Origin of the sequence: Amycolatopsis acididurans, assembly GCF_012328925.1 — a bacterium.
GTDB classification, from domain to species: Bacteria; Actinomycetota; Actinomycetes; order Mycobacteriales; family Pseudonocardiaceae; genus Amycolatopsis_E; species Amycolatopsis_E acididurans.
The window spans coordinates 55981-113651 of sequence record NZ_JAAXLS010000019.1 but is presented as its reverse complement, the minus strand read 5'-3'; the positions used below and the strand labels follow the sequence as shown (position 1 = coordinate 113651).

General features: G+C 70.5%; 52 protein-coding genes (2 of these 52 only partly in view). 37 read left to right on the top strand and 15 right to left on the bottom strand.

Going from position 1 to position 57671, the window contains the following annotated elements:
• The 3 genes in view from HFP15_RS24575 to HFP15_RS24565 are tightly spaced (at most 26 nt apart) and all read right to left on the bottom strand, a layout consistent with a single transcriptional unit that may run on beyond the window.
• A protein-coding gene (locus HFP15_RS24575) for a DsbA family oxidoreductase (RefSeq protein WP_168519089.1) crosses the window boundary here: on the bottom strand, positions 1 to 568 show its 5' portion. 161 nt of this gene lie to the left of the window's left edge; only the first 568 of its 729 coding nucleotides appear in the window; the start codon lies at positions 566 to 568; the stop codon falls past the left edge of the window.
• On the bottom strand, positions 565 to 4380 hold the full coding sequence (locus tag HFP15_RS24570; protein WP_312871733.1) for a non-ribosomal peptide synthetase family protein: 3816 nt from the start codon (positions 4378 to 4380) through the stop codon (positions 565 to 567). The genes HFP15_RS24575 and HFP15_RS24570 overlap by 4 nt, the downstream gene beginning before the upstream one ends.
• A 26-nt stretch (positions 4381 to 4406) precedes the next feature.
• Complete coding sequence (locus tag HFP15_RS24565; RefSeq protein WP_168519088.1) at positions 4407 to 5327, bottom strand: EamA family transporter; 921 nt, start codon at positions 5325 to 5327, stop codon at positions 4407 to 4409.
• Positions 5328 to 5856: 529 nt separating this feature from the next.
• Here HFP15_RS24565 and HFP15_RS24560 point away from each other — a divergent pair.
• The 12 genes from HFP15_RS24560 to HFP15_RS24505 all read left to right on the top strand — a co-directional run bounded on the left by HFP15_RS24560 (position 5857) and on the right by HFP15_RS24505 (position 19493).
• Entirely contained in the window at positions 5857 to 6750 is an 894-nt protein-coding gene (locus tag HFP15_RS24560; RefSeq protein WP_168519087.1) for an ATP dependent DNA ligase, read from the top strand.
• Between the two features lie 172 nt (positions 6751 to 6922).
• Complete coding sequence (locus HFP15_RS24555) at positions 6923 to 7498, top strand: CBS domain-containing protein (RefSeq protein WP_168519086.1); 576 nt, start codon at positions 6923 to 6925, stop codon at positions 7496 to 7498.
• Between the two features lie 425 nt (positions 7499 to 7923).
• Entirely contained in the window at positions 7924 to 8652 is a 729-nt protein-coding gene (locus HFP15_RS24550; RefSeq protein WP_168519085.1) for a polysaccharide deacetylase family protein, read from the top strand.
• Between the two features lie 3 nt (positions 8653 to 8655).
• Entirely contained in the window at positions 8656 to 10017 is a 1362-nt protein-coding gene (locus HFP15_RS24545) for a nucleotide sugar dehydrogenase (protein ID WP_168519084.1), read from the top strand.
• Between the two features lies 1 nt (position 10018).
• Positions 10019 to 11251 carry a carboxylate--amine ligase gene (locus HFP15_RS24540; protein WP_312871731.1) on the top strand — a complete coding sequence of 411 codons (1233 nt, stop codon included), beginning with the start codon at positions 10019 to 10021 and terminating at the stop codon, positions 11249 to 11251.
• A complete protein-coding gene (locus HFP15_RS24535) occupies positions 11238 to 12470 on the top strand; it encodes an NAD(P)-binding domain-containing protein (protein ID WP_246271982.1) in 1233 nt (410 codons plus the stop codon). Before HFP15_RS24540 ends, HFP15_RS24535 begins: the two co-directional genes overlap by 14 nt.
• Entirely contained in the window at positions 12467 to 13729 is a 1263-nt protein-coding gene (locus HFP15_RS43570) for a sugar transferase (protein WP_210717794.1), read from the top strand. Before HFP15_RS24535 ends, HFP15_RS43570 begins: the two co-directional genes overlap by 4 nt.
• A complete protein-coding gene (locus tag HFP15_RS24525) occupies positions 13726 to 14817 on the top strand; it encodes a glycosyltransferase (protein WP_168519083.1) in 1092 nt (363 codons plus the stop codon). The genes HFP15_RS43570 and HFP15_RS24525 overlap by 4 nt, the downstream gene beginning before the upstream one ends.
• The gene (locus tag HFP15_RS24520; RefSeq protein WP_168519082.1) at positions 14814 to 15803 is read left to right on the top strand and encodes an NAD-dependent epimerase/dehydratase family protein; all 990 of its coding nucleotides are present in this window, start codon (positions 14814 to 14816) and stop codon (positions 15801 to 15803) included. Before HFP15_RS24525 ends, HFP15_RS24520 begins: the two co-directional genes overlap by 4 nt.
• Before the next feature lie 4 nt (positions 15804 to 15807).
• Positions 15808 to 16974: a glycosyl hydrolase family 18 protein gene (locus HFP15_RS24515; RefSeq protein WP_312871730.1), complete on the top strand. Its 1167-nt coding sequence runs from the start codon at positions 15808 to 15810 to the stop codon at positions 16972 to 16974.
• Positions 16971 to 18380, top strand: coding sequence for a glycosyltransferase family 2 protein (locus HFP15_RS24510; RefSeq protein WP_168519080.1), 1410 nt, complete (start codon positions 16971 to 16973; stop codon positions 18378 to 18380). Before HFP15_RS24515 ends, HFP15_RS24510 begins: the two co-directional genes overlap by 4 nt.
• Positions 18381 to 18383: 3 nt before the next feature.
• Positions 18384 to 19493, top strand: a complete 1110-nt coding sequence (locus tag HFP15_RS24505; protein WP_168519079.1) for a glycosyltransferase — start codon at positions 18384 to 18386, stop codon at positions 19491 to 19493.
• Here the strand turns inward: HFP15_RS24505 and HFP15_RS24500 are convergent.
• Positions 19481 to 20059, bottom strand: a complete 579-nt coding sequence (locus HFP15_RS24500) for an adenosine-specific kinase (protein WP_210717793.1) — start codon at positions 20057 to 20059, stop codon at positions 19481 to 19483. The two genes, HFP15_RS24505 and HFP15_RS24500, sit on opposite strands and share 13 nt — an antisense overlap.
• Positions 20060 to 20141: 82 nt before the next feature.
• Here HFP15_RS24500 and HFP15_RS24495 point away from each other — a divergent pair, with 82 nt between their 5' ends.
• From HFP15_RS24495 to HFP15_RS24465, 7 genes are all read left to right on the top strand, one after another.
• Positions 20142 to 20399, top strand: a complete 258-nt coding sequence (locus HFP15_RS24495; RefSeq protein ID WP_168519112.1) for a DUF2180 family protein — start codon at positions 20142 to 20144, stop codon at positions 20397 to 20399.
• A gap of 109 nt (positions 20400 to 20508) precedes the next feature.
• On the top strand, positions 20509 to 21873 hold the full coding sequence (locus tag HFP15_RS24490) for an MBL fold metallo-hydrolase (RefSeq protein ID WP_210717813.1): 1365 nt from the start codon (positions 20509 to 20511) through the stop codon (positions 21871 to 21873).
• Positions 21870 to 22688, top strand: coding sequence for a sulfite exporter TauE/SafE family protein (locus tag HFP15_RS24485; protein WP_168519077.1), 819 nt, complete (start codon positions 21870 to 21872; stop codon positions 22686 to 22688). The genes HFP15_RS24490 and HFP15_RS24485 overlap by 4 nt, the downstream gene beginning before the upstream one ends.
• 71 nt (positions 22689 to 22759) lie before the next feature.
• Positions 22760 to 23122 (top strand): thioredoxin, encoded by a 363-nt coding sequence (gene trxA / locus HFP15_RS24480; RefSeq protein WP_168519076.1) that lies wholly within the window; start codon positions 22760 to 22762, stop codon positions 23120 to 23122.
• Positions 23123 to 23161: 39 nt separating this feature from the next.
• Positions 23162 to 23434 carry a metal-sensitive transcriptional regulator gene (locus HFP15_RS24475; RefSeq protein ID WP_168519075.1) on the top strand — a complete coding sequence of 91 codons (273 nt, stop codon included), beginning with the start codon at positions 23162 to 23164 and terminating at the stop codon, positions 23432 to 23434.
• 394 nt (positions 23435 to 23828) lie between these two features.
• Positions 23829 to 25154, top strand: coding sequence for a magnesium transporter MgtE N-terminal domain-containing protein (locus HFP15_RS24470; RefSeq protein ID WP_210717791.1), 1326 nt, complete (start codon positions 23829 to 23831; stop codon positions 25152 to 25154).
• A gap of 41 nt (positions 25155 to 25195) precedes the next feature.
• Positions 25196 to 26458, top strand: coding sequence for an NRAMP family divalent metal transporter (locus HFP15_RS24465; RefSeq protein WP_312871729.1), 1263 nt, complete (start codon positions 25196 to 25198; stop codon positions 26456 to 26458).
• A gap of 38 nt (positions 26459 to 26496) precedes the next feature.
• Here HFP15_RS24465 and HFP15_RS24460 read toward each other — a convergent pair whose 3' ends face one another.
• From HFP15_RS24460 to HFP15_RS24450, 3 genes are read right to left on the bottom strand one after another with little or no spacing between them, the layout of a single operon-like run.
• Positions 26497 to 26685 (bottom strand): CsbD family protein, encoded by a 189-nt coding sequence (locus HFP15_RS24460; RefSeq protein ID WP_168519073.1) that lies wholly within the window; start codon positions 26683 to 26685, stop codon positions 26497 to 26499.
• Positions 26686 to 26729: 44 nt separating this feature from the next.
• The gene (locus HFP15_RS24455) at positions 26730 to 28037 is read right to left on the bottom strand and encodes an acyltransferase family protein (protein ID WP_168519072.1); all 1308 of its coding nucleotides are present in this window, start codon (positions 28035 to 28037) and stop codon (positions 26730 to 26732) included.
• Positions 28038 to 28049: 12 nt separating this feature from the next.
• Positions 28050 to 28661: an Rv1733c family protein gene (locus tag HFP15_RS24450; protein ID WP_446680253.1), complete on the bottom strand. Its 612-nt coding sequence runs from the start codon at positions 28659 to 28661 to the stop codon at positions 28050 to 28052.
• Positions 28662 to 28847: 186 nt separating this feature from the next.
• On the opposite strand from HFP15_RS24450, the gene HFP15_RS24445 reads away from it, so the two are divergent.
• The 6 genes from HFP15_RS24445 (at position 28848) to HFP15_RS24420 (ending at position 34924) form a co-directional block, all read left to right on the top strand.
• Positions 28848 to 29480, top strand: a complete 633-nt coding sequence (locus tag HFP15_RS24445; protein WP_168519070.1) for a DUF2267 domain-containing protein — start codon at positions 28848 to 28850, stop codon at positions 29478 to 29480.
• Positions 29481 to 29581: 101 nt separating this feature from the next.
• A complete protein-coding gene (locus tag HFP15_RS24440) occupies positions 29582 to 30673 on the top strand; it encodes a baeRF3 domain-containing protein (protein WP_168519069.1) in 1092 nt (363 codons plus the stop codon).
• Between the two features lie 445 nt (positions 30674 to 31118).
• Positions 31119 to 31280, top strand: a complete 162-nt coding sequence (locus HFP15_RS24435; RefSeq protein WP_168519068.1) for a DUF8730 family Cys-rich protein — start codon at positions 31119 to 31121, stop codon at positions 31278 to 31280.
• 94 nt (positions 31281 to 31374) lie between these two features.
• Positions 31375 to 31767: a DUF302 domain-containing protein gene (locus tag HFP15_RS24430; RefSeq protein ID WP_168519067.1), complete on the top strand. Its 393-nt coding sequence runs from the start codon at positions 31375 to 31377 to the stop codon at positions 31765 to 31767.
• 99 nt (positions 31768 to 31866) lie between these two features.
• The gene (locus HFP15_RS24425) at positions 31867 to 32565 is read left to right on the top strand and encodes a VIT1/CCC1 transporter family protein (protein ID WP_210717790.1); all 699 of its coding nucleotides are present in this window, start codon (positions 31867 to 31869) and stop codon (positions 32563 to 32565) included.
• A gap of 4 nt (positions 32566 to 32569) precedes the next feature.
• Positions 32570 to 34924, top strand: a complete 2355-nt coding sequence (locus tag HFP15_RS24420; protein WP_312871728.1) for an HAD-IC family P-type ATPase — start codon at positions 32570 to 32572, stop codon at positions 34922 to 34924.
• Here HFP15_RS24420 and HFP15_RS24415 read toward each other — a convergent pair.
• Positions 34821 to 35618 carry an alpha/beta fold hydrolase gene (locus HFP15_RS24415; protein WP_168519066.1) on the bottom strand — a complete coding sequence of 266 codons (798 nt, stop codon included), beginning with the start codon at positions 35616 to 35618 and terminating at the stop codon, positions 34821 to 34823. The two genes, HFP15_RS24420 and HFP15_RS24415, sit on opposite strands and share 104 nt — an antisense overlap.
• A gap of 79 nt (positions 35619 to 35697) precedes the next feature.
• On the bottom strand, positions 35698 to 36291 hold the full coding sequence (locus HFP15_RS24410; protein WP_168519065.1) for a TetR/AcrR family transcriptional regulator: 594 nt from the start codon (positions 36289 to 36291) through the stop codon (positions 35698 to 35700).
• Positions 36292 to 36333: 42 nt separating this feature from the next.
• Here HFP15_RS24410 and HFP15_RS24405 point away from each other — a divergent pair, with 42 nt between their 5' ends.
• On the top strand, positions 36334 to 37932 hold the full coding sequence (locus tag HFP15_RS24405) for an AMP-binding protein (protein ID WP_168519064.1): 1599 nt from the start codon (positions 36334 to 36336) through the stop codon (positions 37930 to 37932).
• Positions 37929 to 41054: an acetyl-CoA carboxylase family protein gene (locus HFP15_RS24400; RefSeq protein ID WP_168519063.1), complete on the top strand. Its 3126-nt coding sequence runs from the start codon at positions 37929 to 37931 to the stop codon at positions 41052 to 41054. The genes HFP15_RS24405 and HFP15_RS24400 overlap by 4 nt, the downstream gene beginning before the upstream one ends.
• Before the next feature lies 1 nt (position 41055).
• Here HFP15_RS24400 and HFP15_RS24395 read toward each other — a convergent pair whose 3' ends face one another.
• Positions 41056 to 42840, bottom strand: a complete 1785-nt coding sequence (locus tag HFP15_RS24395) for a sigma-54-dependent Fis family transcriptional regulator (protein ID WP_312871727.1) — start codon at positions 42838 to 42840, stop codon at positions 41056 to 41058.
• A 182-nt stretch (positions 42841 to 43022) separates the two neighbouring features.
• On the opposite strand from HFP15_RS24395, the gene HFP15_RS24390 reads away from it, so the two are divergent.
• The 8 genes from HFP15_RS24390 (at position 43023) to groL (ending at position 51771) form a co-directional block, all read left to right on the top strand.
• On the top strand, positions 43023 to 44660 hold the full coding sequence (locus HFP15_RS24390; protein ID WP_168519062.1) for a ferritin family protein: 1638 nt from the start codon (positions 43023 to 43025) through the stop codon (positions 44658 to 44660).
• A gap of 67 nt (positions 44661 to 44727) precedes the next feature.
• Positions 44728 to 45774 carry an FAD-binding oxidoreductase gene (locus HFP15_RS24385; protein ID WP_168519061.1) on the top strand — a complete coding sequence of 349 codons (1047 nt, stop codon included), beginning with the start codon at positions 44728 to 44730 and terminating at the stop codon, positions 45772 to 45774.
• Between the two features lie 19 nt (positions 45775 to 45793).
• Positions 45794 to 46906: an aromatic/alkene monooxygenase hydroxylase subunit beta gene (locus HFP15_RS24380; protein WP_168519060.1), complete on the top strand. Its 1113-nt coding sequence runs from the start codon at positions 45794 to 45796 to the stop codon at positions 46904 to 46906.
• Between the two features lie 5 nt (positions 46907 to 46911).
• Positions 46912 to 47250: a propane 2-monooxygenase effector subunit MimD gene (gene mimD / locus HFP15_RS24375; protein ID WP_168519107.1), complete on the top strand. Its 339-nt coding sequence runs from the start codon at positions 46912 to 46914 to the stop codon at positions 47248 to 47250.
• A 93-nt stretch (positions 47251 to 47343) separates the two neighbouring features.
• On the top strand, positions 47344 to 48348 hold the full coding sequence (locus tag HFP15_RS24370; protein ID WP_168519059.1) for an amidohydrolase family protein: 1005 nt from the start codon (positions 47344 to 47346) through the stop codon (positions 48346 to 48348).
• Complete coding sequence (locus HFP15_RS24365) at positions 48348 to 49079, top strand: iron-sulfur cluster assembly protein (protein WP_168519058.1); 732 nt, start codon at positions 48348 to 48350, stop codon at positions 49077 to 49079. Before HFP15_RS24370 ends, HFP15_RS24365 begins: the two co-directional genes overlap by 1 nt.
• Positions 49076 to 50101, top strand: a complete 1026-nt coding sequence (locus tag HFP15_RS24360) for an NAD(P)-dependent alcohol dehydrogenase (RefSeq protein ID WP_168519057.1) — start codon at positions 49076 to 49078, stop codon at positions 50099 to 50101. Before HFP15_RS24365 ends, HFP15_RS24360 begins: the two co-directional genes overlap by 4 nt.
• A 20-nt stretch (positions 50102 to 50121) precedes the next feature.
• Positions 50122 to 51771: a chaperonin GroEL gene (gene groL, locus HFP15_RS24355; RefSeq protein WP_168519056.1), complete on the top strand. Its 1650-nt coding sequence runs from the start codon at positions 50122 to 50124 to the stop codon at positions 51769 to 51771.
• 50 nt (positions 51772 to 51821) lie between these two features.
• Here the strand turns inward: groL and HFP15_RS24350 are convergent, their stop codons facing one another.
• Positions 51822 to 51998 (bottom strand): hypothetical protein, encoded by a 177-nt coding sequence (locus tag HFP15_RS24350; protein WP_168519055.1) that lies wholly within the window; start codon positions 51996 to 51998, stop codon positions 51822 to 51824.
• A 143-nt stretch (positions 51999 to 52141) separates the two neighbouring features.
• Between HFP15_RS24350 and HFP15_RS24345 the strand changes: the two genes are divergently transcribed.
• A complete protein-coding gene (locus HFP15_RS24345; protein WP_168519054.1) occupies positions 52142 to 52609 on the top strand; it encodes an enoyl-CoA hydratase-related protein in 468 nt (155 codons plus the stop codon).
• A gap of 475 nt (positions 52610 to 53084) precedes the next feature.
• Here HFP15_RS24345 and HFP15_RS24340 read toward each other — a convergent pair whose 3' ends face one another.
• Positions 53085 to 53450 carry a DsrE family protein gene (locus HFP15_RS24340; RefSeq protein WP_168519053.1) on the bottom strand — a complete coding sequence of 122 codons (366 nt, stop codon included), beginning with the start codon at positions 53448 to 53450 and terminating at the stop codon, positions 53085 to 53087.
• Positions 53451 to 53517: 67 nt separating this feature from the next.
• Positions 53518 to 55077, bottom strand: a complete 1560-nt coding sequence (locus HFP15_RS24335; protein ID WP_168519052.1) for an HD domain-containing phosphohydrolase — start codon at positions 55075 to 55077, stop codon at positions 53518 to 53520.
• A gap of 339 nt (positions 55078 to 55416) precedes the next feature.
• Between HFP15_RS24335 and HFP15_RS24330 the strand changes: the two genes are divergently transcribed.
• Positions 55417 to 55986, top strand: coding sequence for a dihydrofolate reductase family protein (locus HFP15_RS24330; RefSeq protein WP_168519051.1), 570 nt, complete (start codon positions 55417 to 55419; stop codon positions 55984 to 55986).
• Positions 55987 to 55994: 8 nt separating this feature from the next.
• Here the strand turns inward: HFP15_RS24330 and HFP15_RS24325 are convergent, their stop codons facing one another.
• Both HFP15_RS24325 and HFP15_RS24320 read right to left on the bottom strand, forming a co-directional pair.
• The gene (locus HFP15_RS24325) at positions 55995 to 56858 is read right to left on the bottom strand and encodes a chitosanase (RefSeq protein WP_168519050.1); all 864 of its coding nucleotides are present in this window, start codon (positions 56856 to 56858) and stop codon (positions 55995 to 55997) included.
• Between the two features lies 1 nt (position 56859).
• Positions 56860 to 57671, bottom strand: partial view of a chitinase gene (locus tag HFP15_RS24320; RefSeq protein WP_168519049.1) — the 3' portion only. It continues 223 nt past the right edge of the window; only the last 812 of its 1035 coding nucleotides appear in the window; its start codon lies off the right edge, out of view — the gene reads right to left on this strand; its stop codon occupies positions 56860 to 56862.

The window sequence follows — 57671 nt, the reverse complement described above, 5'->3', positions numbered from 1 at the left end:
TGTGCACGTCGTGCCCGCCCGGCAGGAACACGTGCGGACTGCCCCGCACGAGGTCGGTCGAGGCGATCTCGAAGTCCTCGTACAGCGCGTTGCGGTGGGTTCCCCGGCGCAGGTCGTGCTCCAGGCGGTCGGCGTCGAGCAGCGGACATTGCCTTGCCACGGCGAGGATTTCGGTGACGAGCGAGATGTTCCGGCTGTCTGCGTAGAACGCCTGGCGCAGTGCCGCGTCGAGTTGGTCGGCGCCGTGCGGGCCGTCGATCTCACGGGCCGCGCGGACCGCCTCGAGCGCGGGCAGCATCGTGACCGGGTACTCCGAGTCCGGGCGGCGCCACGGGCTCCAGCCGAGTTCGGGCACGGTCGAGGCGATGACCGCGACCTCCGCGTCGAGAATCGGTTTCGGGGTGCCGCGTTCGTTGAACAGCTCCAACGGGAACGCCCGGTGCTCGATCACGAGACCGCCTCCCGTCCCGGCGCTGCGCAGCCCGGACAAGGCGAGACTCGCCCAGGGGCAGCCGATATCGGAGTAGACGACGATCGTGCCCGGCGGGCAGGGGATCTCGGCGGTCATGCGGTTCCTCGCAGCGCGTGGCGGATCGCCGCTGCCAGTTCGCCGACGCCGGATTCCTTCAACACCGCGTAGTGGTCACCGGTGAGGTCGACGACCGTGGGCGGCTCGGCCGAGTAGCCCGAATGCCCTTCGATGAACGAGTAGTCGTCGCCGGTGGCCTTGAAGATCGTCACGGGCGTGTCGAGCCGGCGTTCGGCGAGTTCGCGGAAGCTGTACTCGAATTCGTACGTCCTGGCCACGATCCGGGTGATACGGCGGATGGTTTCCTCGTCCAGCGCGGGGTACCGATCGTGGACGTGGGCGACGAAACCGTCTTCGTCGGACACGGTGGCAAGGCACCGGGCGAGTTCCGGCCCGCTGATCGTGCCCGCGAAGACGGAGAACAGGATCGTCAGGTAGGCCGGATCGGTGAAACCGGCTTCCCGGCCGAAGGCGTGCGCGCCACGGACCTTCGGGTTGCCCGGGCAGATGAGGAACAGGTGCTCGACACGCTCGCCCATCCGCTCCAGTTGCCACGCCGCCTCGAACGCGACCCTCGCGCCGAAGGAGTAGCCCCACAACGAATACGGTCCGGCCGGTTGCAGGCGCCGGATCTCCGCGACGTCCGCGGCGGCCATGTCGCGGATGGTCGGATACGGTTCCTCACCGGGGTTGATGCCCTGCGCCTGCACCCCGTAGAACGGTCGTCCGGACGCGGCTTCCCTTGCCAGCACACGGAGATTCATCGGGTACCCGCCAAGACCCGGCCAGCAGAACACCGGCGTGCCCTCGCCCGAGTTGTCGAGCCGCACCATTCGCGACGACGTGTCCGCGGTGCCGCCCTCGACCCGGCCGGCGAGGTCGGCCAGCACCGGGTGCCCGAAGACCACCTGGAGTGGCAGGGCGGTGCCGAACCGCCGGTTGATCCGGTTGACGAGTGTGACCGCGGTCAGCGAGTTGCCGCCGGAGGCGAAGAACTCGTCGGCCATCGACACGTCGTCGTAGTTCAGCGTCTCGCCCCACAGCCGCGCGAGCCGCCGCTGTGTCTCGGTGGCCGGTGCGACGTAGGGGGTCGCGGTGCGTGCCGTGCTCACCCGCTCGGACGCGGCGAGCGCCTTGCGATCCACTTTGCCGTTCGCGGTCAGTGGCAGTTCGTCCAGCACCAGAACGTGGTTCGGGATCATGTAGTCGGGCAGCAGCCTGGCCAGGTCGTCCTTGATGATCTCGGCCGGGCCCTTCATGTGGATCGCGTCCTCGGCCATGCCCTCACTGCGGATCTGCTCGTCGCTCACGCGTCCGCCGAGGAAGAAGTACGACGCGCCCGGGGTCTGGCCCGCGGCGGCGAGGATCTCGTCGATGCGGCGCGCCGCGGGCAGCGGGTGGCCGGATTTGGAGCTGTAGCCCGACGACATGAGGCCGAGCCCGAGATCGTTGCGCTGCAGGTGATGCAGCTTCGTGCCCAGGCAGATGTATTCCAGCCACGGCGCTTCGGCGCGGCTGATCGCGGAGATGCCGAACCCGGCCTGCTCGTAGACCCGCTGGTTGATCGCGATCACGTGCCGCGCCTGCACCAGGTCGTCGGAGACCGGGACGAACTCGCCGTCGGCGTAGCGGTACTGGCCCGCGGCCAGTCCGGCGACCCGGCCGGGATGAGCCTGCACGTACAGCTCGGTGGCGTCAGGGCGGGGACCGCCGCCGTCGGCGGCGATGGTGAACGTGCCGAGGTAGTGGTCTTCCGCCGGGACACCCAATGCGTCCACAATGGACGTGTCGTGGCCGAGCGGGCGGATGTCGAGGCCGTAGTCGGCGAGCACCTCCTCGAACACGCCGATCAGATGCCCGGCCTCGAATTCCAGCACCTCGGCGATGTTGTTCTTGTACACCGATTCGATGGCCTGCCAGTGGCCGACGAGGTGCACGGCGAGGCCGGTGCCCGGCCACCGGCCGGAATCGCCGACGCGCACCAGGCCGTGCTCGACGGGGTGGTAGTAGTAGATGCCGGGTTCCAGGCCCGCGACGCCCGAGGTGTCGAGGTAGAGCTGTGTCGCGTACAGCGCGCCGGGGGAGGCGTAGGAGTACTTCGGCAGCAGCCGCTCCTCGCTGTGGAACTGGCCGAACCAGCGCAGCAGCTCGCCCAGTTCGGCCAAGGTCAGCTCGTCGAGGCCGCGCGACTCGCCGCGGGGCGGCCGCTGCTCCAGCAACTCGCGCAGTTCGGCCCGGGTCACCTGGCCGCTGTCGTAGTGCCGGTAGGTCTTGCGCGCGAACACGGTCCGGCGCTGCCGCTCGGTCTCGGCTCGCCCGGGCAGCGGCAGCACCGGTTTCCCTGGCAGTTCCCGGACACCGGCGCCGGACAGCTGAGCCTTGACCTGCACCCGGCTCGCCTTGGACTGGTGGTGGGCGCCGTGGTTGCCCTGATCCATCAGGGCGGCTTCCTTCGGGTTCAGCTCGACGCAGGCCACCAGGTTGTCGGAGCCGGTGCGGGTGTCCTCGGTGACCAGGACCGCGGCACGCCGGACCCAGCTGTGCTCCTCGATCGCCAGCCCGATCTCGTCCAGTTCGACCCGGTAGCCGCGAAGCTTGATCTGGTTGTCCGTGCGCCCGGCGAACTGGATGCTGCCATCGGGGTTCCAGTAGGCCAGGTCGCCGGTCCGGTACAGCCGGTCGGTCGGCACGAACGGCGACTGCACGAACCGTTCGGCGGTCACGTCGGGCCGGTTGAGGTAGCCGCGCGCCAGTTGCGTGCCACCGATGTAGAGCTCGCCGATCTCGCCGATGTCCGCGGGGGAGCGGTTCTCGTCGAGGATGTAGCACTGGGTGTTGTCGACGGGAAAGCCGATCGGGATCGCCCCGGAGCCGTCGCTGATCGCCTGCGGGTCGACCAGGCAGGAGGTCGCGTTGATCGTGGTTTCGGTCGGCCCGTACAGGTTGATCAGCGACGCCCAGGGCAGTTCGCCGGTGAGCCGGCGCGCCAGCGGCCGCGACAGCGCCTCGCCGCCGGAGAACACCCGCCGCAGCGAGGTGCACCGGCTGAGCTCTTCGGTGTCCACGAGCGCCTGCAGCAAGGTCGGTACGCCCTGCAGGGTGGTCACGTCGTGCTCGGTGATCGCCGCGAGGATGCCGTGTGGATCCCGGTGGATTCCCGGGGTACCCGTGACGATCCGGGCGCCGAACGCGCAGGCGAGGATCTCCCACTGCGCCGCGTCGAAGCTCATCGGGGTCTTCTGCAGCACGACGGTGTCGACGTCGAGGTAGCCCACGGTGTGCAGCCAGCGCAGCTGGGACACGATGCTGCGGTGCTCGATCAGCACCCCCTTGGGGCGTCCGGTGCTGCCCGAGGTGTAGATGACGTAGGCCAGGTTTCCCGGCGCGGGCACCGGAACCGGTGAACCGGTGTGGTCACGGGCGTCGCGCGGGGTCAGGATCGTGGTGCCGCGCGGCGCGATGGCCGACAGGCGCTCGGCGAGGTGTTCCTGGGTGAGGATCGTCGTCGTGCCGCTGTCGGAGATCATGAAACGAAGCCGGTCCTCGGGATAGTCCGGCGACAGCGGCAGGTACGCGGCGCCTGCGCCGAGAATGCCCCAGGCCCCGGTGACCAGGTCGGCGGAGGGTTCGACGAACAGCCCGACCCGGTCGTCGGGCCGCACGCCCGCGTTGTGCAGGCAGGTCGCGACCTTGGCGGCCTCGCGATCCAGTTCGCGGTAGGTCAGGGACTTTTCGCCTCGGATGACCGCGATCGCGTCGGGCCGGGACGCCATCTGGCGCCGCAGCAGGCCGAGGAGGTTCGCGCCGACGTGGGTATCGGGTTTGCGGACGCTGAACTGCAGTGTTTCCACGATATTCCTAGCGTGCGAGTGTCCGGTCAGGACGACGAGGTGGGCAGGGTCCGGGACGGGGCGGGCGGGATCGTGACCGGTTCGGGCCGGGGACGGCGGGGCTGGGCGAGCACCACGGCGGCGACCACGATCACGGCGCCGAGCGCTTGAACGGGCGACAAGCTCTGTCCCAGCACGACATAGCCGAGCACGGCCGCGGCCAGCGGGCTGGCGAAACCCAGGAACGACACGGCGAGCGCGGGTAGTCGTTCGATGCCGCGGAACCAGATCGCGTAGGCCAGCAGCGCGCCGATCACGCTCAGGTAGCCGAATCCGGCGATGTTGGCGGCCGAAAGCCTGCCGGGCAGCCCTTCCATGACCAGTGCCAGCGGTGCGACGGCCAGACCGCCGACGGTCAGTTGCCACCCGGTGAAGGCGAGCAGGCTCACCCCGGCCGGGCGGCCCCACCGTTTGGTGAGCACGACCCCCGCGGCCATGCAGCCGGCACCGCCGAGTCCACTGAGGACACCGATGGTGTCGACGCCGGCACCCGCGCGCAGCACGAGCATCGCGATTCCGGCGGCACCGAGTACACACGACGCGACGTGCCGTCGGCGGACCGGTTCCGCCAGTAGCAGGGCCGACAGCAGCAGTACCAGTACCGGCTGCGCGGACACCATCAGTGCCGCCACGCCGCCGGGCAGGTGGTAGGCGGCGACGAACAGCAGGCAGAAGAACGCGCCGATGTTGAGCACGCCGAGCGCGAGTGCGCGCCACCACCAGATTCCTTGTGGCAGCACACGAGTCACGGCCAGCAGCACGAGACCGGCGGGCAGCGCCCGCACGGTGGCGGCCAGCAACGGCCGGTCCGGTGGCAGTAGCTGGGTGGTCACCAGGTAGGTGCTGCCCCAGACGGCCGGAGCCAGTGCTGTCAGCGAGGCGTCCAGCACCGTGTTCTTGTTTCTCATCCGAGATCATTTCCCCCGCGACGCAGGTGGATTCATCGGCGGACGACCGCCCGGAGCGAATCGTGAGAACGATCCGCGGAGCCCTTTGCTGGACGCCGGCCGGTCAGCCGAAAAAGTGTCAGCTCATCGTCGGCCAGGCCCTGAGGGGGGAACAAGCAACACCGGGTTAACCGCACAGCAACGCGATGTGACCGCCGAGGCCGCTTGCCCTGCGCGGCAAGTCGATCAGCGTATCCACGTCCCGGCGCGTCGCGAAACCAACTTCCGGTGAACACTGCGAGCTTGCTCCGAACAGAGCTGCTCAACGGTCCTGGGTGTCCGCCGGACGGCGCAACCGGCGATGATTTCGGCCTGCGGGAAACGCTTGCGGGACCAAGCCGTTGGTGTGCGGTGACAACCGCCACGTCACCGGGCTGATTCCACGCCATGGCAACGTGTGTTCACCTTCCGTACCGTTGCCGGACCCTTTCGGGTGTTTGCATTCCTGACCGTGACAACGCGACTACAGCAGCCACGCACGCTTTGTCCGATGAGGGCGGTGCCGGGCCGTTTGCCGATCAACCAACGGGGCTGGGCCTGGGAACTGAAGCAGCACGGGGTCCGCGCGCTGGCCGTGCTCGACGCGGGCGGGCTCGCTCTGCTCGCCGCCGACGGCGCTCCGCTGCCCCGTGACTATCCGGGACTGACGAGACTGGCCGACGATCTGGGTGGCCGGCGCATGGTGCTCGACGGTGTGATCTCCGGTGGCAGCCGCCGGTCCCGTTACCATGCCTTCGACGTGTTGAGTGTGGACGGGCAGAAGCTCGTGGATGAGCCGTATGTCGTCCGGCGCAAGCTGCTCACCAGTCTCGCGCTCACCCGCTCGCCGGTGATCGACGTCGCGGCCAGCCACCGCAATCTCGCACCGGCGCAGCTCGCGCAACTCGCCCGCGTACACAAGGCGACCGGCATCATCGGCAAACGCCTGGCAGCGCCGTACCGGCCGGGGCACGACTCGCCGGACTGGGTCGAACTCGATCTCCTGCGGGGTTGCGAAGCGGTCATCGGTGGCTGGCTGCCCGCCGAGGACGATGCGGACGACGGGGTGCGCTCGCTCCTGCTCGGCGTCTACGACGCCGTCGGCCGGCTTGTCTACATCGGACGAGTCGCGACCGGGTTCACCAACGCGTCGCGGCGCGCGCTGGGATCGATCCTGGGTGAGCTGGTCACGGAGCGCTGTCCGTTCGGCGACCGGCCTCCCGCGAGCGGACGGGAACGCCCGCGCTGGGTCCGCCCGACCCTCGTCGCCGACGTCGACTACCGCGCGATCGGGCACGACGGCCTGATCCGGCAGCCGTCGTGGCGGGGGCTGCGCACCGACGTCGATCCCCGTGACCCGGCGTGGAGCGGGTCGCTGCGCCTGCAGCTGTCGCCACACGCCTGACGCTCCTCCCGCCGGGTTGCGAAATCTCCATTCCCTGTACGGCAAGGAAAATTCTCCCCTTTCAGATGCTCGCGAAGGGCCATCCCGATCAGGACCTTCTGCCCTACAGCCGTGGTGGTGCCTGCGCCGACTGTGGCCGTACCGGGTCCCGGCAGGCGATGGGAGAAGCACGATGTTCGCGTGGGAGATCATGAGCAAGCCGCCCGTGCGGGTCGGTCCGTCGACGCCCGTGCGGGAGGCCGCCGCGTTGCTGATCCAGCACGGGTTCGCCGCGCTGCCGGTGGTCGACGCCGACGACCAGGTCGTCGGCATCTTCACCGAGTACGACGCGCTGCGCAGCGGTGCGAGCGCGGAAGGTGACCAGTCAGGCGATGAGCGGGTGGGAAGCTACATGACCACGCCGGTCGAGGTGGTGTCGATGGACACCGAGGTCGCACAGATCGCCCGGCACATGCTCTCGGACCGGTTGCGGTGCGTGCCGGTGGCCGAGGACGGAGTGCTCGTCGGGGTCATCAGCCGGCGCGATCTGCTGCGCCCGATGGTCGGCCACGACGACGAGATCGCGGCGCGGCTGCACGAGCTGCTGATCGACTACTCGGGTAAGCGGGACCGGTGGGACGTCGACGTGATCGGGGGAGTGGTCACGATCAGCGGCGCCTTCGCCGACGAAGCGGAACGCCGGATGGTCACCGTGTTGGCGAACACGATCTCCGGTGTCCGGCGGGTGGAGCTGCGGACCAGGATCTGAACGCGGTGCTCGTCCACTACGGACTCCGGAACCCGGCAAAAAGGCCGAGATCACCCCGCGGCCGTGCCCTCGGTGCCCGGTCGATCGTCTATTCATGGAATTGCGTCCTGGTTGTGTTTCGTTACGGTTTTCGGTGCGTGACGATGCCTTGACAGCGCGACAGGGGGGCGTTCTACCCTAGTGGTCTGCCCGGGACCCCGGCTTGCGTGGAGACGGCTGTGCGCCGATCCGCAGGGGAGGGGTCCTGAATGGATACGCATTTCCGGGTCACGGACTCGCGCGCCGGTCCGGCCTGAATGCCGCGATTTTCGGCGAAGGCGGAACGGCAGTGCCGAACAATGAATTCGGGCGCGGTTTTTCCGCCGGTTTTCATTCATTACGTTGCCAGGAAATGTGCTCGAGCGCGATGCGAGAAGGGGGAGGGCATGCGCTCTCCGTTGGTGTTCATGTATCACTCGGTCGACCGCTGCGCCCACGATCCCTACCGCATCACCGTCGACCCGCAGCGACTGGACCTGCAGCTGGGCTGGCTGCGCAGGCACGGGCTGCGTGGTGTGTCGGTGGGCGAGTTGCGGCGTGCGTCCCGCTCCGGCGATGCCCGGGGCCTGGTGGGACTCACGTTCGACGACGGTTATGCCGATTTCCTCAGCAATGCGCTTCCGGTACTCGAGCGGCACGATTTCACCGCCACCGTCTTCGTGATCGCCGGGCGGCTGGGCGGAACCAACGACTGGGATCCCGAGGGCCCGCGCAAGAAATTGCTGACCGGCAAGGAGATCCGGCAGGTCGCCGCGGCGGGCATCGAAATCGGCTGCCACGGCTGGTCGCACGTGTCGCTGCCGCGCGCCGGTGGCGGGGAACTCGGGCGGGAGGTCGCGGGTGCCCGGCTGGCGCTGCGCGAACTCACCGGCCAGGACGTCGCCGGCTTCTGCTATCCCTACGGTGACGTCGATGCCCGCGCGGTCGGTGCGGTCCGGGACGCCGGATACGCCTACGGCTGCGCGATCTGGCGTTCGCCGTTCACCGGAGCCTTGGCGCTGCCCCGCATCTACATCGGCGAATCCGACGCCGCGCTGCGCCTGTGGGCGAAGACGAGGGGCAACGCGGTCGCTTCCCGGCGCCGCGCCCCGCGCCGCGCGGAAACGGTGAGGTGACCCATGACCCAGCGGCACATGCTCGCACTGGCGGTCAACGAGAGGGAAAGGGACTTGAGCAGCAAGCTCGTCGCATTCGCCCCCGACGTGCCCGCGGCGCGGAACGGACGAACGGTGCCGGTCGCCGTCGTGGGACTCGGTTACGTCGGTCTGCCCACGGCGCTGGGCATTTCCGCGCGCGGACTTCCGGTGATCGGTCTGGACAACGACGAGAGCAGGCTGCGCGCCATCGAGGCGGGCGACGTGGATCTCGGGGACGAGGACCGCGGCAAGCTCGCGGCGGCGCGCGTGAGTCCGGAATTCCGCCTCACCAGTGATCCGCACCGGCTCGCCGAGGCGGGCGTGGTGATCGTGTGCGTGCCGACGCCGGTCGACGCCGAGCGAAGACCCGACCCGTCGTTGCTGCGCGCCGCCTGTGCCACCGTGGTCGAGCACGCGGTGCCGGGCCAGGTCATCATCGTGACGTCCACGAGTTTCGTCGGCACGACCAGGGAAATGGTGGTCGAGCCGCTGGCGCGGCGCGGCTTGCAGGCCGGTCGCGACATCTCCGTGGCCTACAGCCCGGAGCGGATCGACCCGGGAAACCCGGATCACGTGCAGCGTGAGACACCGCGCGTGGTCGGCGGCGTCACCGTCGAATGCGCCAAACGCGCCGCGGAGGTGATCAGCGAACTGACCGATCACGTCTACCTGGTGAGCACGCCGGAGGCCGCCGAAGCGTCCAAACTGTACGAGAACGTGTTCCGCGCCGTGACGCTCGCACTGGCCAACGAGTTCGCCGACGTGTGTTCGGTGCTCGGCCTCGACCCGATCGAGGTGACGCTCGCCGCGGGCACCAAGCCGTATGGCTTCCTGGGCGTCTTCCCCGGCCCCGGCGTCGGCGGGCACTGCATCCCGTGCGATCCGTATTACCTGCTGTGGCAGGCCGTCGATCATGGTGGTGGCGCGCCGCTGATCGACCGGGCGATGCGGTCGATCGCGCAACGCCCGGAACGGGTCGTCGACCGGGCGAGCGCGGTGCTGGCCGGTGACGGGCTCGACGTGCGCGACGCCGCCGTGCTGGTCGTGGGGGTCACTTACAAGGCGGGTGTGGCGGATCTGCGTGAATCCTCGGCGCTGCCGATCATCGACGGCCTGACCCGGCGTGGCGCGCGGGTGAGCTACTACGACCCGCTGGTGCCGGAGATCGCGCTTCCCGACGGGCGCGTTGTGCGCGGTACCGCCGAGCCGTGGCTGCGGACGTGGGATCTGGCGTTGATCCACACCGCGCATCCCGGTGTCGACTACGGCTGGCTCGAAAACTGTGCCCGGGTGCTCGACGCGACGTACCGGTTCGACGGTGTTCCGCATCGGGTGGTGCTCTGAAGTGGACACCTCGACCCCGGCGGTGGTGTTGAAGTTCGATCCCAACGTCATGCACCACGGAGGACTCGGCGCGATCCGCACACTGGGGCGGGCCGGGATCGCCGTCTACGGCGTGCACGAGCACAGCTGGGCGCCGGCCGCGCACTCCCGGTATCTGCGGGACCGCTGGGTGTGGCCGCCCGGCGTCACCGGCACCGGGCAACGACTGGCGGCGCTGCGTGAGCTGGCGGCACGCATCGGGCGGCGCGCGGTGCTCGTCCCGACCGACGACGCGGCCGCGATTTTCCTGGCCGAGCACGGGGATCGCCTGCGTGAGATGTTCGCCTTCCCCAGCCCGCCGCCGGAACTGCCCCGCCTGGTGGCGGAGAAACACTCGCTGACCGAGCTGTGCCGGCGGCTGGACATCGCGTGTCCCGAGACCTGGCTGCCGGGCTCGCCGGAAGAACTCACCACGTTCGCCGCAAGGGTGGGTTTTCCGTTGGTGGCCAAGGCGATCGGCCAGTGGCGCGCGCCCGGCGGGCTGAAGGGCACGCGGATCGTGCGCACGCCCGCGGAACTGGACCGGATCGCGGCCGCCGCGGCCGCCGCGCCGGTCGAGCTGATCTGGCAGGAGTTCGTGCCGGGAGGCGAGGGCAGCGACTGGTTCTTCCACGGGTACTGCGACGCGAACTCCCGCTGCCGGCCCGCGTTCACCGGACTCAAACGCCGGTCCTACCCGGCGCACGCCGGGCTGACCAGCTTCGGTGTCGCGATGCCCAACGGCAGGCTGCGGGAGGCCGCGGTGGCGTTGCTGGCGAAACTGGAATACCAGGGCATCGTCGATCTCGACTTTCGTTACGACGCCAGGGAAGACCAGTACGAGCTGCTCGACTTCAATCCCCGGCTGGGCGCGCAGTTCCGGCTGTTCCGGGACACCGCGGGCGTCGACGTCGTGCTCGCGCAGTACCTCGACCTGACCGGGCAGCGCGTCGAGGAACACGAGCAGGTGTCCGGCCGGGCGTTCGTGACGGAGAACTACGACCCGATCGCGGCGCTCGCCTACTGGCGGCGCGGCGAACTGGATCTGCGGTCGTGGGTGGGTTCCCTGCGGACGGTCGAGGAGACCGCCTGGTTCGCCCGCGACGATTTGCGCCCCTTCGGCCTGATGTGCCTGCGGATGGGGTGGCGAGCGATGACCCGGCGCAGGACATCCAGCGGCGGCCGGACAAGAGCGGAGGGCGATGACGATGGATGACGTGGCGGTGGCGATTGTCGGGGCGGGACCGTACGGCCTGTCGCTGGCGGCGCACGTGCGGGCGGCCGGGATCGGCTACCGGCAGTTCGGGCGTCCGATGGAGCTGTGGCGGGCCGCGATGCCGAAGGGCATGCGGCTCAAATCGCAGGGCTACGCCTCCAATCTGTCCGACCCGGGCGGCGGCCACACGCTCGCCGCGTTCTGCGCGGAGACCTCGCGCCCGTATGCCTCCTACGGCCGCCCGGTGCCGGTGGAGGATTTCACCGAGTACGGCCTGTGGTTCCGGCAGCGACTTGAACTGCCGGTGGAACAGACCTCGGTGACCCGGCTGGAACCGGCCGAGCAGGGATTCGAGCTCACCCTCGCCGACGGGGAACGCCTGCGTGCCCGCGCGGCGGTCGTGGCGGTCGGGGTGCAGCACTTCGCGCACGTGCCGACGGAACTGTCGGATCTGCCACCGGAGCTGTGCACGCACGCTTCGGCGCACACCGATCTCGCCGCGTTCCGGGACCGGCGCGTGCTCGTCGTCGGCGGCGGGCAGTCGGCGCTGGAGTCCGCGGCTCTGCTGCACGAGAACGGTGCGGACGTGACGCTGCTGGCCCGCGCGCCGCGGTTGTCGTGGAACGGGCCGCCGCTGGCTCCCGACCGCCCGTTGTGGCGCCGGCTGCGCGAACCCGAGGCGGCGCTGGGGTCGGGATGGGGAACCTGGCTGTATTCCAACCATCCGGACTGGTTCTGGCATCTGCCGCGGCGCACGCGCGCGCACCGGGCGCGGACCGCGCTCGGGCCCGCCGGCGCGAACTGGCTGCGCTCGCGGGTGGAAGGGCAGTTCCCGGTCGGGCTGGGCAGCGCGGTGCGCAGCGCCGCGCCCGCCGGTGACGGGGTGCGCGTCGAGGTGGCTGACGCCGCGGGAAAGACCACGGAACTGCGTGCCGAGCACGTCATCGCGGCCACCGGCTACCGCGCCGATTCGCGACGGCTGCCGTTCCTGCCCGAGGGCCTGCGGTCGCGGCTGCACGCCGTGGGCGGTGGTGTCGCGGTCGGCCGGGACTACCAGTCCTCGGTACCGGGCCTGTTCTTCGTCGGTCCCGCCGTGGCCACGAGTTTCGGACCGGTGATGCGCTTCGTGCACGGATCGGCGCACGCGGCGCACGTCGTGACGGACGCGCTGGCCGGGGCGGCGCGCCCGGCGAGACGGCCCGCGGGAATCCGGCCGTGACCGCGAGCCTGTCCGCCGCCGGTCGGCTTCCGGCAGCCGCCTCGAACCGCGCCGCCGCGCTGCGGCGGGCGTGGCCCGTGCTCGACCTTCCGGTGCTCGTGGCGGCGGTCGTCACCACCGGAATGCCGGGGTGGCCCACGGCCGGGTACACGGCGGCGGCCCTGGCGGTCCTGGCCGCGGGCAGGCTGACCCGCACCCGCTTGCGCCCGCACATCGCCACCCGGCTTGCCGGCGCGGTGATCGCCGCCTGGAGCCCGGTGGTGCTGTTGTCGCCGTGGCTCGCGCCGGGGGCGGTGCTGCCGCTCGCGGTGCGCGTGTGCGTGGCGCTCGTGGCGTTCCGCCTCGTCGCCGACACCGTCCTGCGGTCGCTGCACCGCGGCGGCCGGTTGCTCGAACCCGCGCTGGTGATCGGCGGCGGCGTGGCCGGGCATGAACTCGTCGCGGCACTGCGGCGGCATCCCGAGTCCGGGCTCCGGCCCGCACGGCGGGTCGGGGACGTCGGCGCGGCGTGGTCGTCCCCGGCCCGCGCGGTCCTGTGCTGCCCCGCCGTCGAACACGAGGCGCGGCGGTTGCGTGAACACGGTTTCGACGTGTGGCTGGCCGTCGCACCCGACGACCGGGCCGTGCCCCGCTTAGGGGCCGAGAAGATCGGCGGCGTCGTGTTGGTCCCCCTGGGGGCGGGCACGCACGAGGTCACCAAACGAGTCTTCGACCTCGTCGTCGGCACGGCGCTGCTGATGCTGGCGGCGCCGGTGCTGGTGGTGCTGGCCGCGCTGGTGGCCTACCGGACCGGGCCGCCGGTCCTGTTCTCGCAGGTGCGGGTCACCGGTCAAGGCAGGCGGGCGCGCATCCTCAAGCTGCGGACCCTGCCCGTTCACGCCGACGCCGACACGCGGTGGGCGGTGCCGGTCGAAGGCTGCGGCCGGTTGTGCCGGTGGCTGCGCGAGACCCATCTGGACGAGCTGACCCAGCTGATCAACGTGCTGCGGGGCGAGCTTTCGCTGGTCGGTCCGCGGCCCGAGCGGCCGTATTTCGTGCGGCGCTTCGAGACCGCGCTGCCGCACTACCGCGACCGGCAGCGGATGCCGGCGGGCATCACCGGCTGGGCCCAGGTCAACGGGCTGCACGGGGACACCTCGATCGCCGAACGGGCCCGCTTCGACAACGCCTACATCGACCACTGGTCGCTCCGGCTGGACGTGCTCATCCTGTTGCGCACGCTCGGGCCGCGTCGCCTGCCACGAGGAGGAGCTAGATGAGAGTGCTGCACGTGATCACCGGGCTGGGGGTCGGCGGCGCCGAGCTGCAGCTGCGTTCCCTGCTGCGCCACACGCGTCACGACGCCGAGGTGGTGCCCCTGTACAACCCCGGGCCGGTCGCGGACATGATCCGGGCCGACGGGGGCGTGGTGCGCGATCTCGCGATGACGCGCAACACGCAGCTGTCCGCGCTGTTCCGGTTGTGGCGGGTCATCGCCGCCGGTGGGTACGACGTCGTGCACACCCACCTGTACCGGTCGTGCGTCTACGGCCGTACCGCCGCGTGGCTGGCGCGCACCCCGGTCGTGGTGGGCACCGAGCATTCGATCGGCGAGACCCACCTCGAACGGCGCCGCATGACCCGTGGCGTCCAGGCGCTTTACCTTGCCACGGAACGGTTCGCCGACAACACGATCGCGGTGTCCGCCGCGGTGCGGGAGCGATTGGTCCACTGGGGCGTGCCCGCGCACCGCATCACGGTGATCCCCAACGGGCTCGACCTCGACCGGGTCGCGTTCGACCCGGATGGCCGGCAGCGGGGACGGGCCGAGTTCGGGATCGACCCGGACACCTACGTGATCGGGGTGCTCGGGCGGCTCGACGCGAACAAGCGCTTCGACCTGGTCATCACCGCGGCCGCGCCACTGCTGGACGAGAAGACGGCGCTGCTGGTCGTCGGCGACGGGGCCGAACGCGCCCATCTGGAGTCGGTGGCCGGGCATGCCGGCGTCGCGGACCGGGTGATCTTCGCCGGGGAGCGGCACGACGTCGGCACCATGCTGTCCACAGTGGACCTGTTCGTGGCCGCGTCGGCACAGGAGACGTTCGGGCTGTCGGTGCTGGAGGCACTGGAGTGCGGCCTGCCGGTGCTGTACACGACCTGCCCGGCGCTCGACGGTGCCGGCAGCACACACGCCCGGCGCGTCCCCGGCACCACGAGCGGGCTGCAGGAGGCGATCGCGGCCGAGGTGATCGCCGGTCAGCGCGAGCGGATCGCCGATCCCGCGGTGCGCGAGCGGTTCAGCATGGCGGCGGTCGCCGACCGCGTCGACACGCTCTACGAGGACCTGTCGGGGGGAGCGCGATGAGGGCATTGGTCACCGGGGCAGCCGGTTTCATCGGTTCGCACCTGATCGACGCGCTGCTCGCCGACGGTCATCACGTGACCGGGCTGGACGATCTGAGCACGGGCGATCACGACAACCTGGCGCAGGCCATGACCGAGCCCCGGTTCCGGTTCGAATCCGGCTCCGTGCTCGACCACGCCAGGGTCGAGGCGCTGACCGCGGGCGCCGACGTGGTCTTCCACCTCGCGGCCGCCGTCGGCGCGTTCGTCATCCGCGACCAGACGCTGGAGGGCCTGCGCACCAACATCCACGGCACCGAGAACGTCATCGAGGCGGCGCGCTGGCACAACGCGACCCTCGTGTTCGCCTCCACGAGCGAGATCTACGGCAAGAACACCACGATCGGGCTGCGCGAGGACGACGACCGGGTGCTGGGCTCCACGCTGAAGTTCCGGTGGAGCTACGCCGAGGCCAAGGCCGTCGACGAGAGCCTGATCAACGCCTACTACCGGGCGCGGGCACTGTCCGCGGTGATCGTGCGCCCGTTCAACACGGTCGGCCCGCGCCAGACCGGCCGGTACGGGATGGTCGTTCCGCGCTTCGTCCGGCAGGCGCTCGCCGGGGAACCCCTGACGGTGTTCGGCGACGGATCACAGATCCGGTGCTTCTGCCATGTCGCCGATGTGGTGCCCGCGCTCATCGCGCTGGCCACGAATCCGCGAGCGCAGGGGCGCGCGGTCAACCTCGGCAGTACCGAGCAGGTGACCATCGGCGAACTCGCGTCCCGCGTGCTCGCCGTCACCGGTTCACGCAGCGAAATCCGCCACATTTCCTATGAGGAAGCCTATGGCCCGGGTTACGAGGACATGGCGCGCCGGGTACCCGACTGCACGCTCGCCGGTGAGCTGGTCGGCTTCCGGCCGCGCTACACCCTCGACCAGATCATCGATTCGGTGGCGAGGGAGATCGGCGGACGTGCCTGGCGGCCGGCCGAGACGCTCCGCTGATCCGGTGCCGCGGCTCCACGTCGTCGGTGCCCAGCCCGCCGCCCGCCGCGGCAAGTGGTGGCGGCGTCCCTTGCTGCGCGGGCTCGTCCTGGCGGCCGTGTTGCTGGCCGCGGCGGCCGCCGTCGTGGTGTGGATGATGCCGGGGACCTCGGCGCCGCAGCCACCCGCGAACACCGTCGTCGCGTCGCTGCCGTACTGGAACATCACCGCGGGGGCCGAGGTGACGCTGGCGAACCGCAACGACTTCACCGAAGTGTCGCCGTGGATGTTCGGACTCGACGCGCAGGGCAGGATCGCCCCGCTCTACGACCCGCGCGAGGCGTCCGCGGTGCAGGCGAGCACCGAGCGCCTGCGCGCGGCCGGGCTGTCGCTGATGCCCACGCTGGCCAACGTGTCCGGCGGCCAGTTCACCGACCAGCCGATCACGGGGATCCTGCACGACCCCACGCTGACCGCGAACCACATCGCCGCGATCGTCGCGCTCGTCACCGACCGCGGCTATGCCGGGATCGACATCGACTACGAGGAACTCAACGCCGCCGACCGTTCCGCGTTCACCACCTTCATCACCGACCTCGCGGCCGCACTGCACGCACACGGCAAACGACTGTCCGTCGCGCTGTTCGCCAAGACCACCGACGCCGGTTACGACCAGCGCAACCTCGCGCAGGACTACGCCGCGATCGGCCGGGTGGCCGACGAGGTGCGGCTGATGGCCTACGACTACCACTGGGCGACGTCCCCGCCGGGGCCGGTCGCGCCGATCGGCTGGGTGCGCGACGTGCTCCGCTACGCCACGAGCCAGATTCCCGCCGCCAAGATCGTGCTCGGCATCCCGCTTTCCGGCTACGACTGGAGCGGTGGCAGCGGCACCGTCATCACCTGGCAGCAGGCGTTCCAGCTGGCCAACCGCTACCACGCGCCGGTGCAGTACGACACGGTCGGCCAGTCCCCGTGGTTCACCTACACCGACGACGCCGGGCGTCCGCACGAGGTGTGGCTGGAGAACGCGGCCAGTACCCGCGCCAAACTCGACGCGGCGCACGGCGCGGGCGTCGGCGGGGTGTATTTGTGGATGTACGGCTCGGAGGACGCCGGTACCTGGACGCAGCTGGAGCAGGCCTTCCCCGTCGAGCGGGGCACGCCCAGCGGATCGGCGGTGTCGCGATGACGCCGTGGTGGGCCTGGGCGATGTTCGTGTTCGGGATCAACTTCATGCTCTGGGGTTTCGTCGGCCTGTGCCGGCTCACCGAACCGGTGCTGGGAAAGGCGCGCAGGCTGTACCGGCGCGTGCGCCGCAAGGCGGTCCCGCGATTCGCGGTGCCGGCCAGGACCACGCTGACCCTGCCGCCAGGGCCGGGCTGGAAGACCGTCGTCGGGCGGAGTGAACCGGCGTGGCCGACCCGGGAACCGGTCACCATCGACGATGTCGCGGTGCTGATTCCCGCGCACAACGAGTCCGCGGTGATCGGGGACAGTCTCGCGGCCATCACGCGGCTGGTGCCGCGCGCGAACGTGCACGTCGTGTCGGACGGGTCCACCGACGACACCGTGGAGATCGCCGCGGCGGCGGGGGTGCGGGTGATGCGCACGCCTCGCAACCTGGGCAAGGCGGGCGCGCTGGAAGCCGCGATCCACCGCTTCGATCTGGTGCACCGGTTCGCCGCCGTGCTGCTGCTGGACGCCGACACCCGCATCGAACCGGGTTACTTCGCGGCGGCGCTGCCGCTGTTCGACGATCCGGAGGTCGTCGCGGTCGCCGGTTGCGTCCGCACCGAACTGGAGCGCGGCCTGACGCGCATGGGTGCCACGCTCGTCGCGCACCGGCAGCGCATCTATTCGATCGGGCAGCGGCTGCTCAAATACGGTCAGACCTGGCTGCGCATCAACGCGACGCACATCGTGCCGGGTTTCGCCAGTCTGTACCGGACCGAGATCCTGCCGAAGATCGACATCAATCCACCGGGCCTGGTGATCGAGGACTTCAACATGACGTTCGAGGTCTACCAGAAGCGGCTGGGCAAGGTGGCCTTCACGTTGCGCGCCACCGCGGTCACGCAGGATCCGGACACTCTCGGCGACTACCTGCGCCAGATCCGGCGCTGGTCGGTGGGGCTGTGGCAGACCGTGTGGCGGCACCGGCCGCAGGCGAACCTGTTCACCGTCATGGTGGTGCTCATGCTGGCCGAGCAGGTGTTCGCCAGTCTGCTCTACACCCTGCTGCCGCTCGTGGCGCTCGTGCTGGCCACCCACGCCCTGCCCGTCGTCGGCGCCTGGCCGCCGCTGACGGCCGTGTACGGTTTGGTGTCCGCGCACGTCAATTGGGTCGTGCTCGCGGTGGGCGTGCTCGTGCCGGATTACCTGATCACCTGCCTCGCCGCGGCGGTGGAACGCCAGCCCCGGCTGTTGCGGTACGGGCTGTTCTTCCTGCCGCTGCGCGTCGCGGACGCGGCGGTGTTCCTGTATGCCGTGCCACGGGCCCGGTTCACCAGGTCCAGCGGGCGGTGGCGCAGCCCGGCCAGGCGGCCGACGCGCCCCCCGGCCCCCGCGGCGACCGACATGCGTGCCGCGGGGTGACCCGTGCTCCGCGTGGCCGTGATCGTCACCCGGCTCTCCGGCGGTGCGGGTGCCCTGGCGCTGCGGGGTGTGCGAGCGCTCGACCCGCGCGAGTACCGCGCCACGATCGTCACCGGTGGCGGCGACCGGCTCCTCGACGACGCCGTCCGCGCCGGGGCCGACGTCGTCGTCGAACCGTCGTTGCGGGCCACGATCGACCCGTTGTGGGATCTCGTCGCGCTGAAGCGCTTGACGGCGCTGCTGGGTGACGGGCGCTTCGACGTCGCGCACACGCACTGCGCGAAAGCGGGCGCGGTGGGCCGTGTCGCGGCGCGTCGGGCGGGCGTGCCCCGGATCGTGCACACCTACCACGGATTCCCGTTCCACGGCTTCCAGTCCGTCCTAAAGCGACAGTCGTACGTGTCGATCGAACGGCGTCTCGGCCGGATCACGGACCTGACGTTGTGCGTGGGCGCTTCCGTTGCCGCGGAGGCGATCCGCCGCGGGCTGGCCGCGCCGGGCCGTGTTCGCACGATCAGTGTCGTGGTAGACCCGCCGCCCGTGCGGTGCGCGCGGGCCGAAGCGCGCCGTGAACTCGGGATCTCCGCTGATGCGCGAGTGGTGGGTGCCGTCGGCCGCCTTACCTTTCAGAAGGCGCCCGAGGATTTCCTCGCCGCGATGCGGATGCTGGACCGGCCGGGGACGGTCGGGGTCTGGATCGGCGGGGGAGACCAGGCCGCCGCGGTCGCGCGGCTGGCCCGCGCGCTGCCCGAGGGGACCGTCGTGCTCACCGGTGACCGCCCGGACGTGCCGGACCTGTTGCCCGCCTTGGATGTCTTCGCGCTGCCGAGCCGCTACGAGGGACTGCCGACGGCGCTGGTCGAGGCGATGGCGGCCGGGATTCCCGCCGTCGCGACCGCGGTCAACGCCGTGCCCGACGTGCTCGTGCCGGGCGAGACCGGGCTCCTCGTGCCGCCGGGACGGCCGGACCTGCTGGCCGCCGCGATCCGGTATCTGCTGGACAACCCGGCCACCGCGCAGCGGCTGGCCCGCAACGCGTGCCGTCACGTCACCGGCAGGCACACCGAGGCCGACCTCCGCCGCGCGCTCGACTCCGCGTATCAGAGCTTGTAGCCGGTGGCGCGCAGGAACGACTTGCGGGCGGTTTCGTCCTCGGTGCCTTCGATCCCGGCCGGCGGTGATCCGTCGATCACGCCGACGATGCCGCGGCCGAGCGCGGTCTCCGCGACGAGCACCTCGACCGGATTGGCCGTGGCGCAGAAGATGCCGCAGACCTCGGGCACCTGCTTGATCGCGTTGAGGACGTTGACCGGGTAGCCCTCGCGCAGGAACACGATGAACGAATGTCCCGCGCCGATCGCGTGCGCGTTCTTCACGGCCAGCGCCACCAGATCCGCGTCGTTGCCGGACCGGCGGATCAGGCGCGGCCCGGACGCCTCGCAGAACGCGAGGCCGAACCGCAGATGCGGGCTGGTGCCCGCCAGCGCCTCGTGCAGGTCTTCCACGGTCTTGATGAAGTGCGTCTGCCCGAGGATGACATTCAACTCGCCGGGTTTCTCCAGCGGCACGCTCGTCAGTTCCATCACGCCACGGTCGTCGCGACGACACCCCTGCGGCAAGGGCTGGATCTCCTTGCCCAGCAGGCCGAACGCCCTCCCGGCCAGGGGACCGAAGGCCATGCGGACGGCGACCTTGCACCCTCGGTGACGCGCCCGGTGCCGTGTTGTTCTGAGGTATCCGAACGGTTGGGGCGTGATCACGATGCGATGCCTGGAATGCGCGAACACCGGCCTGGTCGCCGAGGCGTCCGCCCTGTGCGTGGACTGCGGTGCGGGCCTGTGCCGCGAGCACGTCGTCTTCGGCCAGCGTGCGCACAGCTGGATCTCGTCCACCGGGTACGGCACGCGCCCGTGCCAGCGGTGGACGAGGGCTGCCCGGTGCCGGCCGTGCGCGGCGACCTGCACGGGACGCGCCGCCCGCAGCTGGGAAGCCGGAAAGAACGCGATGGCGGTGGATTGACGCGGGTCACGTCGGGGTACCCCGGGGGGTAGTTGCGAGACAAACCCCGCCGGGGCTAACCTCGTGGCATATATACCCCTGGGGGTACCTGACAGGAGGGACCGACGTGATGGAGATCGTGGCCATCGACACCCCGTCTCTCGGGGACCGCAGCTATCTCGTGCACGACGGCGAGGTCGCGTTCGTCGTGGATCCACAGCGTGACATCGACCGGGTGCTGAGCCTGCTGGAGGACCGCGGCGTCCGGCTCACCCACGTGTTCGAGACACACATCCACAACGACTACGTCACCGGCGGGCTCGCGCTGGCACGGGCGACGGGCGCCGCGTACCACGTCAACGCCGCGGACGAGGTGTCGTTCGACCGTGCGCCGATCGAAGCCGGCGAACTGGTGCGTGTCGGGCAGGCGATGACGGTGCGCGCGGTGGCGACGCCGGGGCACACGTTCACGCACCTGGCCTACGTGCTCGAGACACCCGGCGAGGTACCCGCGGTGTTCACCGGCGGCTCGCTGCTGTTCGGCTCCACCGGACGGCCGGACCTGCTCGGGCCCGCGCACACGGGTGAGCTCGTGCACGCCCAGTACGCCTCGGCGCGCCGCCTGGCGGCGGATCTGCCGGACGAGACCAAGGTGTTCCCGACACACGGCTTCGGCAGCTTCTGCTCGGCCACGCAGTCGGAGGCGGATTCCTCGACCATCGGCACGGAGAAATGCGCCAACCCGGCGCTCACCCAGTCCGAGCAGGAGTACGTGGACGCGCTGCTCGCCGGCCTGGACGCCTACCCGGCCTACTACGCCCAGATGGGCCCGGCGAACGCGGCGGGCCCGGCGGCGCCGGATCTGTCGATGCCGCACCCGGCGGACAAGGACGAGCTCAAGCGCCGCATCGACGCGGGGGAGTGGGTGGTGGACCTGCGTACCCGCACGGCCTTCGCCTCGGGACACGTCGCCGGAACGCTGAACTTCGGGCTGGACGGCAACTTCGCCACCTACCTCGGCTGGCTGATCCCGTGGGGCACCCCGGTGACCCTGCTCGGCGCGACCAGCGAAGACGTCGCGGCGGCGCAACGTGAACTGGTGCGCATCGGCATCGACAGGCTCGAGGCCGCCGCCACTGGCACGCCCGGCGACTGGACCGGCACCGCGCCGGAGGTCTATCCGCGGGCGAGTTTCGCGGACCTGGCCCTCGTGCGGCACCACCGCCCCGTCGTGACGCTGGACGTGCGGCGTGACGGGGAATGGACCGACGGCCACATCGACGGCGCGGTGCACATCCCGCTGCACGGGTTGCTCGACCGGCTCGGCGAGGTGCCCGACGGCGAGGTCTGGGTGCACTGCCAGTCCGGCTACCGCGCTTCCATCGCGGCGTCGCTGCTCGCGGCCGCACGCCGCGACGTCGTCCTCATCGACGACGACTTCGACCTGGCGGGCGACGTGCTCGCCAAGGTTCCTGTCTCGGCGCACGGCGCGTGAACGCCGTGTTGCTGCTCGCACTGCCGGTAGGGCTGCTGATCGGACTGAGCCTGGGCGCGCTGGGCGCGGGCGGTTCCATCCTCACCGTTCCCGCACTGGTGTACCTGCTCGGCCAGACACCGCATCAGGCCACCACGCTGTCGCTGGTGATCGTCGGTGCGGCGGCGCTGGCGGGGGTGGCAGCGCACTGGCGCTCGGGCCGCGTCCGGCTCGGGCCCGGCCTCACCTTCGGGCTGCTCGGTTCGGTCGGATCGGTCGTGGGCTCGAAGGCCAGCGGCCTGGTCGACCCGGACGTGCTCCTGCTCGGGTTCGCGGGGCTGATGATCGCCGCGGCCGCCGCGATGCTCACCCGCGCACGCAAACCACGGCGCGGCGAGGACGACGACACCGGTGGCGGCGGCGGTGTCGCGACGGCCACGCGCACGCAGACCGGCGTCGCGCGGGCGGTCAAGATCGTCGCCGCGGCTTCGGTGGTCGGTGCGCTGACCGGGTTCTTCGGTGTCGGGGGCGGGTTCGTCGTGGTGCCCGCGCTGGTGCTGGCGCTCGGGTACGACACGGCGACGGCCGTGGGCACCTCGCTGGTCGTGATCGCCATCAACAGCGCGGTCGCACTCGGCACCCGCCTGGTCGGGCACGCCGAGACGATGAACTGGCCGCTGCTCGGACTGTTCCTGGTCGCGGCGGTGGCCGGCGTGCTGCTGGGCAACCGCGTCGCGTCGCGCGTTCCGGGACACCGGCTGACGACGGCCTTCGCGGTGATGCTGGTCGCCGTGGCGCTGTTCATCGGCATGCGCAGCCTGCCGCACCTGTTGTGAGGGAATGCGTTCGCGGTGCCCGGCGTTGTACCCGTCGAATACCCCGGTAGGTATATCCAGGAGGTTGTGAGATGGCCACGGTGGAGCTGACGAAGGACACCTTCCGCGAGACGGTCGCGCGCGGAGGCACGGTGCTGGTGGATTTCTGGGCGTCGTGGTGCGGCCCGTGCCGGATGTTCGCGCCGATCTACGACAAGGTGTCGCAGGCGCACCCCGGCATCGTGTTCGGCAAGGTGAACACCGAGCAGGAGCAGGAACTGGCGAGCGCGTTCGGCATTTCGTCGATCCCGACGCTGATGATCTTGCGCGACGGCGTGGTGCTCTACTCCGAGCCCGGCGCGCTGCCGGAGGGTGCGCTGGAGCAGCTGATCGCCAAGGCCGGCGAGGTCGACATGGACGAGGTTCGCCGCCAGCTCGCGGCCCAGCGCGCTTGATGAGGCACAATACCCATCGGGGTAGGTGAGGAGGGTTTCATGCAGTTCGAAGCGGATGAGCTGTCCGAGGTCGTGGTGCGGTTGCGCCGTGCGCAGGGCCAGATCGGCGGCGTGATCCAGATGATCGAGAACGGGCGCGACTGCAAGGACGTGATCACGCAGCTCGCCGCCGCGTCGCGGGCGCTGGACCGCGCCGGATTCAAGATCATCGCGACCGGCCTGGAAAAGTGCGTGACCGACGAGGAAACCGACGCGGCCGAGGTCGAGGCCAACCGCAAGCAGATGGAGAAACTGTTCCTCACGCTCGCGTGAGCGGCATTGGAAAAAAGATCACAAAGCGATGGCCGGGAAATTCCGGCCATCGCTTTCGCATGCGCGATCAATGTCCACTAAGGACACATCCGGCGATGTGTGAGGGGCCCCACGATGCCACCGTGGTCGTGGTGGCGCATACTGTCCGCGAACGACGGTCCGGGTGATTGGGCGGGAGGTGAGGCGCCGTGCAGAACAGCGAACCTCCCAGTAGTACCCGGTCGCGATTTCCCGTGACCGCGGTCTGACCGTTCCGTCCTTTTCTGTTGTCTTTCCGGCGCGAGTGCTTCGTGCCGGTTTGTGGCGTGGACCGGGTCCTGCGGCGATATCGCGACTGTTTCCTCCGTTTGTCGCATTTTCCTTTCTGTTGTGCGGAGGTGGACGAATCGTGTTCATGCCAGGAGCACAGTCGTGGCGGCGCCGCGCCGAGGATTCGCGGGCGCGCCGTGCCGTGCGGGGCACCGTGTTGTCGCTGGCCGGCCTGCTCGGCCGGGTCGTGGTGAACCAGACCGGCGACGAGGTCGGTCGGCTGGTCGACGTGGTGTGCCGGTGGGCCGGTGAGCCGTATCCGCCGGTGACCGGGCTGGTGATCAAGGTCGGGCGGCGGCGCGTGTACGCCTCGGCCGAGGCGGTCCGGCACGTGGCGCCGACGCGCGTGGCGCTGCGCTCGGCCCGGCTGGACCTGCGGGAATTCCAGGTGCGCGGCGGTGAGGTGCGGCTCGGGCGCGACGTGCTCGACCACCAGCTGGTGGACATCGACGGGGTGCGGGTGATCCGCGCTTCGGATCTGTACCTGGCCGAGATGGACGGGGTGTGGCGCCTGGTGGGCGCCGAGGTCGGGCTGAAGGTACTGGCCCGGCGGATCGGCCCGTCCCGGTGGCGGGCCCGCCCGGCTCCGGAGAAGGTGATCGACTGGTCGGCCATCCAGGCTCTCGGCGGCTCCGAGCAGGAGGGCGCGGCCGCCCGCCAGGTGCGGCTGCGCGCGGCGAACAGCGCGTTGTCCGCGCTGCGCCCGACGGAGCTGGCCGAGCTGCTCGCCGAGCTGGGCCGCGGTCCCCGCAACGAGCTGCTGGAGATGGTCAAGCCGGGCGCCGCCGCCGACGCGATGGAGGAGATGGACTCCCCGGATCTGGAGGCGCTGCTGCGGGAGGCGCCGACCGGCCGGGCGGCGGCGCTGCTGGCGGAGATGGAACCCGACGAGGCCGTGGACGCGTTGCGTGCGCTGGCGGGCCACGACCGGGACCGGCTGCTCACGGCGATGTCCGGCGAGCGCGCGCAGGGTCTGCGGACCCTGCTCGATCACCGGGAGGGCACCGCCGGGGCCGCCATGACCCCGGTACTGGTCACCGCCGTCGAGACCGACACGGTCGCCGATGTGGCGCAGCGGCTGCGCGAACAGACCGAGCACGCCGGTGATCTCGACGCGATCTGCGTGGTCGGCGCGGACGGCAGGCTCGTCGACGACGTGTCGCTGCTGGAACTGTTGCTGGCCGGCCCGGAGACCCCGATCGCGCGGCTGATCGGCCCGCCCTGGCCGGTCACCGTCGACCTCGGCACCCCGCTGCGCGAAGTCGTCGGGCACTTCATCGACGCGCGCCGCCAGTCGGTCGTCGTGCTCGACGAGGACGGCCGTCCCTCCGGCCGGATCCTGGCCGACGACCTGGTGGACGCGCTGGTGCCCGACCACGCCCGCTACCGCGTCTTCCCACTCGTTCCCTGACTTTCGCCGGCACCCAGAAGGGCCCTGCCATGGAAACCCGTGTGTCCACGACACTGCCCACGTCACCGCGGCCGCGCTGGCGCCGCCGCCTGATCACCGTGCTCGCCGTCGCCGGTCCCGGGCTCATCGCGGCCAACGCGGGCAACGACGCCGGCGGGATCGCCACCTACGCCTCCGCGGGGGCACAGTTCGGCTACCGGACGTTGTTCTTCATGGTGCTGGTCACCGTGGGTCTTGTCGTGGTGCAGGAAATGTGCGCCCGGCTCGGCGCGCACACCGGCGTCGGACTGGGCGCGCTGATCCGCGAACAGTTCTCGATCCGGGTCTCCGGCTTCGCCCTGCTGTGCTTCGTGGTCGCCAACGTCGGGCTCGTCGTGTCGGAGTTCGCCGGGATCGGCGCCGCACTGCAACTGCTGGGTGTGTCGCGGTATGTCTCGATACCTGCTGCCGCGGTGGCGATCTGGGGACTGGTCGTGTTCGGTTCCTATCGCTACGCGGAAAAGATCTTCCTCGTGCTGTCGCTGGCGTTTCTGGCCTATCCGCTCGCCGCGATGCTGTCCCACCCGGACTGGCGCGAGGTCGGAACTCAGCTCGCGCTGCCACATTTCGTCGGCAGCAAGGACTTCCTGCTGCTCGGGGTCGCGCTGATCGGCACCACCATCACCCCGTACATGCAGTTCTACGTCGCCGCCGCGGTCGCCGACCGGGGGATCGGCCCGGCCGACTACGCCCGGGAACGCGTGGACACGGTGGCCGGTGCGATTTTCGCCGACCTGATCAGCATCTTCATCATCATCGCCACCGCGACCGCGATCTCCGACCGGGCGCCGCTGGACTCCGCCGCGCAGGCCGCCGCCGCGCTGGAGCCGGTCGCCGGGCCCTTCGCGGCGCAGCTGTTCGGACTCGGGCTGCTCGGGGCTTCCGCGCTGGCCGCCGCCGTCGTCCCGCTCTCGACCTCCTACGCGGTGTCCGAGGCCGTCGGGGTGGAAAGCTCGGTGTCCCGCAGTTTCCGGCAGGCCCCGCTGTTCCTCGGCCTGTTCAGCGGTCAGATCGTCCTCGGCGCGGCCATCGCGCTGATCCCCGGCAACCTCATTCAGCTGCTCGTGCAGGCGCAGGTCCTCAATGGACTGATCACGCCGATCCTGCTGACCTACGTCCTCATTCTGGCCAACCGGCGCTCCGTGCTCGGCAAAGCCGCGAACGGGCCGGTTTTCCGTGTGGTCGCGACGATGTGCGTGGCGGTCGTGGCGATCCTGTCCGCCACCGTGCTGGTCCAGAGCGTGCTCGGTTGGTTCGGCCAGTGACCGCGGGGTCCCCGCCGGACGAGCGGGGACCCCTGGGATCACTTGCGGTCGAACACGTCCCGGATCTTGCCCGCCACGTCACCGGCGGCGTCCTTCACGCTTTCCACCGCGTCCTCGACGGCGGCTTTGGCCTGGTCGGTCTTGCCCTCGGCCCGCAGCTTCTCGTCACCGCTCAACTCGCCCGCGGCCTGCTTGGCCTTGCCCTGCACCTTGTCACCCAGCGACACGGGATTCTCCTTTCGCCTCCGCCGCCGCAGCGGCCTCACACCACTTAGGACAACCGGTGCACGGATTCGTCACGGGCGACGTCGTGGTGGCGGTTGTCACGCCGGCCCAGCAGCGCCGCACCCGCGAAGTAGAGCAGGGTGCTCGTCACGGGAAACCGGCCCCGTGGTGCGAAACCGCCGACGGTGAACCGGAACAGCGCGTACGCCGCCGTCGCGGCACCGAGAACGAGCAGCGGGCGGGACAGCCATACCGGCCACCCTGGCGACCACCGGGACAGTCGTCCGCCGAAATGTGCGCGTGCCACGGCCAGCAGTGCCAGCACGATCGCGGTGACGGCGGTCAGCAGTGCCACCCACACCGCTCGGGACAGCCACCAGCCGGCGGTGCCGGGCACCGGCTGCGGCAACAACCCCGCTGGGTAGGCGGCCAGTGCGACGAGCACGACGGGAATCATGTGCCACAGGTAGAGCCCCATCACGCGGTTGTTCACCGCGGCCAGCGGATGCCGCCAGCGTGAGGCCGCCAGCCTCCGGTTCAGCGTCGGCGCTACCGCCGCGACCAGCCCGGCCTGCGCCACGCTGAAGGCGAGCAGCGCGACCGTGGGCGGCGAGGTGTTGCGCACGGTTTCGCCGGGAACCGCGACCATGCTCAGCGGGTACGGCCCGAACCGGATCAGCACCGCCAGCGTGGCGGCGCCGCCCACCGCCAGCAGTCGCGGCAGCCTGCCGCGCAGCGCGCCGCGCAACCAGGCCACGCCCAGCTGGTAGACGGCCGCCCAGCCCAGCAGGTAGTTCGCCCAGCCGAGCAGCGGCAGCCGCCCGCCGAGTGTCGCGGCGTCCACCACGGCGACGGCGGCGGCCAAGGCGGCCGGCGCCGCCCAGCCCCAGCGCCGCTGTGCCGCCACCATCACCGGGGTCAGCGACACCAGGACGAGGTAGACCGGCAGGAACCACAGGTGCAGCGCGACCGCGGACGCGGCGTACTCCAGTTGCTGTCCATCCACATGCGACACCAGGCAGACCGCGACCGCGATCAGGACCACCGCCACGTACGCCGTGGCCGGTCCCAGCGTGGCGCTCACCCGCCGGCGGAGCCAGTCCGGCCAGCGGTCGTCGCCGCGGTGGTCCCACGAGGCCGCGTTCGCGTAGCCCGCGACGAGGAACAGCAGAGGAATGACCTGGAAGAACAGGGTGAGCCAGCGCGTCCAGGGCACCCCCGCGAGCACGTTCTCATCGCCGAACCGGCCGTTCCGGTAGGTCAACGACGCCGCAAGCCAGTGACCCAGTACGACGACGACCACCGCCAGGACCCGGAAGAGGTCCACGGACAGGTCGCGCTGCCTGGCCCGCACGGCCTCGACCGCTCAGGATTCCCCGAAATGCGGGCTTTGCCTGCGGCCGAAACGTTCCCATTCGCGGTCCCAGCGATGGGCGCGCGCCCGGCCGAGGATCCGCCGTGCGGCCGCGACCAGGCTCGCCACGCCGATCGCCGCGATGCCCCACGCCAGCATGCCCACGGCCAGCGCCATCGCGAGGGCGTCGCCCGGCCGCAGCGGCGCCGCGGCCACGTTGCCGTTCTGGTCCAGCCAGACCGGAACCGTGGTTCCCGCGGCGGTGCCCGGCGCGACGTTGACCGTGCCGGAGCGCTGGCCACCGCCGGGCAGCTCCCAGCGGGCCGTCACCGCCTTCGGCACGGCGGAGCCGCCGTCGGCAGTGCCGACCGTGGCCGAGGGCGCCGCGGCGAGGGTCACCGCCGACGATGTGTGGCGTTGGGCCATCTGCTGTCGCGATATGTCCATCTGGTGTGTGTAGGTGTCCGTTCCTGCCGACAGGGACAGGGGGACGGCGGCCAGGCACAAACCGATCGCGGCGAGGAGAATTCCCGCCTCGATCCAGTCCAGGCGGCGAGCAAGCGGGTTGCGTCCTGGCCAGAGCAGGCGCCCCAGACGCAAGAGCCAAGTCGTCGAGCGAAGCATGAGCCGAGCTTGTCCCTCGCCGGCGGCAGCCCGAAGAGCCGTTGGTCATGGGCCGGGGAGCCGAAAGGCGGGGACCGGCGGCCCAAGTCCTCCCCATCCGGCGGAAGTCGAGCCGAAGGTCCCTGTCCCGGGGCCGCGTTCATCAGCAAGCCTGAAGTCTCATCAGGAAACTTCAGGGAGGACCCGATGACGCATCAGCCCGATCCGCTGGCCTCGGCGCATCAGACGGCTCAGGAATGGCTGTCGGTGACCGCTCATCACCTCGGGACCGACGACCGTCACTACGCCTACCGGGTGCTGCGCACGTGGCTGCACCTCGTGCGCGACCGGCTCACCGTGGACACCGCGGTCCATTTCGCGGCGCAGCTGCCGGAGTTCCTGCGCGGCGTGTACTACGACGGCTGGACACCCAGCAAGGTACCGCTGCGCTACGACGCCGCCTGGTTCACCAACCTGTTCGCCGACCAGGCCGCGATCAGCCCGGACGACGTGCCGGCGGCGGCGGGCGCGGTTTCCGCGGCGCTGAACGCGCTGTGCTCGCCGGGACAGCTCGACCACGTCTTCGCGCTGATGCCCGCGAGCCTGCGTGGCGAACTCGAAGGCGAAAGCGTCACGGCGGAGACCTCGGCCCACACCGCGCCCGGGCGAGCGCACATCGACTCGCTGGAGGACAAGGTCCAGGCGTTGACCGAGGCGGTCAGCGTCCTCGCGCGCGGGCTGGAACAGATACCGTCGAGCGAGCCCGCGGCCGACCGTGCCGCGAAAGCCGCGCAGGAAGCACACCGCATCCTCATCGCGCACAACCCGCCGGCCACCTGACCACCGACCCGTCCGGACAACGGGGGACTTTCGCCTCTGTGCGCGGCAGCGGGCCGGCGCGACGGTTCGGACGTCGGCGACAGGACGCGAAGGGAGCCGCCGTGGACTCGTTTTCCCGGCAGGACCTCGACACGTTGCTCGGGCAGCCACGCTCGCCATCGGTGTCGCTGTATCTGACCACCCATCGCGCGGGGCCGGATACCCAGCAGGATCCACTCGAACTGACCAACCTGATCCACCGCGCCCAGGCGGAGCTGATGCGCGGCGGGCTGCGCAGGCCGGCCGCGGAGCAACTGCTCGCGCCGGCGCGCGATCTCGGCGAGGACGAGCGTTTCTGGCGGGATCGGGGTGAGGGTCTCGCGGTGTTCCTTCGCGACGGCTGGTGGCGCGCCTACCGGCTGCCCGTGTCCTTCGACGAGCTGGTCGTCGTCGCCGATCGCTTCCGCGTGTATCCGCTGCTGCCGTTGCTCAGCAGCGACCGGAGCTTCTTCGTGCTCGCGCTCAGCGAGAACGAAGCGCGGCTGTACCGGGGAACGCGGTCGGGACTGCGGATCGTGCCGGTGCCCTGTCTGCCGCACGGGGTCGCGGACGCCTTGCGTTACGACCAGCCGCTCAGACGCCGCAACCGGCATTTCGGCGTGCGGGCCGGTGTGAAGGTCCGCACCGTGGTGCACGGCCAGGGAATCGGCGGTGAGATCCAGAAGGAACGGCTCGGCCGGTACCTGCACGCGGTCAGCGGTGCGATCGATCCGGTGCTGGCTGGCGAACGCCGGCCGCTCGTACTGGCCGGTGTCGACCACGTCCGGGCGGCCTATCGCGAGATCACCCGCTACCCGCACGTCCTGGACGCCGGGATCGCCGGCAGCCCGGACCGGGTACCGCCGGCGCAGCTGCACGCGCGCGCATGGGAGCTGGCCGGGCCGGAAGCGATGCGCGGCCGGGACGCCGCCGCGGCCCGCTACCGGGAGGCGGCCGGTACGGGGCTGGCATCCGACGACGTTTCCGCCGTCGTCGTGGCCGCCGAGGCGGGCCGGGTCGAGTGCCTGTTCCTGCCGGTGGGCTCATCCGGGCAGGACGACGGAGTGGTCGAATCAGCCGCGATTCACACGCTCCGGACCGGGGGGAACGTCTACGCGGTCTCCGCCGCCGACGTGCCCGGCGGTGGGGCCGTCGCGGCGGTGTTCAGGTACTGAGCGGGCCATGGGCTGACACCGGGACGAGACGGCCACGCGAGGCCGCGACCGCGCCGGCGAGCCCGGACCTGCGCGCCATCGGCTTGCATGTGCCAGCACGCGCACAGGCGGCGTAGCTCTCTGGCACGCGAGGCCTCGCGCCACGCCGCCTTCTGGGCGTCGGTGGCCCGGTGACACGCCGCGATGCTGTTGCTTCTGGCGGCGGCCACGTCGCAGGAGAGTTTCATCCAGACACGAGGTGAGTGCGGGTGTGCCATGGCGTACCAACGAGACGTGCGGGGCAAACCTCGACCGGGACGGCCGAGAGCAGTACGGAGTTACGGTAGACCCTTCCGATCGAGGGGGAAAGGGACGTGGCGTAGGACGCCTTGGTTTGCGAGCCACAACTCCTCCCGCTATCGTGGTCTGTATACCCCCTGGGGTATCACGAAGAGGAGAAATGATCATGTGTCAGAGAGTGACGTGCCCGCGCTGCAACAAGCCCACCTACCGCGGCTGCGGCCAGCACGTGGAGCAGGTGCTCGGCGACGTTCCCGCCTCGCGGCGTTGTTCGTGCGCGTCGGAGCCGCAGCAGCCGCGTTCGCGGTGGCCCTTCGGCCGCCGGTGACGAGCACGGGTGTGGCCCGTCCGGGCGCGGGCCGCACCCGCCCGCAACCTAACCGCGGGAACGTCGGATTCCCGCCAGAGGAAAGGATTGTTCGATGGACATCGGCATCACGGTCAGGCTCGATCTGCCCTTCGACGCGGCGGTCGAGCGTACTCGCGCCGCGCTGAAGGAGCAGGGGTTCGGCGTGCTCACCGAGATCGACGTGCAGGCCACGCTGCGCGAGAAGCTCGGCGAGGAGATGGAGCGCTACCTCATCCTCGGCGCCTGCAACCCGCCGCTCGCGCACCGCGCACTCGGCGTCGACCGCCGGATCGGCCTGCTCCTGCCGTGCAACGTGGTCGTGCGCGAGGACGAGGGCGCCACGATCGTCGAGGCGCTCGACCCGGAGATCATGGTCTCCTCGACCGGCGAACCGGGCTTCACGCCGGTCGCCCAGGAGGCCGCCGCGCGGCTGCGCAAGGCGCTGGACACGCTGGGACCTTCGTAGTCTCGAAGAGAGCCCTCGGCCCTTTCCCGCGGCCGCCGGCCGCGGGGACCATCGCGTGGGAACGCGACGAATGGGGCTGACACCGTGAGCTTTTTCGACATGATGAATCCGCACGCCGAAACCCACCGTGCCGAGCACGCGGGGTGGCTGCGCGCGGCGGTGCTGGGCGCCAACGACGGCCTGGTGTCCACGGCCAGCCTGATGGTGGGCGTGGCGGCCAGCGGGGCCGCGAGCGCGGCCATCGTGACGGCCGGTGTCGCCGGAGTGGCGGCCGGATCGATGGCGATGGCGGCGGGGGAGTACGTCTCGGTCAGCTCGCAGGTCGACGTGGAGCGGGCCGACCGCGCCAAGGAGGAGCGCGAGCTCGCCGAGAACCCGGAGGCGGAGCTGGCCGAACTGGCCGGCATCTACCGGGACCGCGGCCTGCCGGAGGCGCTGGCCGCGCAGGTGGCCGAGGCGCTGCACGAGGCCGATCCGCTCGGGGCACATCTGCGCGACGAACTCGGGCAGAGCGAATCCACGGCGGCCCGCCCGGTGCAGGCGGCGCTGGCCTCGGCCGCCAGTTTCCTGGCCGGCGGTCTGGTCCCGTTCCTCGGCCTGCTCGGCCCCACCGCGGCCGTGCGCGTCGGGTTGATCGTGGTGGTGGCGCTGGTAGGTCTTGCCGTGGCCGGCGTCCTCGGCGCCCGGTTCGCCGGCATCGCCGTGCCGCGGCCCGCGCTGCGCGTGGTGCTGGGCGGCGGTCTGGCCATGCTGGTGACCGCCGCCGTCGGCCAGCTCGCGCACGTGTCCGGCCTCTGACGACGTGACGACGGCGACCGAGCCGGGGCGCGGACTGACCGCGGCGCAGGTCCGCGACCGCGTCGAGCGGGGCGAGACCAACACCGTCGCGCGCCGCACCAGCCGTCCGCTCGCCGACATCGTGCGCGCCAACGTGTTCACCAGGTTCAACGCCATTCTCGGAGCGCTCTTCGTCGTCATCGTCATCGTCGGGCCGGTCCAGGACACCCTGTTCGGGATGGTCGTGCTCGCCAACACCGCGATCGGCATCGTGCAGGAATGGCGCGCCAAGCAGACGCTGGACCGGCTGGCCATCCTCGGCGAGGCCCGGCCGCGGGTGTGGCGCGACGGGGCGCTGACCGACCTGGCCCCCGATCAGCTGGTCCGCGACGACGTGATCGAACTCGGGCCGGGCGAGCAGCTCATGGTCGACGGCACGCTGCTGTCCGCGACGGGTCTGGAGCTGGACGAGTCGGCCTTGACCGGCGAGGCGGATCCCGTCGCCAAACGTGCGGAGGACAGCATCCTGTCCGGCAGCTTCGTCGTCGCCGGAGCGGGCCGCTACCGGGCCACGCACGTCGGTGCGCAGGCCTACGCCGCCCGGCTGGCGGCGGAGGCCAGCCGGTTCACCCTCGCCCACTCGGAGCTGCGGGCCGGTATCGACCGCATCCTGAAGTGGATCACCTGGCTGTTCGTGCCCGTCACCGCGGTCACCCTCTACGGGCAGCTGCGCGGCAACCAGACCCTGCCCGACACCGTCCGCGGTGTGGTCGCCGCGCTGGTGCCGTTGGTGCCCGAGGGCCTGGTGCTGTTGACCAGCATCGCGTTCGCCGTCGGCGTGATCCGGCTGGGCCGCAGGCACTGCCTCGTGCAGGAGCTTCCCGCGATCGAAGGACTCGCCCGGGTGGACGTGGTGTGCACGGACAAGACCGGCACGCTCACCGAAACCGGTATGCGCCTGGGCCGGCTGCACCCGGTCGGCGCGGAGGACCCCGAGGCCACCCGGGCGCTGGCGGCGCTGGCCGCGGCCGATTCCAGTCCGAACGCCAGCATGCGGGCCATCGCCGCGGCCTACCCCGCCGGCCCCGGCTGGGCAGTCACGGCCAGTGCGGCGTTCTCCTCGGTCACGCGCTGGAGCGGGGCCAGTTTCACCGGTCACGGCAACTGGGTGCTCGGCGCGCCGGAGGCCCTGCTGCCCGCGGACAGCCCGGTGCTGGGCTCGGCGAACGAACTCGCCGCGCGCGGGATGCGGGTGCTGCTGCTGGGCCGCTCCGACCGTGCGGTGGACACCGACAGGGCACCCGGGCACGTCGAACCGGTCGCGCTTGTCGTGCTGGAACAGAAGATCCGCCCCGACGCCGCGTCCACTTTGGACTACTTCGCGGAGCAGGACGTGTCGGTGGTGATTCTGTCCGGGGACAACGCGGTCTCGGTCGGGGCCATCGCGGCCGGGCTCCATCTGCCCGCCTCCGCCGTGTTCGGGCGGGTGACGCCACAACGCAAGCAGGAGGTGGTCGCCGGGTTCCAGGCCGACGGCCACGGCGTGGCGATGACCGGCGACGGAGTCAACGACGTGCTGGCCCTCAAGCAGGCCGACATCGGCGTCGCGATGGGCGCCGGCAGCCCCGCCGCCCGCGCCGTGGCCCAGATCGTGTTGCTGGACAACGCTTTCGCCACGCTGCCGCACGTGGTCGCCGAGGGGCGGCGGGTGATCGGCAACATCCAGCGGGTGGCGAGCCTGTTCCTGATCAAGACCGTGTACGCCACGGTGCTGGCGGTCGCGATCGGCGCGGCGCGGCTGCCGTTTCCGTTCCTGCCCCGTCATCTGACCCTCATCGGCACGCTGACCATCGGCGTTCCGGCGTTCTTCCTCGCGCTGGCCCCGAATACCGAACGGGTCCGCGGCGAGCTGATCCGCCGCGTGCTGCGGATCGCGGTGCCGGTCGGGGTGGTGGCGGCCGCGGCCACGTTCGGCTGCTACTTCCTCGTGCACGCCCAGGGCGACGCGAGCCTGACCCAGCAGCGGACGGCCGCCACGCTCACGCTGTTCCTGATCAGTCTCGCCGCGCTGATCGCCATCGCGAGGCCGCTCACGTGGTGGAAGCTGGGCCTGGTCGCGGGCATCGCCGGCGCGTTCGCGCTGGTGTCGCTGGTGCCGCTCGGTCAGCGGTTCTTCGCCCTCGATCCCACCAACGCCGGCGCCATGCTCACCGCGCTGGCGATCGCGGCCGTCGGGAGCGCCCTCACGCTCGTCGCCGCGCGAACGGCCGGCCAGGTCAGGGCCGGGCGAGAAACTCCAGAACCTCTCGCGCGATCCGGCGGTTCTGCACGCCGAGGTGCCCGTGCCGGGGAAGGATCAGCGCCGCACCGCCCGGGATGAGCGCGGCGGTCTGCTCGAACAGTTCGCGGCCGTAGCAGGCATCCCGGCCACCACCGATGACGAGCGTGGGTGCGGTGATCCCCGCCAGGCGGTCGTGCAGGTCGAAGGCGTCCTCGGCGTCGATCGTGGCAAGCAGGTCGGTGCCGGCGCGGCCGAGCATGACCGGTCCGAGCAGCCAGCCGAGGATGCGCATGAAGCGGCGGGTCGTGGCGTGCGCACCCAGGATGGACATCATCGCGGCCGAGGCGCGCCGGGTCGACCCCGCCCGCAACCACCTCGCGGTCTCACGCTGGCAGGCGCGGCCGTAGGGACCGAGCCGGTAGGCGGCGGAGACGATCACCAGCCGTGCCACGGTTTCGGGATGGTCGGCCGCCAGTTGCAGCGCGACACTTCCGCCGGTGGACACGCCGAGAACGTCGACGGGCTCGCCGAACTGCTGCCGCAGCGCGGCGGCGTAGTCACCGGCGAGATCGGCCATCGTCGTGCCCGGTGGCAGGCCGGCACGCCGGTTGAGCCACCACACCTCCCGGTTCCGGGCCAGCGGCGAGCACTGCGCGCGCTGGAAGCCGCGGTCCATGCCCCGGGGCAGGTCGTGGTGTGCGGTCAGGCCGGGCAGCATGACCAACGGCCGTCCGGCACCGATCCGCAGGCAGGCCATACCACTGGCGAGCACCGCGTCGTTTCCCTCGCTCATCGACTGGCACCTCCGCCGCGACCCCTTTTTCAGGCTAAGGCTTGTGCGCGGCGGCGCCAACGTGCATCGCCCGTCCGCATCACGTGTGCAGGCCGGTGAGGCGTTCGTAGGCCGCGACGAGTTCGGCGGTCAGTTCGTCCAGCCGGGCCGGGTCGGCGGTGGCGAGGTCGGCGAAGCGCATCGCGATGCCGGTCACCATCTCCGCCAGCGCCCGCGCGGGCACGGCGAGTGACGCCTCGCCCCGCGCCTCGAGCCGGGTCAGGAAACGTGCGTGTCTGCGGGTCGGGCGTTCGTGGATCTCGTCGTGCAGTGCACGCATCTCCGGGTCGGACAGCGCCTGGTGGTGGATCACGGTGAGCATGCCGCGGTGGCGGACGTAGGCGTGCAGGTACGCGACGATGCCGACCCGGCCGGTGTCGCGGGGCGAGGTCGTGTCGATGTTCTCCTGCAGGGCGAGGAATTCGTCGCGCACCCGTTCGGCGAGGGCGCGGAAGACGTCCTCTTTGGACGGGAAGTAGGAGTAGACGGTCGGGCGGGTGATGCCCGCGTCGTCCGCGAGGGCGCCGATGGTCGTGCGCGTGAAGCCGAGCCTGCAGAACGTGCGCTCGGCCGAGTCGAGCAGCAGGCTTCGCTTCTCGGACTCCGCGAGCGCCCGGCCGCCGATGCCGCGCATGACCACCTCCCGCTACTTGACAGCAATGTAAAGTAGCACGCCATGGGATTACCTGATGTCCAGCGTCGGACGATCAGCGCGGTCTACGAGCGGGTGCTGGAGTTCATACCGGACGAACTCGCCCAGATCGGACCGGACGGCGACTACACCTTCGCCGAAAGCCACGCACGCTCGCTGCGCATCGCGGGCGGGCTCACCGGCCTCGGCATCGAACGGCAGCAGCCGGTCGCGCTGCTGCTGGACAACTCGCTCGACGCGGTGCACGCCTGGACCGGCACCGCACTCGGCGGGATGGTCGAGGTGCCGGTCAACTCCGCCTACAAGGGCAGCTTCCTGAGCCACATCCTCAACGACTCCGGCGCGCTCGCGCTCGTCGTGGAGGCCGGGCAGGTCGAGCGCGTCGCCCGCATCGCGGGCGAACTCACCGCCTTGCGCACCGTCGTCGTACACGGCGATCCCGCGGCGGCCGACGAGCTGCGCGGACGCTTCCAGGTGATCGGGTTCGACGAGCTCGCCAACGCGAATCCCGTGGCGCCCCAGCGCATCGACCCCGCCGACCTGATGGCCTACATGTACACCTCGGGCACCACCGGGGCGTCGAAGGGCGTGCTGGTCTCGCACGCGCACGCCTACACCTACGCCTCCCGCGAGGACCAGGAGCGGCCGCGTGCGGGCGACCGGATCCTCGTCACGCTGCCGCTGTTCCACCTCGCCGGCCAGTGGTACGGCGTGTACCAGGCGCTGATCCACGAGTCCCGCTGCGTGGTCGAGCCCGGCTTCTCCGTGAGCCGGTTCTGGCCGACGGTGCGCGAGCACGGCATCACCGTCACCGTCACGCTCGGCGCGATGGCCGAACTGCTTCAGCAGCGGGCGCCGCAGCCCGACGACGCCGACAATCCACTGGAGCTGGCGGTGATGGCGCCGCTGGCCAGCGACGTCGAGGGTTTCCGCCGCCGGTTCGGCGTGCAGGTCGCCTCCGTGTACGGCATGAGCGAGATCGGCGTGGTGCTCAACGGGCCGCCGGAGACGATCGTCGGCGGCGAATGCGGCTTCCCGCGCCCCGGCTACACCTTGCGGCTGGTCGACTCCGCGGGCAAGGACGTGCCGACCGGTGAGATCGGCGAGCTGTGGGTGCGCCCGGACGAGCCGCTGACGGTGATGCGCGGCTACCACAACCTGCCGGACAAGACCGCCGAGACGCTCGTCGAAGGCTGGGTGCACACCGGTGACGCCTTCCGCGCCGACGCCGAAGGCCGGTTCTTCTTCAGCGACCGGATGAAGGACGCGCTGCGCCGCCGCGGCGAGAACATCTCCAGCTTCGAGGTGGAGAGCGTGATCAACAGCCATCCCGGGGTGTACGAGAGCGCGGTCGTCGCCGTGCCCTCCGCCCTCACCGAGGACGAGATCAAGGCGGTCGTGGTGCCACGCGAGGGCGTGACCGTGGATCCGGAGGAGCTGACCCGCTACCTCATCGACCGGATGCCGTATTTCATGGTGCCGCGCTACCTGGAGTTCGCCGCGGAACTGCCGAAGACGCCCACTCAGAAGGTGCACAAGCACGTGCTGCGCGAGGCCGGTGTGCACGAAGGAGTCTGGGACCGCGAAGCGGCCGGGATCGTGCTGCGAAGGGAGAACCGGTGACGTCACTGCTGGTCGCCAACCGGGGCGAGATCGCCGTCCGCATCATGGCGACGGCCGCCGCGCTCGGGCTGCGGACCGTGGCCGTCCATCCGGCCGACGACGCCGAGTCGGCGCACGTCCGGCGCGCGGACGAGGCGGTCGAGCTGCCCGGGGAGGGGCCTGCCGCCTACCTCGATGCCGAGGCGGTCGTCGGGGCCGCGGTGAAGACCGGATGCGACACGCTGCACCCCGGTTACGGCTTCCTGTCGGAGAATCCCGCGCTCGCGCGGCGCTGCGCAGAGGCGGGTGTGACGTTCGTCGGGCCCTCGCCCGAGACGCTGGCCCTGTTCGGGGACAAGACGGCGGCGCGGGCGCGGGCCGAGGAGGCCGGAGTTCCGGTGCCCGCCGGGGCACCCGCGGCGGAGGCCCACCGGTTCCTGGAAAGCCTCGGACCGGGCGGGGCGGTGATGGTCAAGGCGCGCGCGGGCGGCGGTGGCCGCGGCATGCGCCCGGTGACCGATCCCGCGGAGCTGGACGAGGCGTTGCGCCGCTGCGCTTCCGAGGCGGCGTCGGCCTTCGGCGACGGCACCGTCTACGTCGAGCGGTTGCTCACCGGCGCCCGGCACATCGAGGTGCAGGTCGCGGGCGACGGGGCGCGGGTGGTCGCGCTGGGCGACCGGGACTGCAGTGCCCAGCGGCGCAGGCAGAAGCTCATCGAGATCGCCCCGGCGCCCGCGTTGCCGGACGCGCTGCGGGCGGCGCTGCACCGTGCGGCGACGGATCTGGTGGGGGACTACCTCGGGCTCGCGACCGTCGAGTTCCTGGTGTCGGGCAAGGATTTCGTGTTCCTCGAAGTCAATCCGCGGCTGCAGGTCGAGCACACGGTCACCGAGGAGGTGACCGGCCTGGACCTGGTCGAGATCGGTCTCGGGCTCGCCGCCGGGCGCACGCTGGCCGAGCTCGGCATCGACCGTGGCGTGCCGAGCCGCGGCACCGCGCTGCAGGCCCGGGTCAACGCCGAGACGGTGCGGGCCGACGGCACGGTCGTGCCCGGCGCGGGCACGCTCACCCGCTTCCAGCCGCCGACCGGGCGTGGCATCCGCGTCGACACCCACGGCTACACCGGCTACGCGATGAGCCCGCGCTACGACTCCCTGCTGGCGAAGGTGATCGTCCACGGCGACGCGGCCTCGATCGCCGCACGGGCCTCGCGCGCACTGGCCGAATTCGACCTCGCCGGCGTTCCGACCAACCGCGGGCTGCTGCGTGCGCTGCTGGCCGAACCGGCGCTGACCACCGGTGGCATCGACACGGCCTACGTCGACGCGCGGACCGCGGAGCTCGCCGGCGAGCCCGACCCCGCACCGGAGATCGCGGACGGGGACGCGAACGCCGTGTCCGCACCCCAGCCGGGCGTGGTCGTGCAGCTCGCGGTGACTCCCGGCGCGCAGGTCGCCGCGGGCGCCGAACTACTGGTCCTCGAAGCGATGAAGATGGAGCACGTGGTCCGCGCCGACCGGGCGGGCATCGTCGAGGAGGTACTGGTCGCGACCGGAGACGCGGTCACCGCCGGGGCGCCGCTGCTGATCCTCGCCGGTGACGGCGAGGGCGCCGGGCACGACGCCGTGGTGGCCGACATCGACCCCGCCCACGTCCGGCCCGATCTCGCCGAGGTCCACGAGCGCAAGCGGATCACACTGGACGAGGCGCGGCCCGCCGCCGTCGAACGCAGGCGCGGCAAGGGACTGCGCACCGCCCGCGAGAACGTCGCCGACCTCGTAGACCCCGGCAGCTTCACCGAGTACGGCGGGTTCGTGGTCGCCGCCCAGCGCCGCCGCCGCGCGCTGGACGACCTGATCGCCGCGACCCCCGCCGACGGGCTGCTCACCGGCACCGCGACCGTCGACGGGGTGCCCGTGGCGGTGCTGGCCTACGACTACACCGTGCTCGCCGGGACCCAGGGCGTGCACAACCACCGCAAGACCGACCGGCTGCTGCGGCTCGCGCAGCGCCAGGCGCTGCCGGTCGTGGTCTTCGCCGAGGGCGGCGGCGGACGGCCCGGCGACACCGACACCTCCGCGGTCGCCCAGCTCGACGTGCCCACCTTCCGGCTCATGGCCGAACTGGCGGGCAAGGTGCCGACCGTCGCGATCGTCGCGGGCTACTGCTTCGCGGGCAACGCCGCGCTGGCCGCGTCGTGCGATCTGATCATCGCCACCGAAGGCAGCAGCCTCGGCATGTCCGGACCCGCGATGATCGAGGGCGCCGGGCTCGGCGTGGTCGCGCCACAGGACGTCGGGCCGATGTCGGTGCAGGTGCCCAACGGCGTGGTCGACGTGCTGGTCCCGGACGAGGCCGCCGCCGTCGCGACGGCACGTGCCTACCTGCGCACGGTGACCGGGGTGGCCGCCGGGGACGTCGCCTGCGCGGACCAGCGCACGCTGCGGCACCTCGTCCCGGAGAACCGGGTGCGGGTCTATGACATCCGGCCCGTGCTGGAGACGTTGTTCGACAGCGGCAGCCTGCTGGAGGTCCGGGCGGCCTTCGGCACCGGGATCGTCACGGCCTTCGCGCGGCTGGCCGGCAGGCCGGTCGGCGTGCTGGCGAACGATCCCGGCCACCTCGGCGGCGCGATCGACGGCGACGCCGCCGACAAGGCGACCCGGTTCCTGCGGATCTGCGACGAGCGCGGCCTGCCCGTGGTGTCGCTTGTGGACACCCCGGGGTTCATGGTCGGCCCGGAGGCCGAACGCACCGCCACCGTCCGCCGGTTCGGGGAGATGTTCGTGGCCGGGGCGCGGCTGTCCACGCCGCTGGTCGCGGTGGTGCTGCGCAAGGGCTACGGCCTCGGCGCCATGGCCATGACCGGTGGTGACCTGCTCTCGACCGCGCTGACCGTGGCCTGGCCGACCGGCGAGTTCGGCGGCATGGGCCTGGAAGGCGCGGTCCGGCTGGGCTACCGCAAGGAACTCGACGCCATCGCCGATCCGCGGGCGCGCCGGGACCGGTACGAGGAACTGCTGGCCGGCTACTACGAACGCGGCAAGGCGCTCAGCGTCGCGACCGTCGGCGAGATCGACGACGTCATCGACCCCGCCGACACCCGCGAGGTGCTGTCCAGGGCGCTCGGCTGCGCCGGGTAGGTCACGGGCCTGGGACGATGCCGAAGGCCCGGATCTTGCGGTAGATCGTGGCGCGGGACATGCCGAGATCGGCGGCGGCCCGTTCCTTGTTGCCGTGGTTGGCCGCGAGGCTGCGCACGATGGCGTCGCGTTCGATCGATTCGAGCTGGGTGAGCTGGCGGCGCATGACCGTCCGGCATTCCGCGGGCAGGTCGGTCACCTCGATCTTGCCCGAGCGGTGGCGTCGCGAGACCTCGGCCAGCATCCGGTCGAGCTGCCGGATGTTGCCCGGCCACGGCAGCCGCATGAGCTGGCGCAGGCACGCGTCCGACGGCTCCAGATCGCGGCTTTTCGCGTGCCGGGCCAGCAGATGCGGCACCAGGCGGCGCACGTCTTCGATCCGGTGCCGCAGCGGCGGTACCTCGACGGTGTGGGCGAAGAACGGCATCAGCCATCCGGCGGCATCCGGATCACGCGAGACGTCGCTGAGGGTGACGGCCACCCACACCGGGGCGTGCGCGGGAGGCGCGCCCTGCCACATCGTGAACAGGTCGGTGAGCCGCCGCATACCCTCGGTGCCGAGGGTGTCGGCGTGGCGGAGGATGACGGCGGGCGAGTGGCCCCCGGCGACCTCGTCGTCCAGCGCTGCCGCCCACTCCTCGTAGTCGTCGACGCCCTCACAGTCCCGCACGACCAGCGGGCCGCTCGGCGCGCGGTGGCGTGCCACGGCCGTGGCCAGCGCGGTCTTCCCGGTGCCGCGTTCGCCGGTGAGCACCAGCCAGCTCCCGGCGGTGAAGCTCGCCTCCGCGGCGGCGCAGGTCTGCCGCCAGCCCGGGGTGCCACCGACCACCCCGGGCAGGCTCAGCTCGGGTTGCGCGGCCGTGCGCCGCGACGCGGCCTGGTTCTTCACCCGGAACAACCCGCCGGCCAGCGTCGACCCGCTGTACACGGGCCGGTACTCCAGCCGGGCGACCATCCCGGAAGGAAGATCGGCCAGTACGGTGACCGGTTTGGCCGCTCCCGCGACATCGCCGCTGTGCGCGATCAGGGCCGAGCGGTCGGCAACGTCGTAGAGCTCCTGGGCGTGGTTGTTGACCATGACCACGTCCTCGTTGACCGCCAGTATCGCGCCCGATCCCCGCTGGCAGGCGGCGAGATACTCGCGCAGCAACGCCAGCTCGCGGGCGCCCACGCCGGCGAGCATCGCCTCCTCGATCTGCTTGGCCGTGCGGCGCGCCAGCGTCAGCAGCAGCGGGCCGGGGGTACCCGACCAGGACGTCAGATCGAGTACGCCGACCAGGTGACCGCGGACCGGGTGATGGATGGGCGCACCCGCGCATTCGAACTGGGCGAGACCGCTGTTGAAATGCTCGAATCCGGACACCAGCACCGGCTGCTGGCATTCCAGCGTCGTGCCGATCCCGTTGGTTCCGATGGAGCTCTCGGCGTAGCTGTAGCCGGGTGCGAGCAGGATCCGGTCCAGGCCGCTGTTGAGGCTGCGATCGACGGTGGTCCTGCTGACCACGAGCCCGTCCGCGTCGGTGAGCAGGATGGCGACCGGATGGTCGCCGAGCTCCGAGGCGAGGTTGTCCAGCACCGGTTTTGCGCTGCGGACCAGGAGACTTTCGCCGTCGGGGTCGGCGACGAAGACGGGGGCGGGCTGGTCGGTGTCGACCCGGTGTTCGAGCGCGCGGCGCCAGGACGCGGAGATGATATCCCGCACGCCGGGGAGTTCGGGCAGGGGGCGCGAGAGAAACTTCTCCCGCAGGACGCTGATCGGCGAGTTGGACCGGTGTCCTTGCGTCACCACCGTCTCCTTTGACGTCACGCGCTGTTCGGTGCGCTCATTGGCCCGCGACAGCCATCGTGACGGCTGCCCCGGGTTACCGCGGTCTCACAATGAGACAGAAGTTACCTGCGATGCCCAACACACTCTCCTCCGTCAGTGACGACTTCCGGCGGCCAGACCCCGGTTTCAAGGAGGCTGAATTGAGCAGGCAAAGTCTCACCAAGGCGCATAACAAGATCACCGAGTTGTCGTGGGAACCCACCTTCGCGACCCCGGCGACCCGCTTCGGGACCGACTACACGTTCGAGAAGGCGCCGAAGAAGGACCCGCTCAAGCAGATCATGCGGTCGTACTTCCCGATGGAGGAGGAGAAGGACAATCGCGTCTTCGGCGCGATGGACGGCGCGATCCGGGGCAACATGTTCCGGCAGGTGCAGCAGCGCTGGCTGGAGTGGCAGAAGCTGTTCTTGTCCATCATCCCGTTCCCGGAGATCTCGGCCGCCCGTGCGATGCCGATGGCCATCGACGCGGTGCCCAACCCCGAGATCCACAACGGACTCGCGGTGCAGATGATCGACGAGGTTCGGCACTCGACGATCCAGATGAACCTGAAAAAGCTGTACATGAACAACTACATCGACCCGGCCGGGTTCGACATCACGGAGAAGGCGTTCGCGAACAACTACGCGGGCACCATCGGCCGCCAGTTCGGTGAAGGGTTCATCACCGGTGACGCGATCACCGCGGCCAACATCTACCTGACCGTCGTCGCGGAGACCGCGTTCACCAACACGCTGTTCGTCGCGATGCCCGACGAGGCCGCCGCCAACGGCGACTACCTGCTGCCGACGGTGTTCCACTCGGTGCAGTCGGACGAGTCCCGGCACATCTCCAACGGCTACTCCATCCTGCTGATGGCGCTGGCCGACGAGCGCAACCGCCCGCTGCTGGAGCGCGACCTGCGCTACGCCTGGTGGAACAACCACTGCGTGGTCGACGCCGCGATCGGCACGTTCATCGAGTACGGCACCAAGGACCGCCGCAAGAACCGCGAGTCCTACGCCGAGATGTGGCGCCGCTGGATCTACGACGACTACTACCGCAGCTACCTGCTCCCGCTGGAGAAGTACGGCCTGGTCATCCCGCACGACCTGGTCGAGGAGGCGTGGAACCGGATCACCAACAAGTTCTACGTGCACCGCGTCGCGCAGTTCTTCGCCACCGGCTGGCCGGTCAACTACTGGCGCATCGACGGCATGAGCGACGCCGACTTCGAGTGGTTCGAGCACAAGTACCCCGGCTGGTACAACCAGTTCGGCAAGTGGTGGGAGGCCTACAACCGGCTGCGCTACCCGGGCCGCAACAAGCCGATCGCGTTCGAAGAGGTCGGCTACGAGTACCCGCACCGCTGCTGGACGTGCATGGTGCCCGCCCTGGTCCGCGAGGACCTCGTCGTCGACAAGGTCGACGGCCAGTGGCGCACCTACTGCTCGGAGACCTGCGCCTGGACCGACAAGGTCGCCTTCCGGCCCGAGTACGAGGGCCGCCCGACCCCGAACATGGGCCGGCTGACCGGGCAGCGCGAGTGGGAGACCCTGCACCACGACCGGGACCTCGCCGACATCGTCAAGGACCTGGGCTACGTCCGCGACGACGGCAAGACGCTGATCCCGCAGCCGCATCTGGACCTGGACGACCCGAAGAAGCTGTGGACGCTCGACGACCTGCGCGGCATCCAGTTCGCCAGCCCGAACGTCACGCTCAACCAGATGACCGACGCCGAACGCGACAAGTGGGCCGAGGCTTACCGCGCCAACCCCAACGTCACGGCTGCCTGAGGCGTCCTCAAGGCCCGCGGACGGCGGCGATCCCGCGCCGCCGTCCGCCCCGAGAATCGAGAGATCAATGGCCGACAAGCATCGCATCTCCTTCGAACCGGTCGACATCGAGATGGAGGTCGGCGAGGACGAGAAGATCCTCGACGCCGCGTTCCGCCAGGGCATCCACCTCATGCACGGGTGCCGCGAGGGCCAGTGCTCGGCGTGCAAGTCCTACGTGCTGGACGGCGAGATCCAGATGGAGCGGTACTCGACGTTCGCCTGCAACGACGCGGAGGTCGAGGAAGGCTTCGTGCTGCTGTGCCGGGCACACGCCTTCAGCGACTGCACCATCGAGCTGCTCAACTTCGACGAGGACGAGCTGCTCAACTCCGCCCCGCTGCAGGAGATCCGGACCGAGGTCGCCGAGATCGTGCCGCACACGCACGACATCGTGGGCCTCAAGCTCCGGCCGGTGGACCCGCCGGCGTATGACTTCAAGCCCGGCCAGTACGCGGATCTGACCATCCCGGGCACCGACGAGCACCGGTCGTTCTCGATGGCGACGACACCGTCCACATCGGATCACATCGAGTTCGTCATCAAGAAGTACCCGGGTGGGAAGTTCTCGTCGCTGCTGGACGAGGGCATCGCGGTCGGCGACACGATCGAGCTGAAAGGGCCGTACGGCAACTTCACGCTCAAGAACGGGCACGTCCTTCCCCTGGTGCTGATGGCGGGCGGGGCGGGGATGGCACCGGTGCTCGGCCTGTTGCGGCACCTGAGCGAAACCGGCGACACCCGCCGGATCCGCTTCTACTACGGCGCCCGCACCCCGGCGGATCTGTTCTACCTGGACGAGATCCGCGCACTGGGTGAACGGCTCGCGGACTTCGAGTTCGTCGTCGCCCTTTCCGAATCGGACGCGGGCGTCGAGGACCTCGGTGTCACGGCCGAACGGGGCATGGTCACCGACGTGGCCGAGGCCCGCGAGCCGGAGCTGCACCGGACCGAGGTCTACCTGTGCGGCCCACCGCCCATGGTCGACGCCGCGCTGGAGCTGGCCACGCGCCAAGGCGTACCCGACGACCAGGTCTTCTACGACAAGTTCACCACGTCGGTTCGTGACGAGTAGATATCAGAGGAGATATCACATGGCGAGCAGTGCAACGTCTGCGCCGAAGGTGCGCAGCTTCCCCAAGGTGGAGTTCACCGACTCCGAAGCAGGCGCGCTGGAGTTCCCGAGCTCCTCCAGCCGCACCTACAACTACTTCAAACCGGCCAAGCTGCGGGCGACCGTGTACGAGGACGTGACCGTCGACGTGCAGCCGGACCCCGAGCGGCACCTCAGCCAGGGCTGGATCTACGGCTTCGGCGACGGCCCCGGTGGCTACCCGCAGGAGTGGACGGCCGCGAAATCCTCCAACTGGCACGCGTTCCTCGACCCCAACGAGGAGTGGGAACAGACCATCTACCGCAACAACTCCGCGGTGGTGCGTCAGGTCGCCCTGTGCCTGGAGAACGCCAAGCGCGCCGGTGCCTACGGAAGCTGGAACACCGCCTGGCAGAAGTTCATCTCCCGCAACCTCGGCGCCTGGATGCACGCCGAGAACGGGATGGCGCTGCACGTGTTCACCTCGATCCAGCGTTCCGGACCGACGAACATGATCAACACGGCGGTGGCGGTCAACGCGGCGCACAAGATGCGTTTCGCCCAGGACCTCGCCCTGTTCAATCTGGACCTGTCCGAGTCGCTGGAGTCGTTCGACGGCTCGGTGCACAAGGAGGTGTGGGCCTCGGCCGAGGAGTGGCAGCCCACCCGCAAGGTCGTCGAGGAACTGACCGCGGTCGGCGACTGGGCCGAGTTGCTGTTCGGCACCAACGTCGTGTTCGAGCAGCTGGTCGGCCAGCTGTTCCGGTCCGAGCTGGTCATGCAGATCTCGGCCAAGAACGGCGACTACATCACGCCGACCATCGTCGGCACCGGCGAGCACGACTACAACCGGGACCTCGGCTACACCCGCGCCCTGTTCCAGTTGCTCACCCGCGACGAGAAGGTCGGCGCGAGCAACAAGAAGCTGTTCGGCCAGTGGCTCGCGAAGTGGGTGCCGCCGTGCCTGGAGGCGGCGCACGCGCTGCAGCCGATCTGGTCGCAGCCGGCGGAGAAGACGGTCACGTTCGCCGACTCGCTCGCCGCCACCACGGAGAAGTTCACCCAGCTGCTCGAAGAGATCGGGCTCGACGTTCCCAAGGAGTTGACGAAGTGAGCGAAATGCAGTTCGGTTCGCAGGCCGGATCCTCGAACATGTGTGGCGTCACGCTGATGAACACCCCGGTGGGCCGGGTCGTCGCCGACGTGATGGCGACCAAGGAGGGTGTCTCCCTGGTCGAGTACCCGTCCATGATCCGGGTCGACGGCACCAAGCTCCTGGAGTTCGACTACGACGAGCTGACCGAGGCACTGGGCCAGCCCTTCGACGGCTCGATCTTCGAGGAGATCAGCTCGACGCACTACGGGCGCATGGTCCACCTTGACGACCGCACCCTGCTGTTCGCCAACCCGGAGGACGCCGCCGAATACATCGGCTTCGACCTGCTCGCACACGGCTGAGGCCGGACACCGATCCCGGTGGTGGCGGGGCCCGCGATGGCGGAGCCCCGCCACCACCCTTCCAGTACCCACCCGCACAGCGAGAGGTTTCCCATGTACGAAAAGGACGGCGAGAGCTACTTCATCGTGGACGGGCACGTTCACATCTGGGACGGCCGCGCGTCGAACCACAAGAACGTGCACGGCAAGCAGTTCATCGACTGCTTCTACGACTACCACCGCAATCTCAGCCCCGAAGACGTCATCTGGGACTACGACACCTACACCTACTACGGCGCCGAGCGGTTCATGAAGGACCTCTTCGCCGAGGGTTACGTCGACCACGCGATCTTCCAGGCGACCCTGCTGTCCGACTTCTACCACAACGGGTTCGGCCAGACCGAGGAAGCGTTCGGGCTCGCCCGGCAGCACCCGGAGAAGCTGACCTACAACCACGCCTACGACCCGCGCAACGGCGAGGCCGGGCTGGAGCAGCTGCGGCGCGACGCCGAGCGGTTCAACCTCAAGGGCGTCAAGCTCTACACCGCCGAATGGCACGGTGACTCGCGCGGCTACAAGCTGGACGAGCCGTGGTCGCGGCGCTACCTGGAAGAGTGCCTGGAACTGGGCATCAAGAACATCCACGTCCACAAGGGACCGACGATCAAGCCGCTGGACCGGGACGCGTTCGACGTCGCCGACATCGACAAGGTCGCCACCGACTACCTCGACCTGAACTTCATCGTGGAACACGTCGGGCTGCCGCGGCTGGAGGACTTCTGCTGGATCGCCACGCAGGAGTCCAATGTGTACGGCGGGCTGGCGGTCGCGATGCCGTTCATCCACGCCCGGCCGCGCTACTTCGCGCAGATCATCGGCGAGCTGCTGTACTGGATCGGCGAGGACCGGATCCTCTTCGGCAGCGACTATGCACTGTGGACGCCGAAGTGGCTGGTCGAGAAGTTCGTGGACTTCCAGATTCCCGAGGACATGCCGGAGTACCCGGCGATCACCGCGGAACAGAAGAAGAAGATCCTCGGGCTCAACGCGGCCTCGCTGTACGGCCTCGACGTGCCGCGTCAGTTCCGGCTGCCCGCCGCCTCGGGAGCGGGTGTGTGATGACGGCGACGGTCCAGACCGTGGAAACGGAAATCCTCTCGGCGCTGGCGACGGTGCTCGACCCCGAGCTGGACGAACCCGTGACCGAGCTGGGCTTCGTCCGGTCCGTGGCGATCGACGACGAGGGTGTGGAGGTGCACTTGCGCCTCCCCACTTCCTTCTGTGCGCCCAACTTCGCGTACCTGATGGTCGCCGACGCCTACGACGCGCTGGCGGGGGTTCCGGAGGCGGGCCGGGTCCGGGTGCTGCTGGACGACCACCACGACTCGGACAAGATCAACGCCGGTACCGCCGCGGGTCTCGGCTACGTCGGGACTTTCGGTGTGGAGGCCGAGGAAAGCCTCGACGAGCTGCGCCGCACGTTCCAGCGCAAAGCCCATGTGGCGGCGATGGAACGCTGCTGCCGCGCGGTGCTGGCCAGTGGTGCGTGGACGCTGGAGGAACTGCCGCTGCTCGAACTGTTCGACCTGCCCGAGGACCGGCTGAAGCTGGCACTGCTCCGCCGCCGCGAGGCTATCGGCCTGCCCAACCACTCGCATGCTCGCGTGCTGGTCGGTCACGACGGCGAGCCTGTCCCGAAGTCGGATCTGAAGCTGTGGCTGCGGCTGGCGGCGACCACCCGCGTGTCCATCGAGGGCAATGCCCATTTCTGCCGGGGACTGCTCGCCACCCGCTACGCCGATCCGGTGGGCGCGTCCCCGGTCATCACCAATTCCAGGAGTCACGCATGAAAGCCGCACAGGTAACCGGCTACCACCACAAGCTCGAACTGCGCGACGTCGACGAACCGAAGATCACCGGTCCGTTCGACGTCGTGGTCAAGATCGGTGCCGCCGGGGTGTGCCGGACCGACATCCACATCCTCGAAGGCCAGTGGGCGGAGAAGTCCGGCGTCACCCTGCCTTACACGATCGGGCACGAGAACGCGGGCTGGGTGCACGCGGTCGGTGACGCGGTCACCAACGTCGCGGTGGGGGACAAGGTGATCCTGCACCCGCTGATGACGTGCGGGCTGTGCCGCGCCTGCCGTCTCGGCGACGACGTGCACTGCGAGAACTCGCGGTTTCCCGGTATCGACACGCACGGCGGGTACGCCGAGTACCTGCTGACCTCGGCGCGTTCGTGTGTGAAGCTCGACGACAGCCTGGAGCCGGCCGGCGTCGCCGCGCTCGCCGACGCCGGTCTCACCGCGCAGCACGCCGCCGCGAAGGCGGCCGCGTTCCTGCGCCCCGGCGAGGTCTGCGTGATCATCGGCGCGGGCGGCCTCGGCCACATCGGCATCCAGTGCATGAAGGCGATGAGCGCGGCCACGCTCGTCGTCGTGGACCGCAATCCGGCGGCGCTGGAACTGGCGCGGCAGGTCGGTGCCGACGTCACCGTGGTGGCCGACGGCGACCACGTCAACGAGGTCCTCGAAGTGACGGGCGGGCACGGCGCGGAGGCTGTCATCGACTTCGTCGGCGAAGGCGGGTCGACGGCCGAAGGGGTGCGGATGCTGCGCCGCGCGGGCAACTACTACGTCGTCGGCTACGGCGAGAACATCAACGTGCCCACCATCGACATCATCTCGACCGAGATCAACTTCATCGGCAACCTCGTCGGGTCCTACACCGACCTGCAGGACCTCATGGTGCTCGCCGCGCAGGGCAAGGTGAAGCTGCACACCGCGCGGTACGGGCTGGAGGAGTTCCAGCTGGCCATCGACGACCTGAACGCGGGCAAGGTCCGCGGCCGGGCGATTCTCGTTCCCTGATCAGGAGAAAGGAAGAAATCATGGCGAAGGAGTTGCGGTTCAGTGTTGAGGCGCGGCGCCAGCTGGAGCTGGGCGTCAACACGCTGGCCGACGCGGTGAAGGTCACGCTGGGGCCCAAGGGCCGCAACGCGGTGCTGGAGAAGCTGACGGGGCCGCCGACGATCACCAACGACGGCGTGACCATCGCCCGCGAGATCCAGTTGGCCGAACCGTTCGCCAACATGGGGGCGCAACTGGTCAAGGAAGTCGCGATGAAGACCAACGGGGCGGTCGGCGACGGCACCACCACCGCGACGGTGCTCGCGCAGGCGATGGTGCGGGAAGGGCTGGCCGCGCTCGGCGACGGCGCGAACCCGATGCGCGTGCGCCGCGGCATCGAGGAGACGGTCGAGGCGGTCGTGGAGTGGCTGCGCAAGTCGGCGACCCAGGTGGCGGGCGAGGCGGAACTGGAGCGGATCGCGACGCTGGCGGCCAGCGACGACGAGCGGATCGGCCGGGTGATCGGGCAGGCGCTGGCCGCGGTCGGCCGCGAAGGTGTCGTCGAGGTGGAGGAATCCGGTGAGCCCGGGCTGAGCGTCGAACTCGTCGACGGGATCGAGTTCGACCACGGCTACACCTCGCCGTACATGGTCACCGACCGCGAACGGATGGAGGCGTCCTACGACGACGCGGTCATCCTGCTGACGAACAAGAAGATCAGCCAGGTCCAGGAGCTGATGCCGACGGTGGAGGCGGCCCGCAGGCTGGACCGGCCGCTGGTGATCCTCGCGGAGAACGTCGACGGGCCGGCACTGCAGATGATCGTCAGCGGCAACGTGCACGGCACCTGCCCGGCGGTCGTGGTGCGCGCACCCGGCTTCGGGCACCGGCGGATCGCCGAGCTGGAGGACCTGGCCGCCGCGCTCGGCGGACGGGTGGTCAGCGAGGACTCGGGCGTCACGCTGACCGAGGTCACCGAAGCCGACCTCGGCCGCTGCGAGCACATCACGATCACCGAGGAGACGACGACGATCATCGGCGGTGCCGGTGACGAGGCGCTCGTGCGGGCCCGGATCGGCCAGCTGGACAAGCAACTCCAGCGCGCGCGGATCGAGCACGACCAGGACAGCCTGAAGCTGCGGATCGCCCGGTTGTCGGGTCGCATCGCCGTGGTGCGCGTCGGCGCGGCGACGAGCGTCGAGCTCAAGGAGCGGATGCTTCGGGTCGAGGACTCGCTCGCGGCGGCCCGTGCGGCGCTGGAGGAAGGTGTCGTGGCCGGCGGCGGGGCGCCGCTGGCGCAGGCCGCCCGGTGTGTGGACCTGGTCGGTCTCGACGGGGACGCGGCGCAGGGGCGCGAGATCGTGCGCCGGGCGCTCGGGGAACCGCTGCGGTGGATCGCGTCCAACGCGGGCTACGACGGTGGCGAGGTCGTGGCGCGGGTGTCCGAAATGGACAACGGGGGCGGGTTCGACGCGCTGACCGGCGAGTACGGCGATCTGTTCGCCGCCGGGGTGGTCGATCCGCTGAAGGTGACCCGTTCGGCGCTGGAGAGCGCGGCCTCGATCGCGGCGCTGCTGATCACCACGGAAACGGCGGTCGTGGAGCAGGTGCTGGTCAACCCGGGTGCGATCATCGCCCCCGGCACCGGCGATCTGGCCGAGGGCATGGTGCGGCCGTCGAACATCTACTAGACGAAGAAGCCGCGTCCGGTGCTTTCACGAGCACCGGACGCGGCTTTTCGTCATTCGCGAGGCTCGATCTGCCATCCGGAGTCGAGGAGCCGGCGGCGTGCACGCTCGAGGCAGGGCTGGTGTTGCCGGCCGGGTGCTTCGTCATGCTGGGATTCGCCGCGCACGATTTCGGTGTCCGCGTCGTCTTCGCGGCGGCCCGCCGACGGCGCCCTGCTCACTGTCCGCATCGGCCACTCCCTGTCTTCTCGGTTGCCCCCACGATCGCGCAAGGCCGGGCGCCGGGCGGTCTCACTTTGAGACACGACGTCGCCCGGTTTCGTTCTAATCTCGGGAAAGTGTGCGGGCCGGATCGCCATGAGGGAGCTGTTCGATGCTTGACCTGAGCTACGACGACAGGGCGATTGTGGTCAGAATGCACCCGGCGCCCGCGCTGACTCTCGGACTGCTGGAGAGCCTGCTGGCCGCGCTCGCCTACGTGGGCCCGGAACGCGCCGTCGTGCTCACCGGCACCGGCGCGGTGTTCGCACCCGACCTCGAGCCCACGGCCGAGGCCCGGCGTTGCCTGCCACGGGTGCTGGCGGCGCTGCGCGCGCACCCGATGCCGATCGTGGCGGCCATCAACGGCGACGCGGTGGGGGCCGGGTACGCACTCGCGCGAGCGGCCGACGCGAGAATCATGTCCTCAGGCGTCATCCGGTTCCCGGCCCGCGCTTACCCCCCGCCGGCCGCCGTCGCCGCCGGCCTGGTCGAACGCCGCTGCGCGCCGGGAGAGCTGATCGAACTGGCCCTGTCGCGCGCTGCGCGCCCGCGAGCCGGGGTTTGTGTGCCCGCGAGTTGAGGGTTGCGCGCGCCCGAGTCGGGGTTTGTGTGTGCGCGAGTCGGGGGTTGTGTGTGCGCGAGTCGGGGGTTGTGTGTGCGCGAGTCGGGGGTTGTGTGAGCCCGAGTTTGTGACGCGGCGCTTCTCACAGCGGGAGCGCCGCGCCCGGCACGGCGGCGGCGAGTTCATCGCTCGTTGGTCCGGTCGCGTAGGACGGGCGCCATCCCGTGCGCAGCACGGCTTTCGCCTTCTCCTTGCACACGCGCTCCCGCCGATACCGACTCCAGAACGCCCGACTCGGGCGCACGCAACCCCCGACTCGGGCACACGCAACCCCCGACTCGCGCGCACAACGCCCGACTCGGCGGCGCGGAATCCCCGACTCGGGCGCGAGCAACCCCCGACTCGCGCGCACGCAACCCCCGACTCGGGCACGCAACTCCTAACGGAACATGGCTTTGTCGCCGGAATGCGGCGGTGGCGGGAATTTTCTTGTTCAGTAGCTGAATGTCGTCGCCGGTTGCTCGCCGATCCAGTTCCACAGTGGAACGGTGCCGTTGAGCTCGGCGCCGCCGATCAGTGTCTCGGTGTCCAGTTGCTTGGCGTTGAAGCAGATCGGGCACACGAAGTACCGTCCGCCCGCGCCCTCGTACCGCTTGAGCAGATCGGCCAGCGACGGGCAGCCGTCACACGCCACACCGTTCGCGGTGCCCGGCACGGCGAGCCGGACCGCCTCCTTGGTCAGGAACATGAGTGTCTCGCGGCCGGTTTCGGCGGCCCCGACGGCGACCAGGAACGCGACGGTGACCTTCTCCGCGTCCTCGAGGCCGGTGCTCAGGCTGATGACGGCTTTGCTTGACATGGCTCCTCCTCGTGCCGGATGAGGACAAGGTAGGAGCACGCCCGCGCGCTGTCGTCCGGTGTTCTCCCTACGAATCGAGCGGATCGAGCAGCCCGTTGCGCAGTGCGAACAAGGTCGCCGTCGATCGTGAGGACGCCCCGGTCTTGGCGTAGATCCGCTCGATGTGGGTTCCGGCGGTCTTGCGGGAGATCCCCAGTCGCGCGGCCACCTCGCTGGTGGCCGCGCCCCTAGCGATCAGGCCGAGTACCTCCACTTCGCGTGGGGTCAGACCCGCGGGCCCCCGCCGGCGTCCCTGCCCGCCCACACCCGCCGCGGTGAGCACGGCGTGCACGGCGTCGGCATCGAGGCGACCCGCGCGAGCCTCACCCCGCAACATTGCGGTGGCCGTTTTCACCGTGAGAGCGGAGCGGTGCGCCCGTGGCTCGAGCATGGCCCGGTACGCGCACGCCGCGGCCAGGATCCGCCCGGTCATCGGAAGGGCGCCGCCGCCGATCCCGCGGTGATATCCGCTGCCGTCCAGGCGTTCGTGGGCGAGCGCCGCGACGGCGCCGATCCTGGCCAGTGCCGCGGGGCGGGCCAGCACCCGTTCGGTGTAGTACGCGCTGAGCCGGACCCGTTCCCACTCGGTCACCGAAAGTGGCGCGGGCTTGTCGAGGATGGTCACGGGCACACCGTGCAGGCCGATGTCGTGCACGAGACCGGCTCGGCGCAGGACCGTCTGATCGGAGCCGGGCAGGCCCATCACGCGACCGGCGCTCCCGGCCAGTTCGCCGACACCGCGGGAATGGCCCGCTCGCCGGCCGCTGCGCAGATCGGTGAAGTCGGCCAGCCCCTCGAGCGCGGCGTCGAGTTCCTGTTCGGACAGCCTGCGGGCCAGCGCCGGTTCCGCCGCGAGTGTCCGGTGCAGGTCACCGATGTCCTCGAGTTCGTCGAGCAAGGTTCGCGCGTGGGCGCAGAACGCGTCGACCACGGACGGCGCGAACTGCCGGCCCCGGCGTGCTCTGGCGACCGCGAGCGCGGCGTCGAGCCCACCGTGGCGGTGGTGCACCTCGACCACGTCGGCCACGTGGAACAGGTGGACCAGCACGGACCCGTCGGCGGCACCGGACCCGGCCGGAACCCCGCGTCCGTCCCAGCGGGTGAAGAACTGGCGCAGCGCGGCCCCGACCTCCGCTTCCAGGCCGAGCCGTTCCGCGAGCGTCGCGGTCGTCAGACAGTGCGACTGAATCCCGCGCACCACCTGCCTGCCGCCGGTGAGTACCAGCGTGGCCGCTGCCCGGACCCGGCGCGGCACCGGCCGGCCGGCGGCCGCGTGGCCGACGAAGAACCCGAACCCGGACAGGCCGCCGAGATCGACGCCGTAGCTGTCGGCCCGGAAAGCGATGTCGTCTCCGAACGACGCGGCGACCTCCGGTGCGTCCGCCACGCACCCCACCCACGACAGCATCGCGACGTAGAACAGGGCGTCGCGCTGCCCTTCCGCGACACCGAGCCGGTCGGCCAGCCCCCGGGCTATGCGCCACGCGCGCAGCAGATGCTCCATGGGCTGGCCCAACCCGAGATCGGTCGCGAGCGAGAACGCCGCCAGCAGCTCCGCCAGCGTGACCCCGCGATCGCGCGCCTGCATGAAGGAAGCATAGAGCGCCGCGGGCGCGCGCTGGTCCGTTCGTGTGTCGACGCCGCTGTTCCGGCTCACCGGCGCACGATTCCACACTGGACGGAACACGGAGGGGAGCTGCGCGCCGGAACGGGCGAGGGGGCGATTCGGCCGGTCCCGGCGCGCAGCGGGGGCACGCCACGGTGTGGGGGGTCACCGGGCGTCCTGCTGAGAGAGAGCCGCCATGATCGCGGAGATGACGCGCGGGGTGTACGTACCCCTCATCTGAGGGAGGCGAGCCCGCCCGATGAGTCTCGGTCGGGTCACGGGTCAGCACTGGCACGACACACTTCGCGAAAGGATCACTCCATGTCAGAGGTGATGGTCGACTTCATCATTTCGCTCGACGGCTACGCCGCGGCCGAGGGCTGGCCCGGATTCTGGGGCATGGAGGGGCCCGAGTACCTGGCCTGGCTCGCGGAAGACCACGAACCCGGGCACACGATCCTCATGGGCGCGACGACGTACCGCCTGATGTCCGGGTTCGCCGCCGACGATCCCGGCACCGCGTCGCTGACGGCCACACCCAAGGTGGTGTTCTCCTCGACCTTGACCGAACCGCTGCCGTGGGCCAACACCGAACTGATCGCCGGGGATGCCGTGGACGCCGTGCGGACGATGAAGCAGCGCGATTCGCGGCCGCTGCGCACCCTCGGCAGCCTCAGCCTGTGCCGGACCCTGCTGCGAGCGGGCGTGGTGGACCGCTTCCGCGTGGTCGTCTTCCCCGTCATCACCGGCGTCACCGGCAGGGAGCGCATCTTCGACGGCTATCCCGATATCGCACTCGACCTGGTCGAAAGCCGCACTTTCGACGGCAGGCTGCAACTGCTCGACTACGTTCCCAGGGTGCTCGACGGGCCACCTGGCGACCAAAGGTAGCGAAACGGTCACAGACAGGTCAGTTCGTAGTCGTCGCCATAGACCGACCAGCGCAGCGGCGGCCGGAGATCGAGGTTTCCCTCGCGCAGGAACCGTCGCTGGGCGGTGTCGATGCGTGAGGTGTCCGCGTGGGCTTCCTCCTTGCGCATCACCTGGCGGCGCACGTCGAGGAACGCGTTGAGGTAGGCCGTTTCGTCCCCGCCCCCGGCGGGTGGCCGGGCGAGGCGGAGCGCCGCTTGGCGGATGCCGCCGAAGCTGTCCGCGTCGTCGCCGGGACCGTGCACGACGATCGCGTCGTAGTAGCAGAACTGGCCCAGCGGTCGCAGGCCGTCGGCCCGTGCCCGCGCGACCGCGGGATCGAAGTAGACCTGGTCGCGTTCCTCGTTCTGCGCGCGCTGGAAAAGCGGGTCGGCCGCGGCCCCGCGCCACGCCGCGGGCAGGTCGTTCAGCCCCTGGTGTGACGAGCCGCCCCTGACCCGTTGGAGCGCGGGGACCAACCGAGTCAGCGCAGTACCGGGGGCCAGCCGCGCATAGCGGTTGACGACGTCGAGCAGGTCCCCGGTGCCGGTCGTGAACCCGATGATCCCGGCGGTGTAGCCGCGGCCGTCGCCGATGTCCTCGATGTAGCCGTACTGGGCTCGCCAGTCCAGGGACGAGTTCTCCGCGCTGGAGACGAGCCGTTGCGCGATTTCCTTCGTGGTCGCGTCCATCTCGGCGCTGCTGCCTTCCGTCGGCGCGCACCGCAAGGCGGCCGCGGCGGGTTTCCCGGTGTTCGAGCAGGAGGCGGCGCACAGCGCGGCGGCGGCGAGGACCGGCGCGAGCAGGAACCGCCGGCGGTCCCAGCCGGTGGGGGAGTGCGGTGCGGGCGCCATGTCAGCCTCGGTAGGTGTGCAGGATCCGGGTGAACTCGTAGGGCTGCTGGTCGATGCCACTGCACGTCTCGGCATCCGCCTGTGCCGCGCAGGGCTGGTCGCGCGTCAGGGACCAGAACGACAACCAGGCTAGATGGTGCCGCATGGCGAACGCGACAAGCAGCCTGGCGTCGTCCTGGCCGAACGTTTCGGCCGGATCGTCGTTGCGGCCGAGCATCGGCGTGATCGCGATCCGGTGCCACAGTTCGTCGTCGGACGCGGTGGGCCACATCGACCCGAGCAGCGCCCGCACCCCGTTGGCGCTGGCGATGATCCGGTCGCCGAGGTTCCCGGTCACACCCTCGCCGTAGTCCATGGCCAGCAGGTTCACCGCGGTCAGCTCGACCCCGGCGGCGACCGCGCGGCGCACCACCTGTTCGCCGGGCTGGCCAAGTCCTCGCGGGTTGGCCGGCAGGGTGTAGCTGACCTCGAGCCGGCGGCCTGCGCGGCGGGCGTTGTCCTGCAGCGTCTTCACGGCCTGGTTGCGCCGGTCCACCGCAGTCTGGTCGGTCAGCGCCGCGGACTCGAGGTCGAAATCGACGCGGGTCAGCCGGTAGTCGTCGATCACCTGCTGGTAGGCGGCCGCGAGCGTGCCGGGGTCCGCGCAGCCCGCGGCGAGTTCGTGGCCGTCCGAGCCGCCGAAGGAGACCCCGGTGTCCACGCCGACGGCGCGCATCGAGGCGAGCCTGCCGTCGGCCGACTGGTCGTGCAGTGTGTTCAGGCCGTTCCACTGCGGGGTGCAGTGGCCGCCGTCGGTGATGAAACCGAGGTTGA

Coding starts and splice junctions, on each gene's coding strand:
- HFP15_RS24565 (WP_168519088.1), bottom strand. CDS start 5,327: ATGAGAAACAAGAACACGGTGCTGGACGCCTCGCTGACAGCACTGGCT.
- HFP15_RS24560 (WP_168519087.1), top strand. CDS start 5,857: ATGAGGGCGGTGCCGGGCCGTTTGCCGATCAACCAACGGGGCTGGGCC.
- HFP15_RS24555 (WP_168519086.1), top strand. CDS start 6,923: ATGTTCGCGTGGGAGATCATGAGCAAGCCGCCCGTGCGGGTCGGTCCG.
- HFP15_RS24550 (WP_168519085.1), top strand. CDS start 7,924: ATGCGCTCTCCGTTGGTGTTCATGTATCACTCGGTCGACCGCTGCGCC.
- HFP15_RS24545 (WP_168519084.1), top strand. CDS start 8,656: ATGACCCAGCGGCACATGCTCGCACTGGCGGTCAACGAGAGGGAAAGG.
- HFP15_RS24535 (WP_246271982.1), top strand. CDS start 11,238: ATGACGATGGATGACGTGGCGGTGGCGATTGTCGGGGCGGGACCGTAC.
- HFP15_RS24525 (WP_168519083.1), top strand. CDS start 13,726: ATGAGAGTGCTGCACGTGATCACCGGGCTGGGGGTCGGCGGCGCCGAG.
- HFP15_RS24520 (WP_168519082.1), top strand. CDS start 14,814: ATGAGGGCATTGGTCACCGGGGCAGCCGGTTTCATCGGTTCGCACCTG.
- HFP15_RS24510 (WP_168519080.1), top strand. CDS start 16,971: ATGACGCCGTGGTGGGCCTGGGCGATGTTCGTGTTCGGGATCAACTTC.
- HFP15_RS24500 (WP_210717793.1), bottom strand. CDS start 20,059: ATGGCCTTCGGTCCCCTGGCCGGGAGGGCGTTCGGCCTGCTGGGCAAG.
- HFP15_RS24495 (WP_168519112.1), top strand. CDS start 20,142: ATGCGATGCCTGGAATGCGCGAACACCGGCCTGGTCGCCGAGGCGTCC.
- HFP15_RS24490 (WP_210717813.1), top strand. CDS start 20,509: ATGGAGATCGTGGCCATCGACACCCCGTCTCTCGGGGACCGCAGCTAT.
- trxA (WP_168519076.1), top strand. CDS start 22,760: ATGGCCACGGTGGAGCTGACGAAGGACACCTTCCGCGAGACGGTCGCG.
- HFP15_RS24475 (WP_168519075.1), top strand. CDS start 23,162: ATGCAGTTCGAAGCGGATGAGCTGTCCGAGGTCGTGGTGCGGTTGCGC.
- HFP15_RS24470 (WP_210717791.1), top strand. CDS start 23,829: ATGCCAGGAGCACAGTCGTGGCGGCGCCGCGCCGAGGATTCGCGGGCG.
- HFP15_RS24450 (WP_446680253.1), bottom strand. CDS start 28,661: ATGCTTCGCTCGACGACTTGGCTCTTGCGTCTGGGGCGCCTGCTCTGG.
- HFP15_RS24445 (WP_168519070.1), top strand. CDS start 28,848: ATGACGCATCAGCCCGATCCGCTGGCCTCGGCGCATCAGACGGCTCAG.
- HFP15_RS24435 (WP_168519068.1), top strand. CDS start 31,119: ATGTGTCAGAGAGTGACGTGCCCGCGCTGCAACAAGCCCACCTACCGC.
- HFP15_RS24430 (WP_168519067.1), top strand. CDS start 31,375: ATGGACATCGGCATCACGGTCAGGCTCGATCTGCCCTTCGACGCGGCG.
- HFP15_RS24425 (WP_210717790.1), top strand. CDS start 31,867: ATGATGAATCCGCACGCCGAAACCCACCGTGCCGAGCACGCGGGGTGG.
- HFP15_RS24415 (WP_168519066.1), bottom strand. CDS start 35,618: ATGAGCGAGGGAAACGACGCGGTGCTCGCCAGTGGTATGGCCTGCCTG.
- HFP15_RS24410 (WP_168519065.1), bottom strand. CDS start 36,291: ATGCGCGGCATCGGCGGCCGGGCGCTCGCGGAGTCCGAGAAGCGAAGC.
- HFP15_RS24405 (WP_168519064.1), top strand. CDS start 36,334: ATGGGATTACCTGATGTCCAGCGTCGGACGATCAGCGCGGTCTACGAG.
- HFP15_RS24385 (WP_168519061.1), top strand. CDS start 44,728: ATGGCCGACAAGCATCGCATCTCCTTCGAACCGGTCGACATCGAGATG.
- HFP15_RS24380 (WP_168519060.1), top strand. CDS start 45,794: ATGGCGAGCAGTGCAACGTCTGCGCCGAAGGTGCGCAGCTTCCCCAAG.
- mimD (WP_168519107.1), top strand. CDS start 46,912: ATGCAGTTCGGTTCGCAGGCCGGATCCTCGAACATGTGTGGCGTCACG.
- HFP15_RS24370 (WP_168519059.1), top strand. CDS start 47,344: ATGTACGAAAAGGACGGCGAGAGCTACTTCATCGTGGACGGGCACGTT.
- HFP15_RS24365 (WP_168519058.1), top strand. CDS start 48,348: ATGACGGCGACGGTCCAGACCGTGGAAACGGAAATCCTCTCGGCGCTG.
- HFP15_RS24360 (WP_168519057.1), top strand. CDS start 49,076: ATGAAAGCCGCACAGGTAACCGGCTACCACCACAAGCTCGAACTGCGC.
- groL (WP_168519056.1), top strand. CDS start 50,122: ATGGCGAAGGAGTTGCGGTTCAGTGTTGAGGCGCGGCGCCAGCTGGAG.
- HFP15_RS24350 (WP_168519055.1), bottom strand. CDS start 51,998: ATGCGGACAGTGAGCAGGGCGCCGTCGGCGGGCCGCCGCGAAGACGAC.
- HFP15_RS24345 (WP_168519054.1), top strand. CDS start 52,142: ATGCTTGACCTGAGCTACGACGACAGGGCGATTGTGGTCAGAATGCAC.
- HFP15_RS24340 (WP_168519053.1), bottom strand. CDS start 53,450: ATGTCAAGCAAAGCCGTCATCAGCCTGAGCACCGGCCTCGAGGACGCG.
- HFP15_RS24335 (WP_168519052.1), bottom strand. CDS start 55,077: ATGCAGGCGCGCGATCGCGGGGTCACGCTGGCGGAGCTGCTGGCGGCG.
- HFP15_RS24330 (WP_168519051.1), top strand. CDS start 55,417: ATGTCAGAGGTGATGGTCGACTTCATCATTTCGCTCGACGGCTACGCC.
- HFP15_RS24325 (WP_168519050.1), bottom strand. CDS start 56,858: ATGGCGCCCGCACCGCACTCCCCCACCGGCTGGGACCGCCGGCGGTTC.